Origin of the sequence: Streptomyces sp. TSRI0281, from assembly GCF_001905125.1 — a bacterium.
GTDB lineage: Bacteria > Actinomycetota > Actinomycetes > Streptomycetales > Streptomycetaceae > Streptomyces.
The window spans coordinates 1-55,980 of sequence record NZ_LWLE01000024.1 but is presented as its reverse complement, the minus strand read 5'-3'; the positions used below and the strand labels follow the sequence as shown (position 1 = coordinate 55,980).

Sequence of the window (55,980 nt, the reverse complement as noted above, 5' to 3'; positions counted from 1 at the left end):
GAGCGGCTGGTCCTGCTGGTGGCGCCGCTGGCACCGCACGTGGCGGAGGAGCTGTGGCGGCGCCTGGGTCACACCGAGTCCGTGGTCCACCAGGACTTCCCGGTGGCGGACCCGGCGTACGTCGTGGACGAGACCGTGACCTGTGTCGTGCAGATCAAGGGCAAGGTCAGGGCCCGACTGGAGATTCCCCCGTCCATCACGGACGAGGAACTGGAGGCACTGGCGCTGGCCGACCCCGCGGTCGTCGCCGCGCTGGACGGGGCCGGGATCCGCAAAGTGATCGTCCGCGCACCGAAACTGGTCAACATCGTCCCCGTCTGATCAGGGAAGCGGAACCCCGTCGGAACCGGCCCGGAAGGGGGCGCGTCGTAAAGTGAGGGAACCGCCTTTGACCTGCACAAAAGGCAGGCAGGGAGCACAACTTTGGGAGCGTTTCGATGATGCGCACGAGGTTCAAATCGAAGATTCACCGGGCCACCGTTACCCAGGCCGACCTGCACTATGTCGGATCCGTGACCATCGACGGCGAGCTGATGGAGGCCGCCGATCTGCTGCCCGGTGAACTGGTGCATTAGTTGACACCCGCAGGACGAGTTCGGTGAACCGGGCGGTCCCGGGATCCGGGCTGTCCGCGAGCAGCCTGGGCACCAGCGCGCACGCCTCGTCCCACCACGCGTCCTCGCCCGGCCCGCAGAGGACACCGCCCGCGTCCCGCGGGGCGCAGCCGGACAGGTGGGAGGCGAGGAGCCGGCCGTGCAGCCGGGCATCGGCTCCGGCGATCCTCTGACACGCCTTCGTGCGCTCGCCCAGGCCGATGCCGGCGGCCGCGTCCGCGGCGGCGAGGTCGAGGACGTTACGCGCGAGCATGGGCCCGGTGAACGCCACCGGTTCCCCCACGCGGAAGGTGTGCAGGTCGGTGCGGTAGGCGAGCGGCCGGGCCGCGGGGGCCGTCAGGCCGAGGTCGCGGCGCAGCAGACCGGTCGTTACGGCGCGGAGCATGCGCATCTGCGGGTACGGATCCCCACCCTCGCCGGGCCGGACGGTGACCACCAGCTCGCGCAGCAGGGCCGTCACCTCGTGCACCGGGAGCCGCCCGCCGGTCTCCCGGCTGATCCGGGCCCGGTCCTCCTCACCGGCCGGGGCGCCCGTGCCGGGTGTCTCACCCTCCGCGCCCACGGCCAGGAGCTCGGCCCAGTGCGCCCTGTCGGCCGCGTGTTCCTGTTCGACGGTGTCGATGAGCAGGCGCTCGACCACGAGGATCCAGTCACGGTCCCGGGCCGGCACCGGTACCGACCGTGCCCACCAGGCCGCGAGGTGCAGCGTCCATCCCGGCGCCACGTTCTCGCCGGTGAGCTGTTCGACCACGGTGCGGATCTGCCCGGCCAGGACGATCCCGTCACGCGCGGCCAGCCGCAGCAGCCATTCCAGGGCGTTTCGGCCGGCACCGGCGACGTCCTGGGCGTGTCCGGTCAGCCACTGGCGCACCGGCTCCGGGTCTCCGCTGGCAAGGTGATCGAAGAACGGGGCGGCCGGCCACGCCCCGGTGGACCGGTCAGGGCATCAGCAGGTGCGGCGTGTGCTCGCGCAGAACGGGCAGCCACGCCGCGGACGGCCCGGAACGGAAGAAGCAGTCGGTGGCCCGCGGGTCCGCCCATCTCGCGATCTCCCCCGCGTCTCCCGCTCCCGGGTTCTCCAGGCCGGCCAGCCCAAGAACCCGGGCAGCACGCCCCGGCAGCGGAACCAGCAACTCCCGGGCCGCCACGAGGACTTCTCCGTACAGCAGGGCGGCCCCGGCCGCGTCCACCGCTAAGAAGCCGTTGTCGTACCGAGAGGTTCGGTTGCGGGTCGAACTTGGGTGCCCGGTTGGGTGATCGGCTCGTGGCCGGTGAATGGAAGCGGGGCCTCCCGAACAGCTCATGGGTGTTGAAGTCCATTCGAGCGTCAGGAGGCCCTGTGCCTCAGTCTTCCGTGCCGGTGTCCGTGGAGTCCAACCCTGATACCCCGTCGTGTGACTGTCTCGCCCATGTGTACGGGAATGCGGCCGACCATGGTGAGCGAAGGCGTCATTACCCCTCGGACATGGCGGACGAGGAGTGGGCCGAGGTCCGTGCCGCGATGCCGGTGCCCGGCTGGCTGGAGGGCCGTGGCGGGCAGCCGGAAAGCTACTGTCGCCGGCAGATGGTCGACGCGATCCGCTTCCTCGTGGACAACGGAATCAAGTGGTGGGCGATGCCCGTGGACTTCCCCGTCTGGCACCGGGTCTACGCGTTCTTCCGCCGCTGGCGGGACAAGGGCCTGGTCAAAGAGTTCCACGACCGGCTGCGGGGGAAGACCCGTGCCGCGGCCTGCCGGGCCCCGGAGCCGACCGCGGGCATCGTCGACTCCCAGTCGGTCAAGGCCGCCGCGTCCGTGCCCGCGTCCTCCCGCGGCTTCGACGGCGGGAAGAAAATCAACGGCCGTAAGCGGCACATCGTGGTCGACACGACAGGACTGCTGCTGACGGTCATGGTCACCGCGGCGAACGTGACCGACCGGGAGGCGGCCCAGGATCTACTCGCCCGGCTGATCAGGCGGTTCTTCCTGCTCAGGCTGGTCTGGGCCGACGGCGGCTACACCGGACCCCTGGTCGACTACGCCGCGAAGGCACTGCGTCTCGCACTCACGGTCGCCAAACGCAATGCGGACACCTCGGGCTTCGAGGTGCTGCCCCGCAGGTGGGTGGTGGAGCGGACGTGCGGGTGGCTGATGCGCTCGCGCCGCCTGGCACGCGACTACGAAAGGCGGACCAACACGTCCGAGGCTATGGTGCTGTGGTCGATGACCATGATCATGAGTCGCCGCCTTGCGAAACAGCGACGCTGAAGGAGCCCGGAGTGTCCTCGACAAGCCGGCCCCGCGCGGCCGGACGCTTCGCCTTGGACCGCACCCCTTCGATCTTCGCCGGAACCAGTCCGAGGCCCAATAGGTCGGCGAGTTGCCGGCAGATCGCCGACCCTTCGCCGGACCGCTCACGATCGGCCAGGACGTGCATGATCCGCTGGTAGTCCGGCGGCAGCACCGTCACGTCCAGCCCTTCCCGCCGCACCGGCACCACCGAGCCGGGCACCACCCGGGCCACCGCCGGTTCCGGCTCAACCGGCCGGGCATCCCGGAAAACTTGCATATCCTCGGGATCGCCGGCCCGGACAGCACCTCACTCACCGTCTCCTTCGCGATCACCAGGCGATCCCGCACGGCCTCCGCCTCCTCCAACTCGGCAACGAGCCGGTCCAGCTCGTCCCGCAGCGACTCCACCCGCTGCCGGGCAGCGACCTACCGCTCCTCGATCAACCCCATCACCGACGGCATCCGGCACCTCCACCAAAGAGAGAACACGACGTGTCATCTCTACTGCAGCGAAAGCAACTTCACGCCTGACCAGCGGAAACCCGGCGATCACATCCGGAAGGACAACAGATTCTGAGGTGGATGAGCTGGGAGGATCCGTTTCTGCTTTCCCCGTGTCGAGCTGGCGAGCACGCAGGACGGTGAGGCAGGCGTGGGCGGCCATGGCCAGGGTGATGTGGCGGTGCCAGCCGGGGTATCGCCGGACCTGGTAGTCGTCCAGGCCGCACTCCTGCTTGGCGGTCTGGAAGCATTCCTCAACGGCCCACCGGCTGCCGGCGACGCGGATCAGTTCGTCGAGAGTGGTTTGTGCGGGGCAGTAGGCGATGTAGTAGGAGATCTCCTGAGGTCGGCTGACGCTGCGGCGGGCGATCACCCAGTGCCGGCGGTCCTCTCGGTGCCAGGGCCGGACTTCGACTCTCGCCCAGTCGTAGACGCGTGGTCCGTGGGCTCCGTTGCCGCAGGAACGGCGCTTCCATTTCTGCCGTGGCAGGCCGGGAAAGAGGTCATGGACGGGGTGGTCCATGGCCCAGCGGGTCACGACAGTGTCGTGCCGGGTGGTGGCCATGACGTGGAAGACATCGGCCCGCTCGAGCTCGGTTCGCCAGCCTTTGGAGAAGCCGTAGGCGGCGTCCGCTGTCACCCACCGGAACGGGATCTTGTCGGCGATGGTCCGGCGGATCATTGCCTTGGCCATCGCCACCTTGGTTGCGAACCCGACCTCGTGGTCAAATGCCGGCCTGGCGGCACCGCTCACGGTCGTCCGTCCAGGAGGCGGGCAGATACAGACGGCGGTCGATCAGCGTGGCGTCCGCGCGGGGCCGCATAGGCCAGAAAAACACCGACCTGGCAATTTTCCGTGCGGCCGGGGGCCCGTATTTCAATAAGTGCTCGGCAGAGTGGTGTTGGTGGGAGTCTGAGATATGACCCCGTGTCTGTCAGACCGCGTTGCCGCTCGTGCTCTGCGGGCGAAGTTCGATCAGATCCTGCCGCACTTCGATGAACGCCGCCGTCGGTTGTACCTGGCCAGTGAGGCGACGGCCCTCGGCCACGGCGGGATCGTCCGGGTCGCCGCCGCCTCCGGTACCAGCACTGCAACCATCGCGCGCGGTATGGCCGAGTTGGCCGGTCGCTCCCCACCGACCCTGCGGGTCCGGGCTCCAGGTGCCGGCCGTAAGCGGCTGACAGACACCGACCCTGGTCTGCTGCCCGCGCTGGAGTCGCTGATCGAGCCGCACACCCGAGGCGACCCCGTCTCCCCGTTGCGGTGGACCACGTTGTCGTTACGGGCCCTGGCCTCGGTCCTCACCACACAGGGCCACCCGATCAGCGCTTCAACCGTCGGACACCTCTGCACACCCTGGGCTACAGCCTGTAGGGAACCGCGAAGACAACAGAGGGCATCAGCCATCCGGACCGCGATGCCCAGTTCACCCACCTGAATGACACCGCCGCCGCATTCCTCAACGACGCCCAGCCAGTGATCAGCGTCGACACCAAGGCCAAGGAATGGCTCGGCAATCGGGACCGGCCCGGTCGCACCTGGCGGCCGGGCAAGAACGCGATCAAGGTGGACTGCCACACATTCACCACCAACGACCAGCCCATGGCGATCCCCTACGGGATCTACGACATTGCCAACAACAGCGGATGGGGCAACGTCGGCACCGACCACGACACCGCCCAGTTCGCGGTGGAATCCATTCGACGCTGGTGGCAGCATCGCGGACGGGCGGACCACCCGAATGCTGGCAAGCTCCTGATCACCGCTGACTCCGGCGGCTCCAACGATCCCCGCCGCTGGACCTGGAAAAGCAACCTTGCCACCTTCGCACGAGAGAGCGGCCTGGAGATCACGGTCTGTCACCTACCACCGGGGACTTCGAAGTGGAACAAGATAGAGCACCGGATGTTCTGTCACATCACCGCGAACTGGCGGGGGCGGCCGCTGACCAGCTACCAGGTCGTCCTCGAGACTATCGCCGCCACAACAACCAAGACCGGCCTGACCATCGGGGGCCGAACTGGACACAGGCAGCTACGACCTCGGCATCAGCGTCACACCCGCCGAGTTCCACGCCCTTCCGATCACACCCAACGCCTTCCACGGTGACTGGAACTACACACTGTCTCCCGTTCCACCGCGAGCGCCAGACGCGCCGGCAACGACACACCGGACCGACCCGGCCCTGACCGCGATGCTCGCCGATCCGGCCCTGACCGGCATGTCACGAACCGCCTTCGAGTGTTTGGTGGCGGTCTCGGAGCCTTTCTGGGACGCCATGGCCGAGGCGGCATTCCAGCGACGCTTCCACCGCCCGCGCAGCTACCGCCACCCACAGACCAGCAGCGTGGACCACACCCACCGGCTCCTGGCAGCCATCCTGCGCCGCCGCAGAGTGGTGACCATGACGTTCCTGGCCCAACTGCTGGGCGTCAACCGCACCAACCTGTCCATCCAGTACCAGGACGCAAAACGGCTCCTGGACCTGCACCGGATCCTCGTCACGCCGATACCCGGATCGCCCGCCCGCACATTGGAACAGTTACACGCCCGAACAACCCCCGCGGAAAACCGTCGCTGACAGTTATTGAAATACGGGCCCCCGCGGTGCCGGTGTACTGCCGGGACACGCACGCCGAGGCGCTGCCGTCCTTGAGGAACCCGGTGTCATCGAAGATCAGCGCCCCTGGCCGGATCGCTTTCTCCATCGTCCAGGCCGGCCGGGCCCGCACATGTGCCGGGTCCCACGGGCTGGTGGTGATGAAATGAGCCAGGGCCTGCCGGTTCCCGTCTTCCCCGAGCCGGGCCGCCATCGGCTCAACCGACTTGCGCTGCCCGTCGGTCAGCAGCCCGCGCAGGTAGACCTGCCCCCACCGGCGCTGATCGTGCCGCGCGGACGGCTCGAAAACCTCCGTCGCGAAATCCTCCAGATCACACCGCACAGCGGCCAATTCCTCAGGCGTCACACCCGATCAACGACGCAGCCACCCATCCGGACACTCCACCAGAAACTGAACCTGACCAAGCCCTACTAGAATTGCAGCGCAAGTTCATGATCCGATCTTCTTGAGGCGCCTCCAGCATATGAGGCTGCAGCCCAATGAGACCAAGGCGTCGTGGAGTTCGAGGCGTCGTTCCCATCGGACGGCGAGACGTTTGAACTGGTGGAGCAGGGCGAAGGTCTGCTCGACGACGTAGCGGAGCTTACCCAGGCCCTTGATGTTCGGGGCGCCCTTGAGGGAGATGACCGGTAGGATCCTGCGGCGTCGCGGTTCCCGGCGTACGGCCTTCGAGTCGTACGCCTTGTCCCCCAGGACGGACTCGGGCCGCCGTCGCGGTCGACCGGGCCCGGCCAGCGACGGGCGGGATGCTGTCGACCAGATTGAGGGTCTGGGTGATGTCGTTGACGTTCGCCGCGGTGGTGATGACTTTGAGCGGGGTGCCGCGTCCGTCGCAGATCAGGTGGTGTTTGCTGCCCGTCTTCCGCCGGTCGACCGGCGACGGACCGGTGTCGGCGCCCCCTTTTTCGCGCGGATGTGGGAACCATCCACGCAGGCCCGTGACCAGTCGAGTTCACCGGCCGCGTTCAGCTTCGCGAGCAGGACCCGGTGGAGCTGGTCGAAGACCCCGGCTTTCTGCCAGCGGTCCAAACGCCGCCAGCACGTCTGTCCCGAGCCGAACCCCAGCTCCAACGGCAGGAGCTGCCAGGCTATGTCGTTGTGGAGGACGAACAGGATGCCCTGGAGGCAGAGCCGGTCCGGCACCGGTCTCGGCCCCGGCGACTGCTCCGGCCACGGCGGCAGCAACGGCTCGATCAGCGCCCACAAGTCGTCGTCCACGATCCACGGCCGAGTACTCACACCATCACGAACGGCCGAATCCTCACACCGGTCACGGCCAACCAGCACGTTTCGCCAAGATCGTGTTACGAGCTCTCAGGAGCGCCACAAGGCGGAGTGGCTTCCCCGGTCCTGTCCAACATCTATCTGCATAAGCTGGATGAATTCGTCGAGGAGATATTGATCCCGGAATACACCAGAGGAGAGCGCCGAGCCCGCAACGCGGCCTACCTGGATCTGCAGAACCGGCTGGCGAAAGCACGCCGACGCACAGACCGGGCCGGAGCCCGGTCCTTACGTCAAAAGATGCAGAGCCTGCCGAGCGCAGACCCAGGCGATCCGAACTACCGGCGACTGCGCTATATCCGCTAAGCGGATGACCATCTCCTCGGGTTCACCGGACCCAAGGCCGAGGTCGAAGAAATCAAACAGCGTCTGGCGAAGTTCTTGCGTGACGACCTCAAGCTGGAACTCTCACATGAGAAAACGCTGATCACGCACGCCCGCACCAAGGCGGCACGATTCCTCGGCGACGAGATCACCACCCAGCACAACAGGACGAAGAAGACCAACGGCCGTAGAAGACTATCAACGGCCAAATCGCGCTGAGAGTGCCCAGGGAGGTGATCAAGGCCAAGAGCACCCCCTACCTGGAACGCGGTCAACCCGCTAAACAGCCAGCCCTGCCCAAGGGAACCGACTACACCGTAGTCTCCAGCTTCGGGGCCGTTTACAGGGGGATCGCCCAGTACTACCTGTTGGCCGGAGATGTCTTCCGGCTGCACCGCCTGCAATGGGTCATGGAGACATCGATGCTCAAGACCCTGGCAGCCAAGCACCGCTCAACGGTGTCCAAGATGGCAGCGAAACACAAAGCCAAGATCGACACACCGAACGGGCCACGCGTCCGCTTCGAAGTCGTGTCCCACGCGGAAACAGAAAGCCACTGGTCGCACGGTTCGGTGGAATTCCCCTCCAGCAACAGCGATCGGCAGCCCTCATCGACCGCCGGCCGCAGCTGGTTGACTACCCCACCAAAGAGCTGATCAAGAGACTCCTGGTGAACACCTGCGAACTCTGCGGGAGTTCGGACGAGGTTCAAGTGCACCACGTCCGTAAACTCGCCGACCTCGCAAACCGAAAATGGCCACCCTCCGACTGGTCTCATGTCATGGCGAAACGAAGGCGCAAGACCCTGGTGGTCTGCCGCCACTGCCATGACCACATCCACACGAGGCAATAGGCCATACCTCTCACGCAGTGATCACGAGAGAGCCGGATGATGGGAAACCATCACGTCCGGTTCGGCGGGAGGCCGTGCGGAAAAGGGTCTGCCCAGCAGACACCTCGCCGCGCGGCTGACCCAACCGCCTGGCTCCACCATTTCAAAAGACTCCGCATCCGCTACGAGATACGAGCCGACCTCCACCTCGGACTACTCCAACTCGCCTGCAGCATCATCTGCTTGAGGCGACTCCGGACCTCATTCTGAAACGATCAGTTAGGCACTACCGGGCGTTCCTGCGACAGCCCGGCCGCTACCTTGCCACCACCTCCGCCGCCCCCGGTGCCGCCCGCACCGCCCTTCGGCCCCATGACCGCCACCACCGTCCCCGGCCGGGCGCCCGCCCGCTCCAGCGCCCCCACTACCGTGGCCGCCTTCTCCTCCAGGTTCCGGTAGGTACACCGGCGGCCGCCCTGCTCGACGGCGACCGCATGAGAGGTGCGGGCGCACCAGACGGCGGCCTGTTCGGCGGCCCCCGGCCACCCCCGCGGGCGCGGGGACCACGCGCGTGGCAGCACGCCCCCCGACAACTTCGGGGGACCACCCCCGCGCGGGCGGGGGGCTCGGCTCAACGCCCGGGGATTCGGGGGGCGTCGGCCGACCGTGCCCCGTGCTTCCTCTTCTGGAGATCCCCAACAGCATCATCCACCTACGCCAGGCACGGCCGCGGCGGCGCGCCCCCCGCCGGTACCCGCCCCGCGCCGTCGTCCCGGCCCCGCAGGGGCCCGGTCTCCACCGGGGCGTACCCCGGGCGACGGCTGTGGACCGCCCGGCGACGCGCTCCGCCGGGCAGCTCGCTCCCAGCCGCCCCGGCCGCCGCCGTACCCCCGGGCCATACCGTCCCGGACCCGTACGCCCGTCCCCGCCGCGACTGAAAGCCGTCCAGCACCAGGGCCAGCTGCCACACCACCACGTCCCACCTCCGCCGCTCCGCCACCCTCCGGGCCCCCGCGAGACACGCCCACTCTGTGCGGAACCAGGCCCCCGCCGCGCGCCGGTCCGCGGGCCGCTGCGGAATCACTCCCGGCAGCGGTGGCCCCAGCCACACCGGCGGATACCGGTACGGGTCCAGCAGCCGATCGGCCACCCGCGCCGTGTGCAGATAGTGGTCCAGCACCCGCCGCAGCGCCCGCTCGAACGGTTCCGCCTCCCGCAGCTCGGCCGAGTACAGCCGCACCAGCGCGTTCACCCGATACCGGCCGGGCCGGTGCTGCTCCACCAGATGGACCGCCTCCAGCTCTCGCAGCAGCGCCCGCGCCGACGCTGGGGAACGGCCCAGCAGACTCCCTGCGGCGCCCAGCCCGATGTCCGGCCCCGGCACCGCCGACAGCAGCCGGAACGCCCCGGCCGCGGCACCGCCCAGCGCCCGGTACGACAGGCGCAGCGCCGTCCGGACATCCGCCGACGGATCATCCGTGCCCAGCGCGGTCAGCCGCCCCGCCTCGTCCCGCAGTTCCTCGGCGAGGGCCGCCAGCGGAAAGCCGGGCCGGGCCGCCGCCCGCGCCGCGACCACGGCGAGCGCCAGCGGCAGGCCCGCGCACTGCTCCAGGAGGGCCGCCGTCGACTTCGGCTCGGCCGCCGGCCGCGCCTCGCCCAGCCGGTGCCCGAGCAGTTCCCGGGAGTCCGCCCCGGACAGCGTGGACAGCGACACCGTCTGCGCCCCCTGGGTGACGGCGAGCCCGGTCAGCCGGCGGCGGCTGGTGACCAGCACGGCGGCCCCGGCGCTCGCCGGCAGCAGCGCCGCCACCTGCTCGGCATCCGCGGCGTCGTCCAGCACGATCAGCACCCGGCGGTCCGCGACCACGCTCCGGTACAGCCCGGCGAGCGCCTCCTGACCGGCCGAGACCGCCCCCGGGTCCACACCGAGACCGCACAGGAGCAGCCGGAGTGCCGCGGTGGGCGCCAGCGGAGCGCCCGAGCAGGCGAACCCGCGCAGATCCACGTACAGCTGGCCGTCGGGGAAGCGGCGGGTGTTCCGGTGCGCCCAGTGCAGTGCCACCGAGGTCTTGCCGACCCCCGCGCCGCCGCTGATGACACACACCGGCCCCGCGCCGGAACCGCCGCCGGGCACCCGGTCCGCCGTCTCGTCCGGCGACTGGCCCAGTGCCCGTTCCAGGAGGGCGAGTTCAGCCGTACGCCCGGCGAAGCACCGTGTCGCGGGAGGAAGCTGATGCGGCACCGCGCCGGTGCGCGGCCCGTCCGGGGGCGTGCGGGGGTCCGGCTCGGTGAGGGAGTCCGCCCCAGCGGAGGAGCCGGACACCGCGGGGGAGCCGGACACCGTGAGGGAGACCGCCGTCCCGGAGACCGGGGCGGGACCGGTCACCGGGACGGCGGCCGACCGCCCGGCCGGCCCGAGCGCCGGATCGCCCGCCAGCACCCGCTGATGCAGCCGCCGCAGCTCCAGCCCCGGATCACTGCCCAGTTCCTCCGCCAGCGCGCACCGCACCCGCTCGAAGCAGCGCAGCGCGTCCGCCGTCCGCCCGCTCCGGCACAGCGCGACCATGAGCTGGGCGGCCAGCCGCTCGTCCCAGGGGTGCTCGTCGTGGCAGGCGCCCAGCTCCGGCAGGAGCGTGCTGTGACACCCCAGCCACAGCGCCAGGTCGTTGCGGTCCAGCCGACAGGCGTGCCGCTGCTCCGACAGCGAGGCCCGTACCGCGTTGAACCATGGGGTGTCCACCCCCGCGAACGGCTCGCCCCGCCACAGCGCGAGCGCCCGGTCGTACAACTCCAGCGCCCCGTCACCGTCGGCGGCCCGCGCCCGCGCGACCAGATCGTGGAAGAGATGCACGTCCACCGCGCCCGGCCCGGCGAGCACCGTGTACCCGCCGGGCCGCCGCACGATGGCGGACCGCCCCGTACCGGCGTCCTCCGATACGGCGGAGTCCTGTGCGGGCCGCTCCAGCACCCGCCGCAGCCGTGACAGATAGCTGTGCAGCGTCGCGGTGACCTGACGCGGCGGCCGGGCACCCCACACCCGCTCCGCCAGCCCCTCCAGGGGCACCAACCGGTCGGCGTCCATCAGCAGCGCCGCCAGGACGGTCCGCTGCCGGGCCGGGCCCAGGTCCATACGGCATCCGTCCCGCCGTGCCTCGATCTCCCCGAGAACTCCGTACCCGATGTCCAACGCGTCCCGCCCGTCCGCTGAGTGCCATCCCACCGGCCGCCGCCGATTTCAGATTTGCTCAAGATTCGTGCAAGGGCGTCCCCGGAAGCTGACGGGGCCGAAGACGCTTCCACGCAATCGGCCGGGAGCACACCAAGGTCCCCTCACCCAGAGGAAGTCCATGCGCATGTGGTTCCAGAACCGGCCCGGTTCTTTGACCGGCCGTCCGGTCCCACAGGCGGAGGCCGCCGCCACCGGGCGCCGGTACGGGGAATTCCCCGCCGCCCGGCAGGGCGCACCGGCTCCGCGGCACGGCCTGGTACCAGCCTCCGGACGGCCGTGACCCGTCACGTCCGCGCCGACGGCAGCCGCGTTTCCCGCGCCACCGCCGCGAGCGCCGCGCCGGCCGGCCGGCCCGCCCCAGGGCCGGCCGCTCACAACAACACCAACCGAAGGACCTCTCATGCGTGCGTGGTTCGAAAACCTCTCCGACTCCCTGATCGACCGCCTGGTCCCCCGGGCGGAGGCCGCCGCCGCCACCGAGTGCTGGACCGAGGAGATCTGCCAGCAGGGGCCGCTCCAGCTCTGCGGCTCCACCGGCCGCTGGGGCTACTTCATCTACCAGGTGTGCGCCGACGGCAGCCGCTCCTTCCGGGGCGTTCGCTGCGCCCGCTGCAACGGCTGACCCACCCCCGGCACCATCCCCCACCCAACTCTCCTCGACGAAAGGGGTCTCCCATGCGCAAGTGGTTCGGGAAGCTGTCCGATGCGATGGTCGACCGTCTGGTCCCCCGAGCGGAGGCGGCGGCCGCCGTCCAGTGCTGGACCGAGGAATCGTGCACCCGGACGATGATCCCGGTGTGCCACCAGACCGGCTTCAGGGCGCTCTCCACCTACCGGGTCTGTTCCGACGGCACCCGCTACTACCAGAGCTATCGCTGCGCCAACTGCACCGCCTGACCAGCCCGTCGGCCCCTGGCGGGGGAGGGGGAACTCTCCCGCCGCCCCCGCCAGGGGCCACCCCCCTCAAAGAAGGACACCGTCGTGGAACTCGCCCTCTGGGCGGTCCGGGGCTGTCTGCTGCTGGTGTTCACGCGCTCGGTCATGGGCAAGGTACGGAGCCGGGCCGCCTTCGCGGAGTTCACCGGGACCGTGCGCTCCCTGCCGCCCGCCCGGCCGCTGTCCGCCCCGCTGCCCGCCCGCACCCTCGCCGTGCTGGTGGTGGCCGCGGAGGCCGCCCTCGTACCCGCCCTCGCCCTGCCGGGCGTTCTCGCACCCCCGGCCGTACTCGTCGCCGGGCTCGGGATCGCCGCCGTGCTGCTCGCCGCCTTCACCGCGCTGGCCGCCGACGCCGCCCGCAGGGGCAGTCGTGTGCCCTGCCGATGCTTCGGCCGTACGACAACCCCGCTCGGCGCCGTCCACGCCGTACGCAACTCCGTTCTGCTCGCGGTGGCGGTCACCGGCCTCGTCGCCGTCGCCGTCACCGGGCGGTCCCCGGAGGCGGGCGACCCGATGGCGGTGCTGACCGCTTTTGTCGGGGGTGCGGTCCTCGGCCTGCTCGTCACGGCCCTCGACGACCTCGCCGCGCTTTTCCGTCCCCTGCCCCGAAAGGAATCCGCCCCGTGAATCCGCTCGCCGTCGCCATCCTCGCCGTCGGAGCCCTGGCCCTGGTCAACCTCGTTCTCACCGTCGGTGTCGTGCGACGGCTGCGTGAACACTCCGACCTGCTGGAGCGCGCACCGGTGCCCGCCGTCGGCATGCCCGAGGGCATGTCCGGGATCGCGGCCGTCGGCACCTCGATCCCCTCCTTCACCGCGGGCCCGCCCGACAGCCCCGTCACCGACCGGGATCTCGCCGACGGAACCCTCGTCGCGTTCTTCTCGCCCACCTGCGCGCCCTGCCACGACAAGCTGCCCGGCTTCGTCGCCCGCTACGCGGACCGGCCCGAGGAGGCCCGGCGGGTACTCGCCGTCGTCGTCGGCGACTCGGGCGACTCGCACGGCTCAGACGAGCACGGCTCGGGCGCGTCCGGCGCGTCGATGGCCGCCGCTCTTGCCGCCGTGGTGCCCGCCGTCCAGGAGTCCTATGACGGCCCGGTGACCCGGGCGTTCGCCGCCAAGGCGTTTCCCAGCTGTGTACGGGTGGGACACGGCCCCGACGGCGGTCTCGTGGTGACCGAGGTCGGCCGGTGGCCCCGTACCCCCGTCGCCGCCCGGTGACCGGTCCCGCCGCCGGACCCGGTGACGAGCCCGACAACTCCCCGCTCCTCACCGTGATGGCCGGCGCGGTCCGCCTCGCCCGCCGGGCGGCACCCGCCACGCTCACGGGCTGGCTGCTGCTCACCGTGACCGCGTCCGCCGCCCCGGTCGCCGCCGCCTGGACCCTCAAGACCGTGATCGACCGGCTGGTCACCGGCCCCTCCGCCGGCGGCTCGCTCACCGGTCCGGTCCTGCTGCTGGTCGGCAGCGGTGTCGCCATGGCCGTCGTACCCCAGTTCCTCCAGTATCTGCGGGCCCAGCTCGGCCGCGCGGTGGGGCTGCGCGCCCAGATCGAACTGCACTCCGCCGTCGACCGGTTCACCGGTATCGGCCCGTACGAGAACCCGCGCTTCCTGGACCGGCTACGGATGGCCCGTCAGTACGGCGGCTCCGCCCCGGTCGACGCGGTCGGCAGTGTCATCGGCACCGTCGGCGCCGTGGTGACGCTCACCGGCTTCCTCGGCGCGCTCGCCCTGCTCGGCCCCTGGATGGCGGCGGCGGTCCTGGCCTCCGGCGTCCTCGTCCTCGGCGCCGAGATCGCGCTCAGCCGCCGGCGCGCCGCGCTCGTCTGGTCGGTGGGCCCGGTGGAGCGCCGGGAGCTGTTCTACAGCGCTCTCCTGACGGATCTGCGGGCCGCGAAGGAGATCCGGCTCTTCGGTCTGGGGCGATTCCTCGGTGATCGGATGGTCGCGGAGCGCCGTACCTCGGACGCCGCGAAGCGGGGGATGGACCGTCAGGAGCTGGCCGTCCAGGCGGGGCTCGCCCTGCTCTCGGCCCTGGTCGCCGGGGCCGGTCTGCTGTGGGCGGTCTCGGCCGCCCGCTCGGGGCAGATCACGGTCGGCGGGGTGACCGTCCTGGTCACCGCCCTGCCCGCAGTGCAGGCGGCCCTCGCCGGTCTCGCCGGCGAACTCGCCATGGGCCACCACGCCCTTCTGATGTTCCGCCACTACCTCACCGTGACCGGTGCCGGGCCCGATCTGCCGGTGCCCGCCCGCCCCCGTCCCGTTCCGCCGCTGCGTCACTCGGTGGAGTTCCGTGATGTGTGGTTCCGTTACGGCGAGGACCAGCCCTGGGTGCTCCGGGGCGTCGATCTGGTCCTGCCCGCCGGGCAGGCCGTGGGCCTCGTCGGCCTCAACGGCGCCGGGAAGTCCACGCTGGTGAAGCTGGTCTGCCGGTTCTACGATCCCAGCCGGGGGCAGATCCTCTGGGACGGTGTCGACCTGCGCGAGCTGTGCCCGCGTGAGCTGCGCCGCCGGATGGGGGCGACGTTCCAGGACTTCATGGAGTACGACCTGACGGCCCGCGAGAACATCGCCCTGGGCGATCTCGCCGCGCTCCAGGACCCCGACCGGGTGGAACAGGTCGCCCGCGTCGCGGGAATCCACGACCGGCTGACCGGACTGCCCCACGGCTACGACACCCTGCTGAGCCGGATCTTCTTCAGCGAGCGGGACAAGGACGATGCCACGACCGGCATCGTCCTCTCCGGCGGCCAGTGGCAGCGGCTCGCCCTCGCCCGCTCCCTGATCCGGGACGACGCCGACCTGCTGGTGCTGGACGAGCCCGGCTCCGGTCTCGACCCCGAGGCGGAGTACGAGATCCACCGCCGGCTGCGGCGCCACCGCGCGGGCCGGGCGGGGCTGCTCATCTCGCACCGCCTCAACACCCTGCGCGACGCGGACACGATCGTGGTCCTGGAGGACGGCCGGATCGTCGAGCGGGGACCGCACGCCGACCTCATGCGCCGCTCCGGGGTGTACGCCCGGCTGTTCAGCCTCCAGGCCAGCGGGTACGCGCCCGACGGCGACGGCGGTGCTCATGGTGAGGGGCCTTCCGCGGTCGCCCCGCCGCTCTCCGGCGCCGCTGCCGGGCCGCAGCCGCCCGCCGGCGTGGTGGCCGCCGCCTCCGGGAGCGGAGGTTCTCCGTGATCGTGCGCCTCGCCCGCCGTCTGCTGCGGACCCGTCTGCTGGCCGTCACCGTCACCGGCCCCAGCATGGAGCCCGCCCTCCATGACGGCGACCGCGTCCTCGTGCGCCGCCGCCCGTCCGGGCCGGCCCGGGGTGATGTCGTCGTCCTCGAACCGCCTCCCGGCGCCCGTGAGGCGGGGCTGACGCACGAGGGGCTGATCATCAAACGGGTCGCCGCCGGGCCGGGCGACCCGGTTCCGGCCCTCTTCGCCGAACGGCTGGGCGTCCCCCCGGGCGCGGTCGTGCCGCCCGGCCATTACCTGGTCCTGGGGGACAACCGGCCCCTGAGCGTCGACTCCCGCCGCTTCGGCTATGTCACCCGCGCCCTGCTGACCGGTGTGGTGACACGCCCCCTGCCCCGCCACACCCCCACCGTCCCGGCCGCCCCCGTCACCACGGCTGATCCGCTCCTCCCCGTGGCGGAGCCGGTGAGGGATGCGGGGTGATCCTGCCCCGGTGGTTCCGCGTCCCCGGAGCACGCGCCGCCACCGCCAGCTGGTGAGCAAGCTCCCACACCGCACCTCGGACTCCGAGGTTCTCCAGCGGAACGACGGCATGCACCCTGCGACCTGGCGCGGTGTCCGGCCGGGAACCGTGCGCGACCAGCCATGCCACAGCCTGATTCAGCGCGGCCGCCGGGCGGGCCACGGTCGCGCGGACGTTGCGCCCCCCCCGGCGGACACGCGCGGGGGTGAGGCGTCGTGGTGGGGCTGGCCGTTCCCAGGGGCGGCGGAGGCCCTCGGCGAGGGGGCGGGCGAGGCGGAGCTGTGTGTGGGTGGCGATGATCAGCCAGGTCCACAGGTCGGCGGTGTCCGCGTGGCGGATCTTCGGGGTGGTCCAGCCAAGGGTCTGCTTCACCAGCCGGAACGAGGTCAGGTCTCCGAGGTCAGGCGGTCCGGAACTGGTGGGCGGGGCCGACGCGCGCCATTCCACCCATTGCGGGTCGTCCAGGACGTCCTTGGGGTCGGCGATGCCCGCAGCTTCGAGGAACACGATCAGGTCGTGGTCTCTGTAGGCGGTGCCGAGGATCTCGTTCCGGCCGCCGCTGTGCACGGTGGCCTTCCGGCCGCCCGCGGTGGAGGGCTGGTGCACGAAGATCGGCACGCTGGTCACGTTTCCCCTCAATGCGGTCACCCTGATCGCCGGGTTCATGATGTTCGCCGCCACCTTTACGGGCGGTGCTTTCGACCGGCGCCTGGCCATGGCGGGCTACCCGCGCTTCCATCTGGTGCTCGCCAAGCTCTCCGCGCTCACCCTGGTCTGCGCCGCCGTCGCGGCGTACGCACGGCCGACGCCGGCTTCGCCTGGTCCCCCCGGCAGCCCCTCATGCTCGCCGCCGCGCTGTTCTGCGCCGCCCTGACGTACGGCGCGCTCGGAGTGGTCTTCGGCTCAGTGCTCCGTCGTGAGTTGGAGGGCATGTTCGCGATCCTGATGATCAGCATCATCGACGTCGCCCTCCAGAACCCGCTCTCCAGCTCGGGATCGGACAGCGCCGTCGTACGCTTCCTCCCCTCGTACGGAGCCGTGCAGGCCAGCATGTCCGCGGCCTTCTCCACCGCGCCGGCGGCCCAGGGCCTTCTGCCGGCGCACCCGCGACGCGCTCCCACCGGAACGGAGACGACGCACCCCGGGCCGACCGCGGACACGGCCGTACGCCGCGAGCGGCCCGCCTGAACTGCGGCGTCACGCAGGCGGTCGCGGCGCCGTACGTCACTCCGGGAGCGGCTCGGGCGGGAGGCCGCCGCCCGGGAATTCACCGCCACCTCCGTCACCGCCACCGTCGCCCCCACCCTCGCTTCCGCTTCCGCCTCCGTCACCGGCGCCCGCGCCTCCGCTGTCGCCACCGCCGACGTCGCCGCTGTCGTCTCCGGCATTGCCCCCGCCGTCACCACCCCCTTCGTCGCCGCCGTCACCTTCGTCGCTCCCGCCCGCGTCAGGAGCGGGCGCGGCGCTGCTGACCGGTGTGGTGGAGTCGGAGACCGGGTTGCCGTTGGCGTCGACGACCGTCCTGTGCTGGGTGCCGTCGCCGTTGGCGTCGGCGGTGGTCGTGGTGAGAGTGGTCTCGCCGGTCGCCGAGTCGCTGGTCGACTCCGAGGTGCTCGTGTTGTGCTCCTGGTCGGTACCGGACACGCCTTCCGTCTCTTCGACGTTCCCGGTGCTGTCGACGTCCTTCTCGTGCCAGGTCGTCTGCGAGGTGCCCGCCGGGTGCCTTCCGTCGGAGGAGTCGTGGTCGTACACGACCGTATGACTTTCCTTGTCGACGGCCATGTGACCCTGCTGGTCGAAGACCTGGGTGGTCCGGTCGATCGTCTGGTTTCCGTCAGCGTCCCGTTGCCGCGTCTCGTGTCTGAGGGCGGTCACGAAGCCGCTGGGATCCCGGTGAACGTAGTCCGTCTGAACCTGTCCGTCGGATTGGCTGACGGTCTCCTCCATCGAACTGCCGTCGGCCTGCCGTATGACCTTTGTCTGGCTTCCCATGGCGTCATGTCCAGGTGGTGCGGGCGAAGTTGACGAGTCCCGTCAGGGCGTTTCCGCCCGCCGAGATGTTGTTGTCCTCGCTTCCGATGCCGAGAGGGCCGCTGACCTTCTCGAACCCGCCGACGGTGCCCACCGCGTACGGGCCGTCGCTCCAGGTACCGAAGAACGCCCCGCCCGAGTCGCCGGGCGTTTCGTCGGCGTGATGCTCCAATTCCTGCGCGTCCCCGTCGTCGTCGATGACGTGGATGGAGGACTGGAAGCTCGGCCGCTCGGCGTTGTCCACATCGCCCGGGTGACCGACCGAGGTCCAGTAGGCGCCGCCCCTCCAACTGTCGTCGAAGGGCCTCGCGCCCATGCCGCCCAGCCAGTCCCCGAGCGGGTCCGCGAGCCGCAACACGGCCATGTCGTGCGCCGTCACATCCTGACCGGAGTATCCGTGGGCGGCGGTCGCCCACGACTGACCGCCCGCGCCCGCGCTGGAGTTGCCGTCGAAGTAGCCCGCGACGAACTGGATGGAGGCGTTCGGCGCGCCCCACGGCACCGCGTGGGCGACGGTCAGTACGGCGCGCTTGCCGACAAGCACGGCGGTGCCCCGACGCGTCCCAGTTGGGCGAACCGGCGTCGTTCCGGATGAAGATCCGTCCGATGCACGACCAGGGGAAGCCGGACGGGAAGAAGGTCTGCCGGGGCGGGTACTCGCCGTAGACCCCGGTGGTGAGCGGGATGACGGTAGTGCCCTTGATACGGCGCATCATTGTAAGCGAGGGCCCGGTGGGGCGGGGTAGTGGAGCAGCGGTTGCCAGAGCGGACGGTGTGGGCGCAGTGGTATGTCCGGGGCACGCAGCGTACCCATCTCGTGCACCTCGGTCTCGGTCATCGCCCTGCCGTAGAACGAGCCCTCGGGCAGGATGAACGTACCGTCGTCCTTCGGCCGAAGCCTGGCTCCCGGCGGCACGGTGACCGGGGCCCGCACCGTGGCGAGGCCTTCCCTGACCTCGTCCGGGGCCTTCACCTCGGCGGCGAGGTCGTCCTGGCGCGCCAGTTCGTCCAGAGTGAGCGGGGGTGCCGGGTGGGCATGGTGAGCGGTCATGGTCGTTCGCCTCCTTTTCTCCTTTCACCTTGCGTCTGTTCGGAGGCTGGCGCGCGTGCGGAGGAGACCTGTGGTGGTGGTGACAGCGCCATCCACACCCACATTGGCCCAAACGGGTGAATGTGCCGGCTCGGGCTTGTGCTCCAGGTCGAATCTGCGGAGGAAGGACTGCCACCAGCGGTCGATGTCCGCGCCGGCGACAGCCCTTGGTCCCGCGCCTCTCGCCTCTTCGACCGTTCACAAACCGATGGGCGTCATCTCGCGGCGGATGGTCTCGCCAGCGTCATAGTGGGGTTCCCGGCGTCTGGCGAAGCGCGGGTCGCTCGGTGGAGAAATAGCGCAGCTGCGGCCGGGTCTCGCTCGGCGACGTGTCGGGCGACGGCGGGAGGCGCGGGCTCCCGGGACCCCGGAGTGCGCGAGGAGCTAGGCAGTTTCGTTTGGATCACCTGGCAGACCAGAGGAAGTGGCAGACCAGAGGAAGCTGCCCGCGATGTACAGTCCGGCCAGACCTGGAACGGGTTCCTGAGCTCCGCCGGCGATCCAGGTCTTCCCTCGGCCCTGCCGTCCCGGACACCGGCGTGAGCCGGGCCGTGGCACCATCCGGCGTCAAGCATCCGGTCACTCTGGCACCATGGCAAAGTAACCGTCGTGAACATGCCGAAGTGCGTCACCACCAAGTTTCAGCGAATACCGGGCAGAGGTGCCTCGCGCCCGATCCGGTCCTCCCAGGTGGCGGTCCTCGTCCTCGGCGTGCTGGCGGGGCTCCTCGGCTGCTCCGCCTCGTCGGACACATCCCGTCCCGAGCTCGATGTGCCCTCCGTCTTCTACGTCTCGCGTGATCCCGAGGACCAGCCGAGGTTCGGCATCAAGGAGCAATTCGGGGAGCAAGGAGCGGGCCATTACACGGTCGCTGTTGACGCGACGGACCTCAAGGGCGTCGCCGTCCTGAAAACGGGTCAGGACGCCTGCCCGGTCCGGTTGCCCGCCTTCCACTGCGGTGGCGAACTGCTCGATCGCCGACACAGCGGGCAGTCCTTCCGCGTGAGTCCTGCGGACGGGGCCGAGGCGGGCGACTCGGCAGTGCTGCATTACCGGTTGACCTCGCCGGGCCTACCGAGCGTCACGGCGAGCACCCGCGTCGTCGTCGGCAAGCCGGCACTGGCCGTCGAGACACGGGCGGACCGGGACGGCGTGACGCCGGGCGGGCGGGTCGCCGTCTCGCTGACCCTGCGCAACACCGGGGACGTCCCCGCTCGCGGAGTCTCGCTCTTCATCGGTACCCGCGACGGCCTCCGGATGGCAGGCAAGCATCGCAACTGCCGTTATCGCGGCACCACATCGGCCTGGTGTCGGCTGCCCGCCGACGATGTCGTCATCCCGCCCGGAGCGACCTACCACCTCGCCGCTCCCGAGGCTTTCACGCTCGCCGCCGACGCCACCTACCCGACCGTCACCTTCGAGGCCGCCGGCCTTGGGGAGGACTACGTCCCGCCGGAAGACATGGCCTCGCAGTACGAGTCCGGACAGGGATCCGCACTCCGCTACGTCCCCGGGGCTGCCCAGGACGGCAAGGACGCGGGAGCGCCGCACGCGACGGGTGGGGGCGCAGCGCACCTTCAGCTCGCCGTGCGCAGCACCAGCGACCTGGTCGCGCTCGCCGACACCGCCAGGGGGCCCGTCGGCAGCCGGGCGGACGTGCGTGTCGGCGTACGCAACGACGGCCCAGGCGCGCTTCCGGCCAAGGTCAAGGTCAAGGTCGAGTTCGCGGTTCCGGCGGGCACCACCGTCGTGTCGTCGCCCTACGATCCCCTGTGGGACGAGGAGGTGATCGACCAGGTCTGCCGGGCCCTAGCCGCCAACGGCACGCCCCTTGGCGAAGCGTCCGTGAGGCAGCCGAGCGCCCGCCGGTACGTATGTACAGCAGAGGCAGGGAAGTCGGGAGCCACCACGACCTTCCCCTTCACCCTCCGCATCGACAAGGAAATGGCGCATCGTGGCGGGCGGGTCACCGTCGCCGACGGCGACAGCCACCAGCCGAGCAACGACCCGAAGAGCGCCAACGACAGTGCCGACGTCACGGTGTCGGTGTGGCCGGGCCCGGCTTGGGCCACTCCTGGCCTCTATGCGACTGCCGGGATCGCCCTCGGGGTGTTCGTCCTCGTCGCGGCTCTGGCGACCTGGAGGCGCCGGCGCTCACGCTGAGCGCGACGAGCGCGACGGCTTCCTCATCGCCGCCGCCCCGAGCGCCAACACCTTCTCGTTCGCCTTCGCCTCGGCCACCAGCTCCCGCAGCGTCTTCTCCCCGACCACCGGGAACAGCGCCCGGCGTACGACCTCGTTGGGCTTGTCGACGGCGGCCGTCGCCAGCTAGAAGAGGATGCCCTCCTTGCCCCGGACCTTCTTCAGCTCGGCGGTGAGCTGCTTCTCCACCCGCCGCTCGGCACGGGTGTTGATCTTGTGAACGAGGGCGACCAGCAGCTCGACCAGCGTGTCCGTGATCTCTGCCTGCCGGGACGAACACAACGCGGCCAGCAGGGTGACCCACACTTCCGCGCTCGTGTCGCGGAAGTCTGAGGGATACATCTTGATCGCCCGCGCCCGCCACGCGGCCACCATCTTCTCCGAGCAGTCCGTGAACAGGCCACGGGCAGCCCGAGCCCCCGCACCTCGTTCAGCTTCGTGATCTCCGTCAGCAGCGAGTCCAGCCCGACCGCGCCCGGGTCCCGCTTCAGCGAGGCGAGCGGCGTCATGACGGTCGGCTCTGTGCTCGGCGTGATCAGCTTGCTGATCGTGGCTGCGGCCCCGAACCCTCCCATTTTCACCGGCGGTTGGGCGCTGGCCGGGCTCGCGATGTCTGCCACCTTCTACCAGCCCGCGTTCGCCGCCCTCACCCGCTGGTGGGGCCCCGACCACATGCGGGCCCTGACGGTAGTCATCCTCGCCGGTGGGCTCGCGTCCACCGTCTTCGCACCCCTGACCGCGGCCCTCGCCGACCACATGTCCTGGCGCCACACCTACCTCGCGCTCGCCGGCATCCTCGCCGCAGTCACCATCCCTGCCCACGCACTGGCCCTGCGCGCACCCTGGCCCGACGCCCCAACAAGTTCTGCACACAAGAGCCTTGGCGCTGGCCAGGTTGGGCGCAGCCGGCCGTTCGTGCTGCTCGCCGCCGCCTTTACCCTGTCGGGCTTCGCGATGTACGTCGTCGTCGCCCTCGTCCCGCTCCTCCTGGAGCGCGGGTACACCACCGGCCAGGCCGCTTGGGCCCTCGGCATCGGCGGCGCCGGACAAACCCTTGGCCGCACCCTGTACGCCGCCCTGGCCCGCCGCACCACCGCCACAGCCCGCGCCACGATCCTGATCGCGCTCGGCGGACTCACCACCGCCGCCTTCGCCGCCACCCCCGGCCCGTACGCCCTGAGCATCACCGTGTCAGTCGTGGCCGGCATGGTCCGCGGCAACCTCACTCTCCTCCAGGCCACCGCCATCACCGACCGCTGGGGCACAGCCCACTACGGCCACCTCTCCGGACTCCTCGCGGCACCGGCAACCACAGCGGCAGCCCTCGCGCCATTCGCCGGCGCCGCCCTGGTCGTGCCCCTCAGCGGCTACGGACCACTCTTCGTCCTGTTGGCCACCGTGTCCGTGGCCGCCGCGCTCATCGCACCGTGGACAGCCACCGGCGCCGAACGCCGCCGATCCCCACGGCTCTGACAACCGCCGCATCTCCCGCAGGCACAGACGAACCCGCCCTCGTTCCCGGCTCCAACCCGGCGACGACGCGCGGGTTCAGCGGTTGGACCCTCCAGGATTCCGCGAACCCGCGCGCTTCACGGAGGCCGCCGTGAAAGCGTCCGGTGCGCAGGTCGTGCACGAATGCGTTGACGGCTCGACGGAAGCGCTGGCGTTGTTGGGCGGTGAGACGGTCGTGGTCGGAGTTGAAGCGGGGTGTGGCCTCGTAGGTCGGCACTTCTGTCCTCCAGGAAGCACGAAGCCCCCGGCACGTGGGTGCCAGGGGCGGTGGATGTGTCTCTCCGGTCGAAGGGAGTCGGTGAGCAGCGCGGGGCGGGACGTCGTTGGTCGTTGCCGGGGGAGTGGCGCGTGGGTGTGCTCATCGTTGACAGCGGAGTCGTCTGCTGTCGGTTGGTGGGTGTGCGTGACTAGTGCCGCATCAGGCAACGTTCGCCCTGTTCACGACCTCGCGGAGACGTTCGTCGGCGGCGTGCTTGTGTCACCAGCTGATGTAGCGACGGATCATGGGTGCGTCGAGGAGATCGCCGTCGCGCCCGCCGGCCGGGAGAGGGTGACGCTCGCCGGGGGCGTGGAGGTGCTGCCGGTGATCACCCAGGGCTGGCAGATATATTTCGTAGCTCGATATATGCTCGATGCGTGACCAGACAGAATCCGCCTTTGACGGAACCGCAGTACTTCATCCTTGCTGCACTCATGGATGGTCCGTTGCACGGTTACGGCATCATCAAGGCTGCCGAGCAGGCCACCGACGGGCGGCTCCGGATCGCCGTCGGCACTCTCTACGGCGCGCTGGAGCGGATGGAGCGGGCCGGACTGGTGGCCGCCGGCCATGAGGAGATCGTGGACGGGCGGGCGCGGCGCTACTACCGGCTCACCGAGCACGGCACCGAGGCGCTCGGCCGGGAGGCGCTGCGGATGCAGCAGGCGGCGGCCGTCGTCATCGGACACTCGCGGGATGCCGGAGCGGCCCCGGCATGAATCGTCTGCTGCTTGCGGCCTATCCCGAGCCCTACCGTTCCCGGCAGGGAGAGGAGGTGCTGGCCTGCCTGTCCGAGGCGTATCCCGGCCGCTCCTGGCCCCCGCCGCGGGAAGTTGCCGCCCTGGTGCGCGCCGGGGTGCAGGCCCGCGGCCGTGCCGTCGTCGACGACACGGCCCGGCCGTGGTGGTTGGACGGCATCCATCTGGCCGCCCTGGCCCTCGCCGCGCTGGCGCTGGTTCCGTACTTGCAGGATGTGTGGCACTGGGCACTGCACATCGACCCCGGACAGCACGCCATCGCCTTCCACTTCTCCGGCTGGTACCCGTGGGCCGAAGGACCCACGCGGATACGGCTGCTGCCCTACGGGCTGCTCCCGCTGGGCTGCCTGATCGCCCTGCTGCGCGGCAGACCGTGGATCGCGCTGCCGGCCGCGGCAGCCATGATCTGGGCCGGCGCCACGTCCCACGGCCGCACCCTCTTCGGCGACGAGGGCAAGGCGGGCCTGGGCTACTACGGTCTTGGCGCCCCGATAACGGCCCGTGACCTGGTGCTGTCGGGGGCACTGTGCGCCGCGTGCGCCGTGCTGGCGCTCTGCCGTCCCAGCCGTCTGCGACGCCGCTCGTACCGCTGGCTGGCCCCCGTCGTACTCGCCATGTTCATTGCCGGGAGCCTGCACATCATCTACGTCAGTCCGGCTTTCCAGCGCGGCTTGTTCGTCCTCGAAGCCACCGCGCTGATCGCCGCGTGGGTGGCGACGGCCGCCACCGGCGACCACCGGTGGCTGATCCCCGTCGCGGCGTTCGCGATCGTCCGCATGCAGGCGATCGTCGTCCGGCCGGACGCGTTCATGCAGTCCTTTCCGGACCTGGTCGTCCTCATCCTGCTGATCGCACCCCTCCCCGCCCTGGCGATCGCCGCCCAGCGCCGACAGGGGCAGGCACTCGCCGAATAGGAGCGGACCCCCGGTGGGCCGGCCGAGCCCGGCGGCCCACGTCGTGCCGGAAGACGTGCGTGACCGAACTCCCCCAACGGAAGAAACAGAGCGATGACTCAGCACGATTCTCAGTCCCTGCCCGCGCACCGTCCGGGGGCCTCAAGGCAGGCCCCCGACGACCCCAGCCCGTCGCGTACGACACGGCCGTGGATGCCGGCTCTGCTGTACACCCTGGGGTTCCTGACGGTCTACCTGCTCGCCATCTGCACCCCGTGGGGGCAACGAGCCGAGAACGCCCTGTTTGATCTCGGTAAACAGGGCGGCGAAGAAGCATGGATCTACCCCCTGTCAGGAGCGGTCTACGGCTCGACGCCCCTGCCGCCGATGGAATTGAGCGCCAAGCCCACCCTGATGGTGGGCCTGGCCGTCATTGTGGTCCTCACCCTGGTGCGGCGGTGCTGGCGGCAGGGGTGCGCGGCGCTCGGGGTCGTCATTCTCACGACCGGAGGCAAGGAGGTGCTCAAATCGACCATCCTGCCCCGCCCCGATCTGGTGGGCGCGCCGGAGAATCTCCTTGATCAGGGTTTCCCCAGCGGGCACACGGCCATCCCCGCCGCGCTGACCCTCGCCGCCGTCCTCGTGGTTTCCCCCCGCATCCGCCCCTACGTCGCCACGGCCGGTGTGCTGTGGCTCGCCTGCATCGCCGCCGCCAGCGCGACCATGGGCGGCCACCGGCCCAGCGAAGTGCTGGGAGCCACACTGTTGGCCTGTGCCTGTTACGGCCTCGCAACCTGGCTGCTGCCGCCGGCCGCCGTGCCAGGCGCCACGCGGAGCCCCCGTGCGCTGCCCGTCATCACCCTGACGCTGGCACTGGCCGTCGCCCTCGTTTCCGGCGCACGGAACGACACCCTCACAAGGTCACTGGTCTCCGCGGCGACGGCCTTCATATGTGCGGCCCTGGTCTGGTACGCCGCAGTCGGGCAGCCCGCACACACCGCACGCCGCACACACCCCGCACTGGACTGACCACCCGGCCGGCTCCGGGCGGGAACCGGCGCATCCTGGCAAAGCGGCGGTCCGACGCCACCGCCCAGTCGTAGAAGCCGTCGACGCCCGAGCGGGGATGCGCTACCGCCCGGCGTGTCCTCCCGTGCTCCGGTCAACAGGCCGGTGTCGCCCGGCGCGGCAACCGGACGGCCAGAATGATCACGTGGCTGAACGAGTGCAGGTCCGGGAGATCGACGATGACGAGGGCCGGCGGCTGCTGCGGATCATCCGCAGGGGCACCGGGTCGATGGTGACCTGGCGGCGGGCCCAGATGGTTCTGCTGTCCGCGTAGGGGATGCCCCTGGCAAAGATCGCCGAGGTGTCGTTCAGCAGCGACGACCGGGTCCGCGATGTGATCCACAACTTCAACACCGACGGCTTCGACTCGCTCTACCCGAAGTAGGGCCTTGACCCCAGATGCTGAACACGTCTATGCGGCTTGGGTCAGGGTAGTTGCTGCTGGTCGGAGGTCGTTCTCGTAGGCGATCGGGGACCGCTGGCCGGGGCGAGAGTGCTGGCGTCGGGTGTTGTAGCGGATCAGCCGACGGAAGGCGTCGAGCCTGGCCTCGCGCTCGTTCGACCAGGCCTTGCGGCCTTTGAGGGTCTCCCTCTTGAAGGCGGCGTTGAAGCTTTCCGCGGCGGCGTTGTCCGCGCTGGAGCCGACCTCGCCCATGCTCTGCCGGACCTATGCTGACCTGCAGATTTCAGCCAAGGCCGTACTCGTGTATTGCGAGCCGTGATCGGTGTGCATGACCGCTCCGGCCGGGCTTCCGCAGGTCCGCTCGGCTGCCGCCAGGGCATCGGTGACGAGTTCTGTCCGCATGTGGTCGGCGATGGCCCATCCGGCCGGCCGGCGTGAGGCGAGGTCGATGACGGTCGCGAGGTAGAGCGGCTTCGCGCCGCTGACCGGCAGGTATGTGATGTCGCCGACGTACTTCGTGTTCACCGCGGCCGCGGTGAAGTCACGGCAGATCAGATCCGGCGCCTTCGGCGCCGCCTGGTCCACGGTGGTGCGGTGCCGGCGCCGCAGACGGACTCCCTCGAGTCCGATGGTCCGCATGATCCTGGCGACGCGCTTGTGGTTGACCGTCGGGCCGCCCTCGTCGCGAAGCTCGGCGCTGATTCCGGGGGCTCCGTAGGTACCGTCGGATTCCTGGTGGACCTTGCGTATCGGGGCAGCGAGCCCGGCTTCGACGGTCTGCCTGGCCGTTCGTGCTGCCGCGGTGCGGTGCCAGTAGTAGAAGGTCGAGCGGGAGAGGCCGAGGATGTCGCAGAGCCGCTTCACGGCGTGGCGGCGCTGGTGATCTTCAACGAACTGGCAGCGGTTCACCAGCGCGTCTCCGTCGCGAAATACCGGGCCGCCTTGCGGAGGATGTCCCGTTCTTCCTCCAGCTCACGGATCCTCTTGCGGGCCGCGGCCAGCTCTGCCTGAACGTCGTCGACGCCGGTCTGCGAAGCGGACGGCGGTGCGGAGCGGACGGCGGTGCGGAGCGGGCGCCGGGGCGGCGCCCGTCCGCGGCCCGGATCCAGTTCCGGAGCGTCCCGGTGTTCACCCCGAGATCGCCGGCGACGGACTTGATCGTCGCTCCCGGCCTCGACCGGTACAACGCGACCGCGTCCGCCTTGAACTCGGCGGGGTAGTGCTTCATCCCCACGGGGACTCCGTTCTCCTGGACCATCAAGATCCAAGTGTCTCCGGTGTCCAAAATCCGAGGTCAGGGCCCGTCGGACCGCACTGACGGCCTGGGGGAGGACACGGCTGTACCCCGGCCCAGAGCGCTGATCCGGGGTACGGGAGGCCAGGGTGAAGAGCTCATCGGGTGTGAACCGGACCTGGCCGGGGGACACGGTACTGGCCCAGGGGCTGATCAGTCTCGCGATCCAGGCAGGGAGTTCCCCACGACGGATCCGGGGCCGCTCAGCTTGCCGTTTAACTCCATCAGGGAGTGACGTAGTCGCCCCATCCGAAAGTGGCGACGTATGCCCGCCGAACGGCTTCGCTGCCGCCCCTGATGCGGATGATGGTCAGTGCGAGGATGAACCAGGCGGTGAAGCACCCCGCGACGATCAAGGTCCAGCGAGGGCCGGAGAGACTGGCAATGACGACCAAGGCAATGATCGTGACGACCAGTCCGATATGGCCGCCGCCGATGTCCGTGCTGGACCTGCTGCTACCTGTCATCAGGGTCTCCCGCCAAAGATCACGCCGTCCTGTGTCAGAGCAGACTACGGAGCACTGCCAGCGGTGTCAGTGCCGCTCCTACGACGGGGTTTGATGCCGACTTTGTGGTGTGCGGGGCGGCTGTATGCCTGGCCGGTCGCGAGGACCCGCCCCCACGTCGTGACGGGTGGCAGGGCGGCGACCTGTGTCCCGGTGGTGGCATCGGCTTCGAGGTGAGACCACCGGGGCCAGCGCAGGGTCGCACGCGGGCACCGCCACCAGGCTGGGTCTCAGCGCCTGGCCCTGGTTCCGGTCAGAGAGGGTGAAGTGCAGCTGTCGGCCGGCTCGCCGTTGGCCTGGCCGCGGAGATCCGAAGGAGGCGGACCTGTCGGTCGGGGGAAGGGCAGGCCGCTGTGGCCGGTGGTTTCAGCCTGTACGGTTCTACGGCGCACGGTCCGTCGGGTCACCGGTCGCCTCCGTGGCGTTCACGCAGCGCCGATTCCCGTCGCGCCCGCCACGGGCTGGCCAACTCCTATCAAGCTGCCGAGACGTGACCGGGAGATCCCACAGAAGGTCAGGATCCGACAAGGTCGCACGGGCCCACTTCGTGAGCAGGCGCAGCGGATCGCCGACTACCGGGCGAGGCTGCTGGAGCTCTCCACCACGGTGTCGACGCACCCGTTCTGGGAGACCGTGGGGCCGAGGACGACGAGCCGTCCCCGGCCGGTCGGTCGCGGTCATCGCGGCCGGGCACTCGGTGAGGGTGAGGCCGCAGGGCTCAGCAGGCGCCGAGGTCCTGCCATACGCCCCACTCGCCGGTGGTGCCGGGCTCCTCGCCCGTCGTCCACCACTTCGCCCTCCAGTTGTGGCCCTTGTGCGACACCTGTTGCGAACCGGTGTAGACCGGGCCCGAGGACCAGGGGGCCGCCGTGCACTGGTTGCCGTTGCCGCCGGTGACGGTCAGGCTGTACGTCGCCGAGTGCGCGGCGGCGGGACTCGCGCCGCCGACCACGATCTGGTAAGTGCCGTTGACGGCCGCCGAAGTGGTCGTGAGCGTGAGCGTCGAGGTCCCTCCCGCCGTCACCGAGGTGGGGCTGAGAGAGGCGGTGACTCCGGCGGGCGCACCGCTGACCGTGAGGTTCACGGTCCGGGCGGCACCCGCGGTCACCGCGGTCCGCACCGTGGTGCTCGCGGAGCCGCCGGCGGTGACCGTCGCGGCGGAAGGAGTGGCCGCCAGGGAGAAGTCGTCGCTCGGCGCGGTGCTGCCGCTGGTGAAGGGCGCGAAGATGCGGGAGAAGTCCCAGGTGTTCTGTTCGATGCCGGAGCAGTTGTCGGCGGCCCCGCCGCCGGGGCAGCCGCCGTTGTCGCGCTGGAGGGCCCAGAAGGAGATCATGTTGATCCCCTTGGAGACCGCCCAGTCGTAGACCTGCCGGGCGTTGGCGAGGGTGAAGGTCTCGGCCGGCCCGAAGTCGTCGACACCGGGCATCTCGGTGACGCCGATCATGCCCCACAGCTGGGCCGGGGTCCTGCCCGGGTAGAGCTTGGCGAGCTGGTCGTACAGCCCTTGGGCGGCGGTCTTGGTGTCCTGAGCCATGTCGTGGGCGGCGTTGTCGTAGTAGTCGAACGTCATCAGGTTGACGACATCCACGCGGGCGCCGTTGGCCACGGCGTTCTTGAGCACGGCGAGACCGCTGGGAGCCAGGCCCCGGGTCGTGGTCGGCAGGGTGTACGAGATCTCCAGCGTGCGTCCGGCCGCGGTGGCCCAGTCCTGGACCTTCTTGATCGCCTTGTTGCGCCGGTCGATTCCGGCGGTGTTGTCCAGCGCGTCGACCTCGATATCCATGTCGAGGCGGGGGATGTCATAGGTCGTGACGACCTTCTGGTAGACGGCGGCGATCTGGTCGACGTCCGAACAGCTGTCGGCGATCTCGGTTCCTGTGGTGTCCGCCGTGTAGCCGCCGAAGGACGGGATGACGTCCCCGCCGCGCCCCTGGATCGTCCTGATGTCGGTGCCGAAGGAGGCCGCGGCGACCGGCAGCGATGTGTCTCCGTTCCAGTAGGCGGTGCAGGAGCCCGCCGTCGCGGTCTGGAGGAAGGCCATCGTCAGATGCTTCGCACCGGACTGGGCGCTGAGAGCGGCGGGGCTCTCGCCGGTCCACGACTCGAAGTAGGGGGCGAAGACATGGGCGGGAAGCGGAGCCGCGGCCTGGGCAGGGGCACCCGAGACCGCAGTCAGGGCCAGGGCTGCCACGGCGGAGGCCGCCGCCGTGAGGGCGGTGCGAAGGGAACGCATACGTCTCATGGCCATCCAAGAGGTGAGAAGGCGCCAACTGATGTATGACGCACAGGTGTTGCCCTACGGAATAGCCCCCGGGTCATCGGCATGTCAATGGTCTGAACCAAATGAGGACTAGACCAATTCGAGGGATGATGCCCCGCCGCGCGTCGTACTGGTTCCGCAGGGAGGCTGGTCAGGTGGGTGTGCCGCGCCGGGGAGTCCCCGGGCGGGTGGTCGTACCACTCGACGCCGGCATCAGGTCGGCCGGGCTCACGCCGCACTGGAAGGAGCCGGACTTCTCCTTCGGCAGGCGGCAGCACTGCTCCTTGGGATGCCTGCCACCGACCGGGCTGCTGAGCGGGATGCGATCGCCCATGCTCTGGGCGAGGAGCTGCCCGGCGACGGCGGGAGCCAGGACGCGGAACAGGAGTGCGTCGTGCCGGCCGGAGAGGGGATCTGGTCGGCGGCAGCCAGCAGGTTTCGGGAGAATACCCGGGCTGTGGTGTCGCCCATGGAGGGGTCCCTCTCGGCAGACGAACCCGGGCACACTCTCGTGCTGGACCGGAGGGCCGCCATCCCGGCCCCCGTCAGAGAGGCCGCGGTATAGCCCCGAGACACACGACGGCGCCCGGCCTCGGCCCTTCTCACCCGAGACCGAGACCGTGCATGCCGCACCGCCGATGACCTGCCGGTGCTGAGAACCAGGACGACGACGTCGGATCCGGGACGGACCGGTAGCCGCTTGCTCACTCCAGCCCCTGCCGGCAGCTCCATACCGTGGCCGCGCGGCCGCCCGCCGCACCTTCACCGGCCCCGCTGCTCCTGCTGCTGCCATGCGTTGCCTCGCCAGGCCAGCTGCAGAAAGCGGTTCTCCTACCCGATGGTGTGCTCATGACGATGATGGATCCCGGTGCGCAGATGACGAGGGGGACCGAACGGGACGCGAGTGCTCGACTGATGCTGGCCTGACGGCGCGGTTGTTATTCCCAGGGGGCCCACTTGGAGCAGGTGTCCCGCCCCCAGTCCGCGATGCAGACCTTGATTTCCCCGAAGCGTGCTTCCGGCTCGCTGAATGTGCGGCTGTAGTTGTGTCCGCACTTAGTTGCTGGGCCGAACTTATGGTCGCCGAGAATCTCGAAGTGGTACTTGGCGTAGACGCGGTGGCCGTCGCACTTGTTGTCCCACAGCTTCACCTGGTAGCGCTTCCAGCCTACGTAGTAAATACAGGCGCCAGCAGCATTGTTCGAGACCCGAGTGCAGGCGAGAGCGCTCGCTGCCTGTGCCTCAGCGGTCGGGCCTGCAGGGATGGTGGCGGGCGCTGCCTGAGCGCTGCTCACCGGTAGCGCGAACGCCATGACTGCACCCCCCGCGAGTGCCAGTGCCACGATCTTCTTGTGCATGTCAGTCCTTCCTTTCCCTTGAGGGCGAACATGTGGGAGTTGTGATGTTCGGCCTTGTCCCCGGCCTGGTCCGGAAAACGTGACGCCGGGGATGTACCGAGTCTTCAAGGGCGGGCGATTGTTGCGCACGGGGGACAGGCGCACGAAACAATGGCCGGTCCGGCGGATGCTCAAGGGAAGTGGCCGAATCTGCCGGGGGGGGGCGAGGTGGTATTACGTGGGTAATTTCTGGGTGATGTGGGCTCTGGGGTCCTTTGGTGGCACTTCTGGAAGAGGAACCGATGGCGGGACGTCGGGAGAGGCCGCTGGACCCGCATGCCGGTCCGGTGCAGCGGTTCGCGCACGAATTGCGCCAGCTGCGCGCCGACGCAGGCGGTCTGACCTATCGAGAGATGACCCGGCATGCCGGCTATTCGGTCAGTGTGCTGTCCCGTGCGGCGGCCGGTGAGAGACTGCCGACCCTGGAAGTGGCGCTGGCCTATGCCGCCGCGTGTGGGGGAAGCCCCGACAGGTGGCAGCGGCGCTGGCGCGAGGCGGCGGACGAGGATCTCCAACCGGTTGACGACGGCACTCCTTCGCCCTACCTCGGACTTGCCCGGTTCGAGCCGGAGGATCAGGAACGGTTCTTCGGACGGGACCAGCTGATCGACGACATCGTGCACTTGGTACACACCCGCCGCCTGGCCGCGCTTGTCGGGGCTTCCGGCAGTGGTAAGTCCTCCCTGCTGCGCGCGGGGCTGATACCTCGGCTGCGGCAGACCGATGACGAAGGGGCCGCCGGGGAGACCGCAGCACCGTACAAGCGTCCTGCCAGCATCCAGATCTGTACCCCCGGACTGCATCCCGTCCGTATGCTCGCCCCGCTGGCATCTCGGCATGGTGACAGTGCGGATAAGAGCGGAGGCGACATCGTCGTCATCGATCAGTTCGAGGATGTCTTCACGCTCTGCCAGCACCAGGCCGAACGCGCGGAGTTCCTGGACGGCCTGATCGCGGCGGTGCGACGCCCAGGGAGCCGGATACGCGCCGTCATCGCGGTGCGCGCGGACTTCTACGGCCGTTGCGCCGAACACCGGCCGTTCGCCGACGCGTTGCGCGAGACCACCCTGCTGGTCGGTCCGATGCCCCCCGCCGAACTGCGTCGGGCCGTCGTCGGTCCCGCCCAGGTCCACGGTCTGACCGTTGAGCGGGCTCTGACTGCCCGGCTGATGGAGGAGCTGCGCGGCGAGCCCGGGGGTCTGCCGCTGCTGTCGCACGTGATGCTGGAGACATGGCGCAGGCGTCGCGGCCGAACTCTTTCGGTGGAGGCATACGAGGCCGCGGGCGGTGTCCACGGCGCGATCGCGGTGACGGCGGAAGAGGTATGCGCCCGGCTCTCGGCGGAGCACCTCGTGTTGGTGCGCCAGGTGCTGCTGCGGCTGATCACGCCGGGTGAGGGGGCCCAGGACACTCGGCGCCCCGTTTCCCGGGCCGAGTTGGAGGCTGTCGGTGGAGGGGGAGCGGAGCAGGAGGCGGACCGGACAGCGGCTGTCTCGCTGGTCCTCGAACGCCTCGCGCGTGCCCGTCTGGTCACCATCGACGAGGAGACCGTCGATCTCGCCCACGAGGCGTTGATCACCGCGTGGCCCCGGCTGCGGGCGTGGATCGAGGAGGACCGCGAGGGGCTCGTCACCCACAGGCGGCTGACGGAAGCGGCTACGGTCTGGGAAAGCTTCGAGCGGGATCCTGGCACGCTGTACCGGGGGACCAGGCTGGCGGTGATCCGGGAGTGGGTCGAGCTGGACCGGCATCGCGAGGAACTGACCCCATTGGAAAGGGATTTTCTCGGCGAGAGCGTCGCTGCGGAAGACCGAGAGCGGGCCGTGGCCGCCCGCCGCACCCGTCATCTGCGCTACCTCGTGGCGGGCTTGGCCCTGTTGCTGACTCTAGCCACGGCCTTCGGGGCGATGGCAGTAAACCAGCGTCACCGCGCCCTGCGGTCCCAGGAGGCCGCGCTCTCCCGCCAACTGGCCGCCCAGTCCCTGAACCTGGCAGACTCCCGGCCCGGCACCGCGATGTTGCTGAGCGTGGAGGCGTATCGCATTGCAAAGACCCCGGAAGCGCGAGGCGCCCTGCTGAGCATGTCCGCACGCCGCTTCTACCAGGCCGAGCTGACCGGTCACACCGATGCCGCGTCAGAGGGTGGCATACAGCTCCGACGGGACACTGGCCAGTGCCGGCAGGGACGGGAAGGTCGTGTTGTGGGATTCCCTGCGCCGCACCCGCCTGGCGACGCTGACCGCTCATGCCATGTGGCTGCGGGCAGTGGCCTTCAGCCCGGACGGACGCCGGATGGCCACCGGCGGGGACGACGGGAAGGTCGTGCTGTGGGACGTGGCACGCCGCACCCCGACGGCGACGCTTTCCGGCTACCGGGCTTCGGTCAAGACCGTCGCCTTCAGTCCCGACGGCCGCACCGTGGCGGCCGCCGGTGACACCGGCACGACGCTGCTCTGGGACACCGGACACGGGCGACGGCTGCTGGCTCTGGCCGGGCACACCGGCCGGGTGTGGTCTGTGGGGTTCGGCCCGGACGGCAGTATGCTTGCCACGTCCGGCGCGGACCGCACGGCACGGCTGTGGCGCACGTCGGACGGCCGCCCGCTCGCCCGCCTGACCGGACACACCAGTTCTGTCGACTCCGTGGCCTTCAGCCCTGACGGAAGACTGCTCGCCACGGCGGGCCAGGACCATACCGCGCGGCTGTGGAACATCGCCCGCAGAACCGGTGTGGCCGTTCTGTCCGGCCACGGCGCGGAGGTCAAGACCGTCGCCTTCAGCCCCGACGGCCACACCCTCGCCAGCAGTGGCCAGGACCACACGATCAAGTTGTGGGACACCGCACGGCACACCCTACGGGCCACGCTCACCGGGCACGGTACCAACATCTACGGCCTCGCCTTCCACCCGCGTGGCCACCAGCTGGCCGCAGCAGGGGAGAGCGGCACGATCCCCACCCAGGGCCCGCTCAACGCGCACGCGGACAGAGTGAACGATGCCGTCCTCAGCCCCGACGGCCGCACACTGGCCACCGTCGGCAACGACCGCGCGACCGCGCTGTGGGACCTGGCCCGACGCACCCGCCCTACCGTGCTCGCCGTGGGGACGGGCCCGATCCGGGCCGCCGCCTTCAGCCCCGACGGCCAGGTACTGGCCACTGCTGCAGGCGTCTCCCAAGACGCCACAGGCGGACCCGCCCACCCACCCCGTCCGGAGGACCAGGTGCTCACGCTCTTCGACCTCGCGGACGGCGGCCGGCCGGTGCGGCTCACCGGCCACACCGAGCGGGTGACGGACGTGGCCTTCAGCCCCGACGGCCGCACGATCGCCACGGCGAGCGCTGACAAGACGGTCATCATCGGGGACGCCGTACGGCACACCCGCCTGGCGCGGTTCACCGCCGACACCGGGATGGCGGGCAGCGGCATCAACGCGGTGGCCTTCAGCCCCGACGGGCGCATGCTCGCCACCGCCAACTACGACGGACACCTCACCTTGTGGGACACGGCCGGCTGGGTCCGTGAGGCCATGCTCACCGGGCACACCGGACAGGTCCGCACGGTGGCCTTCAGCCCCGACGGCAGAACCCTCGCCTCCGCGGGCATCGACCAGACCGTCATGCTCTGGAACCCCACCCGGCACACCAGACGCGCCACCCTCGCAAGCAGAGCGGGAGCTGCGTTCTCCCTCGCCTTCAGCCCCGACGGCCGCACCCTCGCCACGGCCAACGCGGACACGTCCGTCATGTTGTGGAACCTCACCGACCGCACCCGCATCGCCACGCTGACCGGGCACACTGGGCAGGCCCGCGCGGTGGCCTTCAGCCCCGACGGCCACACCCTCGCCACCGCAGGCGACGACCACACCGCCCGCCTCTGGGACACCGACCCCGCCCGCACCGCGGCCCGCCTGTGCGGGACACTGGCCCAGGACTTGACCCAGGAGGAATGGCGGCAGTTCATTCCGGAACGGCCCTACCGGCCGACGTGCGGGACGGGTTGAGTAGCTACTACTGATCGGCATTGCCCTGCTCTCCGTCGCCGATCAGCTCCGCCACAGCACGCCCCTGCACAGCGCCACGGCCGGACGCAGGTACCTCTTGCCCGGCCAAAGCCCTGGACGCCCGCGTAACCCCCTCGGCCTCGCCGACACACTGAGACACCACGGCCTGCCCGCCCGTGCAGCTCGGAACACCGCCATGATGGACGCCCTGGCCGACCTGCCGCCCATGGTCATCGCCGACCTGCTCGGCATCCACCCCAAGACTGCCGAACGCTGGGCCACGCTCGCCGACGAGAACTGGTCCGAATACTTGTCGACGCTGACGTGACGGGGCCGGGGGAGGACCGAGCGGGGCAGCTCTGCGAGCGCTACGAGGACGTCGCTCGCCTCTCGCCAGTCGCACGGCACCCCATCAACACGCTCGGCCGCTGTTCTCTCCAGCTTTCTGACCTGTTTGGAGGCTTCAATTCCCTGTGCGAGCTCGCTCATTGCGGCGGATCGTCGTTGCGGAGGGCCCGGGTCGCTCTGGGCGACTGCGGACGCTCCTACGGAACCAGCTGCGTCCACGAGCACAGCTGCCTGAGATGCAGCCTTCTCCGCCCCGATCCCGGACAGGCAGACCGCATCGTCGAGATCCGCGACAACCTGCTCGACCGCATCACCGAAGCAGAACGAGAGGGCTGGCTCGGAGAAGTCGAAGGGCTCAAAGTCAGTCTCGCCGGAGCCCGGCAGAAGCTCGCCGAACTCGCCGAACTCGCCGAACGTGACCGTCGCGCCGCAACCGTGAACCTCGGCATTCCCGCATTCCGCGACATCTCCAGCCGCACCGTCACAGCCGCAGAGAGCCAGACGTGACCTTCAACCACGGGTGCGGCCGCCGATTCTCGAAGTTCAGAGAACACGTCAATACCCTGCTGCTCCAACAGGTCCTGGCCGAACCGAAGTGGGCGAAGAAGCTCACCGACGAGGACCGGCGCGGCCGACCGCCCTGTTCTGGTCCAACGTCAACCCGTACGGCACCTTCCACCTGGACATGGACAAGCGGCTCGACCTGGCGTCGGCGACCACCGTGCCCCGCCCCCGCACTGCGGCGGATACCACCGACCGATCGACCACGGAGACACGATGAAGAACACCCAGGACTTCCAGGACCTCACCGACCCCCGGATGAACGAGGCCGCGTGGCGGGCACTCGACCTGATGCGCGCGTACGCGGCCAGGGACCGGCGCCGCGATCGTCGAACACCTGGCGCACCTGGAGGCGGACCAGCTGGAGTTCACCGCGGGCGTGCTCCGCAACACCTACAACGACACCCTCCAGGGCCTGCGGGAGACCGGCCGCCCGCACAACCCGGCCACCGTGGTCCGCCAGGCGGTGCGGACGGTGTCGGTCTTGTCGGCTGGGACGGCTGGGCGGTGCCCGCCCTTCTTGTCCTTGGCTTCGGCGGCCCGGAGCCCGTCGTAGGTCAGCTCTCGTTGGAAGTCGCGTTGGACTTCCTCGGCCGCTACGCCTTCACCCGCCCGCCCGCGGGCTGCGCCCGCTGCGTGACCCGAGCACCGACGAGAAAGCGGCCGACGACGAGAACAGCTGACCGCTTCCCAGCGGTCAGGTTGTTCTGGTTGCTACTCGGCCTGCAGGACGAAGAACAGGAAGCACAGGAAGCGCGGCTCGGCCGCGATGGCTTCGGGGAACATCTCGCGGGCGGCGGGATCAGGATCCGGCTCGCTGATGACCGTTATCCGGAAACCGGCCCCGATGAAAGCCTCGATCATCGCGTGCAGCGGCCTGTTCCATCTGCTTACCAGGGCGGTCTGGCCGCCCACGGTCCATTCTACGGTCCATTTGGTGGTGTCGAAGTAGTTGCACTCGGCCTCGCGACCGGCCTCGCGGTGTATGAGGTTGATGGCAAAGGGATGGTCGACAGACGCGATCAGCCGACCGCCGGGCCTGAGTACGCGGCGCAGCTCGGCCAGCGCCGGCCCCCAGTCCTCCAGGTAGTGCAGCACCAGGGACGCCGCTACATCGTCGAACGTGTCATCAGCGTAAGGAAGCGGGCTGCCCAGGTCCGCCACCTGCAGGTCCGCACCGTCGCCGAGCCGCTGCCGAGCCAGCTCCAGCATCTCGGCACTCGTGTCGAAGCCACTCACCATGGCGCCACGGTCGCGCAGCGCGGCAAACAGGGCCCCCGAGCCGCAGCCGGCGTCGAGGATCCGCCGGCCGGCCACGTCTCCAGCGAGGGCCAGCATCGCGGGCCGCTCGTAGTAGGCATTGACCAGGTTGGTTTCGTTTGCGGCCGTGTACGCCTCGGCGAAGCTGTTGTAGTCGTTGGTCTTCGACGGATCCACACTCACTGCGGACGGCGAGACCAGCCTGCTGGAAATCGCGTGCTCTTGGCGCTCGCTTGAGATCATGGTGCGGGAGACGTGCGCCGCAGCAGTTCGGTTCCTGGCCGCGGCCAACTGCTGCGCTGCGTCGTCGCACGGATCGATCTCGTCTACCCCGGAGTCCTCTCCCTGCCGGGCCACGCCGGCGCGGGGGGGCCTCCCGGAATACAGCAAGCGCCCCCGGCGCTGGTGCCGAAGCGCGAGCGCAAGGCTCCCCGGGCCGGGATGCGGGGAACTGATGGTTGTGCAGAGGCGTCCTGTGCTACCACTGAAGTTCATCCAATGCTGCTGAGGGCGCGCGTTCGTCGGCTGCGGAGAGGGGGCGAGTGGGGATGCCGCGAAGCAGGAAGATCACGGTCATGGTGGTCGCGGTCGTATTGACCGCGTCGACGCCGTTCTTCTGGCTGCTGGACAACCCGGATACCGGCCAGCTGGTTGCCGCCTCAGTCCAGGGCGCCACCGGTATTGCCGCCCTGGTGTGGGCGCTGATGCAGTCCCCGGCCAACCCACAGGCCGGGGTTGCGGTGGTCGATACCGGGAAGGCCAAGGCCACCGGTGGAGGCCGGGCGTCCACCGGCGTGCGACGCCCGCAAGATGCCGGGAGCGGGGCGATTCGGGCGGAGCGAACCGGGGACGCCACCGCGGACGGGCCTGACAGCAGCGCAAGTACGGGTGTCGACTACAGCTGACCGGGCCGAGACGGCTCAGTATGCGGGAGGATCTCCGTTCGATGGTGAAATAGCCCAATCGCCGCCCCGACCCGGACGGTGACGCCGATGCTGGTCCCGAGACCGCAGACGCAACGCCTGGACCGTCGGTAACCGCCAAGGACACCGGCGATGCCGCTGCCAACGACGGCGCCACGGCGGTATCCGGCCACACCGGACCCGGCCCAGAGACCACCGGCCCGGTACATGTGAGCCGTACGGGGGCCGCCACCGCCAGCGAGGGCGCTCTGGCCAACACCGGGTACCTGGCAATCGACAGCTTCACCCTGGTGCAGCAGGCCGCACCGCGCACACCCGCCGCCTGGCCGCACCAAGTCGGCGTGCTCCCGCCCAGCGCCTTGTCCTTCCAGCACCGGTCCGAGGTCTTGCCCTCCCGCTGCACGTCACCGAAGACCTGGACACCGGGTCCAGTGTTCTCGGGCTGTACTGGACGCTCTTTGGCGTGGGCGCGGTACTCGGTAGTCTGACGGCCGGCAGCCTGCGCAAACTCCCGGTCTGGCCCGTCACCCTGGCCATCGTCGCCGGATGGGGGCTTACGCTCGTGCCCTTCGGGCTCGGCGCCCCGACGGCCACCACCCTCGTGTGCTTCGCCCTGGGCGGATTCATCTATGGCCCCTTTACCACCTTGTCCTACACCCTCTTCCAGGACCGCACGCCCGCGGCCTGGCTGACCACCGTCCTCGCCGCCCGCGGCGCCGCCCTGCTCACCGCCGCTCCCCTGGGCACCGCGCTCGGCGGGCCGCTCGTCGCCGCGCTCGGCCCCCGGCTCACCCTCGGCGTCTCGGGCGCCGCGACACTTGTGCTGGCCTTCACCGCTGCTGGAATCTGGGCGAGAGCCCGTTACGTGACAACGACTCCTGCCAGCGCCCCTCCGGCAGCGGACCGATCCGGCTGACCGCAGTCTTCAGGACTCTCCACCATCCTGGTCGGCACGATACGGAATGGGCTTCGACCACATGCCGGAGTAGCACTGGGTAAGCGGGTATCCGCCTGGGAGGATGGCGTCGGTGTCCGCGAACCCCAGCGGAGCCCCCAGCCGGTGTGCTAGCCGACCATGATCATTCTCAGCGCCAACCGCTGTACCGATGTTCCCCGAGGCCGATGAGTCCCGCGAGTTCGCGGAAACTGAAGGTTATTCAGCGCGAACCCACGGGTCCACTGGTGTGCGTCAGGCTGATGCATCCGCGGGTTCGGGGGAAACACGAGGTTGCTGGGCGATTCGAAGGGCTTCGGCGGTGACGTCGGCCGAACGTCCTCGGCTATGACGGGCGCCCGCCGAACTGCCAGTTGTGCACCTCGATATCGGCGTACCGGTCCGGGGTCAGGATGGTGCGTGCCGTCTCCGGGTCCGGCGCTCGGACCAGCGCCGCCGTGCCCAGCCAGGTGGCGCCGTTGTCGGACAGCAGCGGTCCGTAGGCGATCAGCTCGTCCCGGTCGGGTGGCACCGTGAGGTCGGCGGCCTGTCCCGTGCCGAGGCCGATCACCAGGTACCGGTTGCCGCCGGTCCGGCCGCCGGGGAAGTCCCACATGGTGCGCCCCAGCGTGTTGCGCCACCGTCGTAGCAGCACGTCCCGGTAGACACCGGCCTGGTAGTTCGGCTCGTCGAAGGCGAACGCGCGGGCAGCGGCGGGATCGGGCAGGTCGAGGATGTGCACGCTTCCGGTGGGTGTGTCGCCGTCGTCGGCGAGAGTCGGGCCCCGGGCGATCATCTCCTTCGCGTACTGGTCCATGTAGGACCAATGCTCTTCCCCCAGCTCGTAGCGCAGTGGCAGGGAGGCGGGCCGGTCGCGGTGGTAGCAGAGGAACTCCATGCCTAAAGATCTCTTCAAGGAGGTGCCCAGGTCGAGCGGGTTTCACTGCGAGGGCTGCTCGGCGGCCTGCTCCAGCAGGGCCCGTGCAGAGTCCGCGTAGCGCATCGCGGTCTTCTCGTCGAGCCCGAAGACCTCCGCGAGGTGGAGTGGGTCAGGGCCTTTGACCATGGCTTCTTCGAGCTGCCGGTCGACGCGGAGTCTCTCCAGGGTGGCGTCCTGTCCCCGCATCGCAGCACTGATCCAGTGGTTGCTGGCCCGGCTGGTGGTGTTGGCGGTCTGGTTGTTGATCAGCAGGTGGAGGTTCGCGGTGTTCGGCCACCGTCGACGCCGGTGCTCCAGCCAGTCCAGCAGCAGCTGCAAGGTGAGGTCGTCCAGAGGGCGGACACGTCCGACGATGGTCAGCCGGCGGTTGCCGAGGTCGACGTCGTCGAGCATGAGGGTGGCGATCTGGGCGACCCGGGCGGCATGGACCGCTGCGAGGGCAAGGATGAGCCGCGTCGCTGGGGTGGTGGCCGCGGCGACGGAGCGGTCGACCTGCTCGGGGACGAGCGGTTGCAGCACGGCGTACTCGTATTGCCCGACCTTGATCCGGCTGGCGGGGTTGCGGAAGATCAGCCCGTTCCGCTTGGCCCAGGTGAACAGTGCACGCAGGGCGACGAGTTGGTCATGTCGCTGGTGGCCGTGCAATGTCTTGATATAGGTGAGGACGTCGTCGCGGGTCACTTCCCGAAGATGGTCGTAGCGGCTCGACCATTCCAGTAGAGCCGGGCGGACCCGGTTGAGGTAGAGCCAGACGGTGCCCTCCTGTCGCGGGAGGCTGCGCGGGCCGCCGTCACGAAGGACGCGGGTCCAACGTTCGGTCTCCGAGCGGATGCCGGGTGCGAGACCCTCCAGTCTCCCGGCGAGCCAGCGTTCGAAGGAGGGTTCGCTGTCATCTTCGAAGATCCCCATCTCCTCCAGGACCGTGACGGTGTGGCCGACCGGCAGGTCCAGGGCCCGCAGTGGGGGCGAAGATCTCCGTGTGCCGGATGACGTCGCCCTCGACGTAGCCGGTGAGGACGAGGGCCAGGCCGCGGTTGACGGCGAAGCGAATGTTACGGCCCCAGCCGCGGGCCTCGGCGATCCGGTAGGCGAGGTACTTCGCCCAGGCCAGCCAGAGGCTGGCCAGGTCCGCGTCGGCCAGAGCGAGCCGACTGTAGTCGCGGGGGATCTGCTCGAACAACGGTGGCTGCGTCCAGCCGGGATCCGGGCGCCAGGCCGGGGCCGGGGGCGGCTTGCGCGGGGCTCCCCGCCGTCCTCCGCCCTGCCGGGCCGAGGGCATCGGCCGTCTGCGGTAATGCATCCCGACGAAGAACAGCTGGTGGTGCCGGACGGCGGCGAGCCGCTCCCGCACGTCCGTCTCGTCCGCGAGCCGGCCAGCGGTGGCCTGCGCGCTGAGGCGGGCCTGGCACCAGCACAAACGGCAGTACGTCCACTTCAGCGGCTGGATGCGGCGGCAGCCGGTGCACCCAGCCGCGTCGTGGCCACGGCCGAACATGTAGCAGGTGGGGCAGAGACGGCCGCTGAAGTTTCCCCAGGCCAGGCAGCTGTCACAAGAGTCGGTGGGCTTGACGTAGCCCCTGCGGGAACCGTGCCACCGGCTCACTCCGGCGGCAGCGACCGGCCGTCCCGGCGCTTGGGGACCACCTTCGCTGCGGCGGTTCCCGCGCCGACCGCGGCCCGGTCCGTCGCCTCCGCCTGCCCGGGGCGGTGGACCTTCTCCGGCTCGGGGATCAACAGGTCACCGATCTCGCAGCCGAGGACGACGCAGATGACGTCCAGGTCCTCCAGCTTGAGCGAGACCGGCTGGCCGGACCACAGCCCGGACATCTTCCCCGCTGAGATCACCAACCCGTGCTCGGCCAGGCTCTGTTGGAGTTCGGACGCCTTCCAGATACCCTTGTTCGCGGCCGTCAGCCGCAGGTTCCACCTCATCGGATCAGCCCTTCCAGCCGCTTCGCGGCCCGCTCGGTCCCGGCGGCCCAGGCGTCCTCGGCCTGGGTCTGCTGGACGTGGACGTACCGCATCGTCGTGGCGATCCAGGAATGTCCCAAGACTTCCTGAATTGCGAGCAAGTCCAGCCCGTTCTCATAGAGTTGGGACGCGCAGAAGTGCCGCAGGACATGCGGCGTCAGCTTCTCGCCCCACCCCGGCAGATGCGCTGTGGCCGCGTCCTTGAGCCCGCCGCGCAGAGCGTCGTCGCCCACCCGGCGCGAGGAGCCGTCGGCGTTCTTCCGCTCGGAGGGAAACAGCGGGGCACCCGGGCGGCTGTGGTCGTCGTCGAACTGGCCCCACACGTCCTCGATGAACCACCGCAGCGTGCGGTCGGCGCCGTTGATCAGCGGGACCATCCGCTCGCGCGGGCCGGAGCCACGGGCGCCCTTGCCATGGCGGACGTGCAGCTTGCCGAAGCGCCCCAGGTCCCACTTGATGTCTGTCAGGTCGAGCTTGCACGCCTCACTGACCCGCAGGCCGACCTGGGACATCAGCTTGGAGGCGGTGTAGTTCCTGGCGGTAGGGGCGAACTTGCGGCAGGTGGCCAGCGCGCCGCCCCAGCCGGTGAACAGCGTCCCGACCTCCGGTCCGGTCGGTGGAATCCGCAGCTGTGCGTCCTTGGCCCCGCGCGGCCGGTTCATCTCGTCGATCGGGCACTCGACCACCCGGCCGGTCATCCGGTGCAGCTCGACCTTGTGCCGCAGCTCCAGGAACAGGAAGTACGTCGTCAGGGCCTGCGACCGGGCCAGCCGGGTGCCGCTGGGTGAGTTCCGCAGCACCTTCCCGAAGTACGCATCAACGTCGGCCGGCTCCATGTCCCACAGCGGCCGGCCGAACCAGGTCCTGATCTGCTCCAGGTGCCCGACATCCCCGCGGATTGTGCCATCCGCCAGGCCCGCCGAGGCCCGCGCGAGGACGAACCCGGACAGCACGTCGGTCTCGAACCGCTCCAGTTCTTCCGCCGACGCAGGCGCCCGGTGCTCACGCAGGTCCCGCACGACCGCCAACGCCGTCAACCCGAGCCTCCTCGCCTTCGGCCCGACTGTGGATCGGTCGGACGAAGTGAGAACGCCTCAAGAATCCCGAAGTTACGTCACAAAGACACAGTGCACCCGAAAGAGAAAGAACCCCCTGGCCACGGGGTCGGGTACTCAGCCGGGTTCAGGGGAACTCACAGGATGTCGCACAAACGTGCGCTAAGCCCTCCAGGGGCCGATGCCGCAGAAAACAGGGCCGGTTCGTGCGTCCCGAGCCGCCCGGAACCGCAGCTCACGGTGACCGATGGCACGGATAACGGAGCATTATCTGCGGCGGCCGTCACAAGCCGCCCACCGCCACCCCGCAGCCTGCGTACCTTGCGCGCGTGGGCCCCTCACACAGTTCACGGCGCCGGATCAGGCGTCTGCCACGCCGCCATCTGCTCTCGGAACTTCGGGCATCTGACGATGTCCTCTTCGCTGCATTTGAGGGCATGGGTCAGGAGCTGATGGGCGTGGTCGAGATCGACCATGCGCTGCTCGATCTCGCTGATCTTGGCGCGGATCATTGCCTTTCTGCGTGGCTGCTCCCGCTGGAACTCGTTGATCTCGACCAGGGTCAGCCCGGCCTGCTGGCACTTGCGAAGTACCGTGATCCGCTCGGCGGCCTCCGGAGGATAGCGCCGCTGGCCGCTCTTACGCTCGGGCGCGGGCAGCAGGCCGTGGCGCTCCCAGTACCGGATGGCCGAAGCGGGCACTCCGGTGATCTCGGCGAGTCGGCCGATCGTCATGCGCACGTTCCGCTCCTCCTGCTGCTCGTCGGATCCGGCATTTGACTTAAACCTTAGTTCAAGTTGAAGAGTGGTCGGCACATGGACAGCGACCAACGAGCGGCCGCTGGGCAGCGCACTTGGAGATACCACTATGAGCGACACGTACGTACGGAAAGAGCGGGCCGACCAGCTGGTGGAAGCCGCTGAGAAGCTCTTCGCGGCCGGGGTGATGTCCCACTCAGGGCACGCCAACCTGAGCGCCAGGCTTGACGGTGAGCGCCTTCTGCTGACGCCGGGGTTCGTCCGCGGCCTGCGGCCCGAACAGCTGGCGACCGTTGGTTTCGACGGACAGGTCCTGGAAGGTGAGCTGCAGTCCGTCAGCGCCGAGATCATCGCCATGCACAGCGCCGTGTACAAGGCCCGCCCCCATGTGGGCGCGATCATCCACACCCACTCGCCGTCCGCGACCGCCTTCGCCGTGGCCCACCGGCCGCTGCCCTGCCGCACCGAGCCGATGCTGCGCTTCGGACAGGCCGAGGACGTCCCCGTGGTTCCCTGGGGACCACGCGGATCGGACGTGTCGGTGCGCGGTCTCGCCGATGTGCTGAAACGGTGCCCGACGACGGCCGCAGTCCTGCTGGCCAACCACGGACTCTTGGTGTTCGGTCCAGATTCGGCGGCCACCGCCCACCTCGTGGTGGCGATCGAGGAGAGCGCCGAAGCCGAGATCGCCGCCGCGGCGATCGGCGGGGCCGTGGACTTCCCCCCGGGCGCCCAGGATGCCGTTCGCGCCGCGATCGCGCGGGTCATGTCATGACGGACGGCACCCTCGCCTCCCGTACCGAGGCCATACGCGACCGTTACCGCTCCACCCTCGGAACCGTTCCCGGCGGGGTGCAGGAGCGGCTGCGCCTGGCCCAGGAGTTCGGCCGACTGCCGACCGAAGAGGCGATCGCGGCACTGCGCCACATCGTGCTGACCGACAATCCGCTGGGAGCTCGAGTGCAGCAGCTCGTCCACTTCGGGCAGCTGCTGGCCCTTGGCCGGGCACACCCCGCCCGGATCCACGCCCAGGGCGCACTCCACGCCGGAGCTGGCATCGCCGACCTCATCGGCGTCGCCGAGACAGCGCTCATCACCGCGGGCGTGCCGGCGTACGCACTCGGCACCGAGATCACCGCCGAACTCCTGCAGCACGGAGACGATGGCGAAGAGCGACCATCGGATCGTGCGGGCGGCCCGGTCCGACTCTGAGACAGAAGTCAGGGGTTGAGGAACATTCGACCGGAAACCGGCGCCTGTACTCTCCGTGACGGCCGCCGCAGATAATGCTTCGTTATCCGTGCCATCGGTCATCGTGAGCTGCGGTTCCGGGCGGCTCGGGACGCACGAGCCGGCCCTGTTCTCTGCGGCATCGGCCCCTGGAGGGCTTAGCGCACGTTATGACGTCGCTGTTCCTCAGCCCCCGATCACACCACCACTCGTCTTCCTGGGAACAGCGCAGGGGCGGGACTTGATCGCCGGTGGCCCTTTGCGAACCGGGCCGGGCAGCCTCCGGCGGGGATTCGCGCCAGGAGGCCGTACCTCGTGAGATCTACGTGGGTTACTGTCCGTGGTCCGGCCGACCTGCCCTTGGGATTGCCTCGTCGGCCCGGGGCACTTGGTCGACCGATGCCTCAACCACAGCGAAACAGGGCCCGAAGCCAGCGGCGCCCGATCCGGCCTGCGGAACATCGCGGCAGCAGGAGCTCCCCCGCCAGCCAGTTCGGACCGTGTGGTCGCCTCACGCTTCCGCGGCGACGCGGTCGTGAAGTCCGTGCAGAAGATCGCAGCAGAGATCGGTATGAACCGGCCTGTGCTGTCGCGAAAGATTGCGCCGCTGATCGAAGCGGGCTGGCTCAGGGTCGGCTCCCGCCACGGAAACATCCGCTACTACGGTGTGGGACCACGGGCGGAGGCACGGAACAACGTCGTGCCGTTGCGCCGCTCCGCCTGACCGTCACACCCGTGTGGGGCACAGTCCCGGAATTGATCCGGGACTGTGCCCCACACGCACACCATGGGGAACACGATTTCCCCACACTGTTACTCAGGCGCACAGTATGCGCGCGTCTCTGCCCGTCAACCCTCCTTGGTGCGCCGCCGCAGGGGCCACACGGCTTCATCGCCGCAGGCCCCTGTCCAGAGATGCTGCTTCCTCATACTGTTTCTGTGAGAAACAGTATGAGGAAGCGCCAGACGCCTTACGCCGGGAGCGGCCCCAGGTGAACCGATCACCCAGGCCGCCGATGACACTGCCTACCTCGACAGCTACGCGGTGCAAACGGCTGCAGGCCGTGGGCGTCCCGGCAGCCCGGTCTTCCGGGACGCCCACGGGAATGCCTACCCCGTCAGGGGCTGATGGTGAGCTGCGCGGCACTGGGCATCGGTGCGCGGCGGCGGGCGGGCAAACAGTGGATCGCGCGGTCGACGCCGGAGACGAGGTCCGGGACGGGGATGCCGTAGCAGACGGACAGCGGGTCGATGTCGTCGAGCGACCAGGCTGCGGAGCCTGACTGCTTCCGGCTGATCTGGGACTGGCTGGTCACCGGCCTGGTGCGCGGCCCGCCAGTACCCCGGCGGACGTGTGGTTCACCAGCGGCGCAGTTCTTTGCGGAGTTCCTCGTACCACTGGCGCTGGCGCTGGTGTGCGGGGTCGGGGCGGGGTCCGAGGGCGAGGACTTGGTCGTCGATGCGGTAGGTGAGGCGGTACAGCAGTACGTGGGTGGCGCACTCCAGCCAGCGTTCGGCGTCCTGTGCTGGTGGTGCCGGGCCGAGGACGGTGGCGAACCAGGAGGGCAGGAGCAGACGGCTGCTGACAGCGTGCGCCAGCCTGCTGCGAAGGGACAGGGTGAGCCGCTGTTCCGCACGTTCGCCGGCGGCGATGGACGGCTGTTTGCCGGCGGTGGCCGCACGGTCCGCGGCGAGGGCCGCGGTGGCCTTGCGGGCCTCGGGAGCCTGCCGGGCGAGGCCCTGGCGTTCGGTTTCCTCGCGCGCGATGACGGAGCGCAGCTTGGTGGCGGCCTTGGCGTGGGGCTGGGTGTTGTAGGGGGTGGAGAGCAGTGTGCCGACCAGGCCGATGGCTTCCTCCTGGGTAGCCCGGTGTTGGGCCTGGGCGTTGTGGAAGCTCTGTACCCGGTTCTGGGGGTGGGTGCGGACGGTGCTGGTGAGGAGGGCGTCGGCGGCGTCCCAGCCGGACCGCATCGTGGCGGCCAGGGCGTGCTGGTCCTTGGTGAAGGTGTCCAGGTCCGCCGGAGGGATGTTCCCGGCGGCCATGATCTGGCCTTCCAGCAGCCGCACGTGCTGGGTGAGCCTCTTCACCGTCCGCTCCGCGGCCTCGACGCGGTCGTCGAGCTCGTCGACCCGGCCCCCGGCTTCCTCGGTCGTGGTCTCCAGCTTCTACCGCCCGTCCAAACGGAGCGAGTACGTCCACATCGACTCCCTGTTCGGGGAGGCGGGCAAGAACATCATCGACTGGGACCTGATCGAGTCCCAGTTCCGGCACCTGATGAAGGTGGCCGTGTCCGTGCGTGAGAGCGCCATCTCCTCCTCGACCCTGCTGAAGCGGCTGCGCTCGGGCTCGCACAAGAACTCCACCTACACCGCGTTCCGCGAGGTCGGCCGCGTGATCCGCACCGTGCAGCTGCTGCGCTACCTCTCGGACGCGCCGCTTCGCCGACGGGTGACGGCCGCGACGAACCGAGTCGTTCAACCGGTTCTCCCAGTGGGTCGGCTTCGGCAACCAGGGCGTCCTCGCCGACAACGACCCCATCGAGCAGGAGAAGGCGATGAAGTTCAACGCCCTGCTCACGAACGCGGTGATCTTCCACAACGCCCTGGACATTGCGGAGATCGTCCGCCAGCTGTTGGAGGAGGGCTGGCAGATCGACCCCGAGGACCTGGCCCACATCTCGCCGTACCTGACTGAGCACATCAAACGGTTCGGCGAGTACTCCACCCACGAACTCGGCATCCAGCCCGAGGCATACGACCCCAAACTCGACGTCGACTTCACCCAGCTCCGCGACCAGGACCTGAGCGTCGCCGGCCTCGGCCAGGCCGCCTGAGCCGTGAGGGTGCCCGTGGCCCGTCGGGTACCTCGCGCAACTGTCAGTGGTCGGAGACGGCCAGTTCACTCGTCTTCGTTCACTGACCGCTCATCCGGCTTACCGGGTCCGTCTGCCGCATGGGCATACAGTGAAAATCATGATCAATGTCTGTTTTGCCGGTATCACCGGATGGACCGCTCCGCCCATCGTCGGCGCCATTGACCGGGCCGATGACCTCGTCCTGACCGCCGGTGTCTCCCGTTCGGCCGCCGGGTCGACGCTGGCGGACGCGGTCGGCTCCAGCGGCGGCGGCTCGGTACACGACTCGGTGGCCGCAGCGCTCCGGGCTGCTCCGGTGGATGTGCTGGTGGACTTCACCAGCGCGGCCGCTGTCCGGGCCAACGTGTTGACCGCCGTCCGGGCAGGGGTCCACGTCGTGGTCGGCTCCAGTGGCCTGACCGCCGCCGACTACGCCGAAATCGACCGGCTCGCCCACGAGCACTCCGTGGGTGTCATCGCCGCCGGCAACTTCTCCGTCATGGCCGCCGTACTGCGCCGCGCCGCCACCATGGCCGCAGAGCACCTGAACCACTGGGAGATCATCGACTACGCCGGCGACACCAAGCCGGACGTGCCCAGCGGTACCTCCCGGGAACTGGCCGAAACGCTCGGTACGGTCCGCGCACCCGAGCCTGCCGTCCCGCTGGGCGATCTGCACGGCCCGGTGGAGGCACGCGGCACCGAGGTCGCCGGCAGCCGCATTCACTCGATCCGGCTGCCGAGCTTCGTGGTCACCACCGAGATCGTGTTCGCCGGCCCCGGTGAACGACTTGTGATGCGTCACGACCCCGGCACCGACCCCGATCCCTACGTCGACGGAACCCTGCTGGCGGTGCGCCGGGTGAGCGAGACGGTGGGTGTGCGCCGGGGCCTCGACTCCCTGCTGTTCGGCGCCCCGGACCAACGCTGAGCTCGGGCCCCGCGCGGTCGAGCCCCGGGCCGTGGTCGTCCGCAACGGTCACCGTCACCGTTCGGGCAGTGTGACGTTCCACCGCCGACACGGTTCGATCGCGCGTCGAATCCATGGCGGCAGCCGGTCGGGATACCCCGCACAACCTGAGCGTCTCCAAAGGACCTTCGCAAACGGCGTCCCGTGGGCCGTGATCAGTCCGGGGCTACTCGCGAAACTCTCGCATCCGGTCATTTCCGCGAGCGCGGGGGCTCGGGGTTCTCGCGGTAGAGGTCGATGGCGAGGGCGACTGCGGCGTGGGTCGCGGGGTGGGGATCCTGGCGGCGCCAGATGAGGTGGACGGGTACGGGGGCGGCGTTGCGCAGGGGGCGGTAGACGATGCCGTCGCGGCGGTACTGGGCCGCGGTGGCCTGGGGAGTGAGGCCGACGCAGTAGCTGGTGGCGATGGCGGCGAGCCAGTCGTCGATGTCGTGGGTGTAGGTAACGGCCGGGCGCTCGTCCTCGGGCCACAGGTTCAAGGTGGTGGTGCCGGTGCGGCGGTCGATGACAAGGGTGCGGGCCGGGATTTCATCCAGGCGGATGCTGCGCCGGCGGGCCCAGGGGTCGTCGGAGGCGAGTGCGACGACGCGGTGTTCGTGACCCACCAGGGCGTGCGACCAGGGCTTCAGGTCGAGTGGGGCGCGGACGACAGCCAGGTCGCACATTCCTTCGGCCAGCCCGCCGGTGGGGGAGTTGTGGCGGACGAGTCGGAGTTCGACCTCGGGGTGGCTCTCGTGCCAGCGCCGCTGGAAATCGGTGGTGTGGTGGCCGAAGGCGGACCAGGCGTGGCCGATGTGGAGCAGGGCGTGGCCGGCGGTCGCTTCCGCGACGAGGTCGTTGGCGCCGGCGAGCAAGATGCGTGCGCGGGCGAGGGCCCGCACGCCTGCGGACGTGGGCTCGATCGTGCGGCTGGTGCGGTGCAGCAGCCGCACTCCGAGGAACTGTTCCAGAGCATGCAGGTTGCGGGAGACGGCAGCCTGGGAGATGCCGAGCTCAAGGCCGGCGTCGGTGAAGCTGCCGGTGTCGATGATGGCGACCAGACAGCGCAGGTGTTTCAGCTCCAGGCCGGCAGGGCTCCACTGTTGCTTATCCATACGCTCAGCGTATCGATAGGCCGGTGGATGCATTTTGCGCATCGCTGCGGGGGCCCCACTGTCGAGGGCATGGTGCTGAAGATTTCTCACGACGGCGCCGGACACACCTCCGGCGCCGCCCACGACGGTGGTACCGGCCAGGACGGCAAGCGCCTGGCCGGGGTGGCCCTGATGCTGGGCAGCGGCCTGTCCAACCAGGCCGGAGCATCGGTGGCGGCGCTCGCCTTCCCGGTGATCGGCCCGGTGGGAGTGGTGGCCGTCCGCCAGTGGGTGGCCGCCGCAGTGCTGTGGGCGGTCGGCAGGCCGCGGCTGCGGTCGTTCACCTCGGCGCAGTGGCAGCCGGTCCTGGGACTGGCGCTGGTGTTCGCCGCGATGAACCTGTCCCTGTACATGGCCATCGACCGCATCGGGCTTGGGCTGGCCGTCACGCTGGAGTTCCTCGGCCCGCTCACGGTGGCCCTGGCCGGCTCGCGCCGCCGCATCGACGCCTTGTGCGCGGCGGCCGCCGCGGCCGCGGTGGTCGTCCTGGCCCGCCCCTCGCCCTCCACCGGCTACCTGGGCATCGCCCTGGCCCTGCTCGCCGCGGTGTGCTGGGGCAGCTACATCCTGCTCAACCGCGTCGTCGGCCGCCGCCTGCCCGGGCTGGAGGGTTCGGCCGCCGCCGCTGCGGTCTCGGGTGCGCTCTACCTTCCCGTCGGCGTCCTGGCGCTGTGGCTGCATCCCCCCACCGCAGCCTCCATGGCCTGCGCGCTGGCGGCCGGCGTGCTGTCCTCCGCCGTGCCCTTTCTGGCCGATCTTCTGGCACTGCGGCGAGTTCCCACGCACTTCTTCGGCGTATTCATGAGCGTCAACCCGGTCTTCGCCGCGCTGATCGGTCTCGTCGTGCTCGGCCAGCACCTCGATGCGGTGGCATGGCTCGCCATGCTGGTGATCGTCGGCGCGAACACGGTCGCCGTCACCACGACACCTCCCACCCTCACCACCAACAGCAGGAGCACCTCGTGAAGGTCCTGATCGTCCACGCCCACCCCGACCCCGCCTCCTTCAACACCGCCCTGAAGGACACTGCGGTTACCACCCTGCGCGCGCAGGGACACCAGGTGCAGGTCAGCGACCTGTACGCCCTGGGCTTCAAGGCCGTTCCCGACGCCGAGGACTTCGCCGGCACCCGACGCCACCCCGAACTCCTGCAGATCGACATAGAACAGGAGCACCAGTACGAGACAGGCATCTGCCCGGCGGACGTGGCGGCCGAACAGGCCAAGGTGGAATGGTGCGACCTGCTGATCTTCCAGTTTTCGATCTGGTGGTTCTCCATGCCCGCCGTCCTCAAGGGCTGGGTCGAGCGCGTCATGTCCCGCGGGTTCGCCTACCGCCGAGGCCGCAAGCACGCCAAGGGCGTCTTCCTCGGCCGCAAGGCCATGATCAGCTGCACCACCGGCACCTCCGCCGCCACCTATGCACCCGACGGCATCGAGGGCGACATCCAGCGCCTGCTCTGGCCGGTCAACAACGGCGTCTTCCACTACCTGGGCTTCACCCCGTTGCCCCCGTTCATTGCCTACGCACCCCGCCTGGCCACCGAACAGGAACGCAAGGAACGCCTGGACGCCTACGCCGAACGCCTGCGGACCATCGAGACCACCGAGCCCCTCTTCTTCCATACCCGGGAGGACTACGGACCCGACCAGCGCCTCCTGCCCGGTGTCAGGGCCCGCAGCGGCTTCCAGTGGAACCCCTCAGCAGGGCAGGAGCAAGCCGCAGCGGCCGACCGTTCCTCACCTCGCTCCGGCTCGCGGCAGGTCTGAGGACCCGGACGCGATTCCAAGGTCCGCCCGAGTCCCGAGCCCAACCCCCGCACAGGAGCTGATTTCCGTGAGTGATACACCGGTGTTCCAGGCGCTGCACCACATCTGCATCGTCGTGCGCGACCTCGACAAGGCAGTCACGTACTACACATCGCTGGGGGTAGGTCCCTGGCACGACTTCCCGTCCCTCAAAGCCTTCGAGGACGACCTGCGGGTACCGGACCGCGAGGCGTTCTTCGACCTCACCTACAAGTACGCCGATCTGCCCGGAGTCCAACTCCAGCTGTGCCGGCCCGGAACAGGCCGCAGCCCCCAACGGGACTTCCTGGAGGAGCACGGTGAGGGCGTCTTCCACCTCGGCTTCGGCGTAACCGACTGCGACGCGGCCGAGAAGCAGGCCACAGAGCTGGGACTGGAGGTACTGCTGCGAGGGAGGCGGCCCGACGGCAGCGGGTTCACCTACTTCGACACCGCCGACGGCGCGGGCATCGTTCTACAGATCCGCTCCGACTGACCCTTCCCGATCGGCGACGGCCAGTACGCCCGTGCTGCTCGGCGCGGGCGCTGTACCTGGTGGTGTCGTTGCCGGCGGGACAGGCTCGCCGAGGCGGAGAGCGTCGATGCCGACGTGCCGCGATACGGCGCGATGCGGCGAGCATCGGCCGCAGGGGACTCCCGCGCTTACCGGCCTGAGTGCGTCACTCCGGGTGTTTCATAGGTGGTCGCTCGTGAAACACCCGCCCGCCCGGCGATCCACCTGCGGTGATCATGTTTCATGAGTTGTTGCAAACACCTGGACGCCCTCAAGACTCTGGAGTGGGTCGGCCAGCGAGAGAACTTGCATCTGCGGCCCGTCGGGCACGGGGAAGAGCCACTTCACTGAGGCCCTCGGGCAGACCGCGGTTGAAGCCGGCCTGGCCGTCGCCTGGTTCACCATCGAGGACCTCGGCGCCCTGGTCCGCTGCCACCGCGCGGACGATTCCATCGCCCGGGCCCTGGCAAAGATCGTCCGCTCGGACCTGATCATCGTCGACGACATCGGCCTGCTGCCCGTTTCGCCGGACGCCGCCGAGGGCTTCTACCACCTGGTCGACGCCGCCTACGAGCGTCGCTCGATCGCCGTCTCCAGCAACCTGCACCCCTCTGGCTTCGACGAGATCATGCCCAAGACCCTGGCCACCGCGACCGTCGACCGCCTCCTCCACCATGCCCACATCACCGTCACTCAGGGTGATTCGATCAGGTTCACCGAGGCCACCACCGGAAAGGGAGTGAAGCCCTTCAGCTGATCGCCCACCAACCGATGGCGGGGAGATAACTGGCCGCCACCGGGGGCACCCACCTGGCCATCATCGGGGCAGATCACTGGCCGCTCGCGGGGAGCACTACGAGGCCGTTGACACAAGCCGAGAACAGCGCCGCGTGACTTCCCTGCCGGGCGTGCCCGCCAACTTCCGTAAGCCCTGCACACATCGGGCCTGGCGCGGGCAGCATGGCGTCCATGAACACCGCCATTCACGAGCCCGTCATGGAACTGCTGCGCGCAGCCCTGGACCCCGCCAGCCACCGCACCGACGCCCGGTCACTGCTCGGCCTGCCCACCGGCCGCTTAATCGCGGACGCCGCTTACGCGGACGCCGACGCCGAGTGTATGGACCGCCTGGCTCTGCTGGCCGCTGGCATCTCCACGGCCGCGTTCGGGCTGACTGCCGAGCTCGCCGCCCGCAGCGGGCAGAGCCCGCCGAATTCCTCGACGCGATGGACCGCTCGGCCCGCGAGCACCGCGAGGGCGTTCCGGCGCCGGTAGTCCAGGTGCTCTGCGGCATGCTGGACGACCGGGCCGGCGAGGGCGCCGCGATCCTCAGCCGCACCTTCGTCCGCGACCAGGAAGACTTCCTCACCCTGGTCCTCGAGCTTGCCGGCTACTGCGGGATCACCATCATGATTCTGGAGAAGCAGTACGACACCCCAAAGGAGCAGACGCTCCGGGATCTGGAGAGCGCGCTGACCGTCTGGGGCGAACAGCCCTGAACTGCTCCTGATCCAGCGGGTGCCCGGCTGCTGCAATCCACGTGGACTCCGACACACCTCGGGACGGTAGGGATGGGGTCAGGCGGTGTGGCGCAGTTGTGGTGCGGGTTGGGCGGGAGTGAGGGTGGTGAGCCCGGCCCGGTCATCGGCGAGGCGCTGGAGGGCACGGGCGCGGGCGGCGTCGCTCGAACTGGGCGCTGCCGCTGCGGCTTTGGCCTGGAGTGCGGCGAGTGCGGCCTGGCCGTCGCCGAACAGTTCTTCCGGCTCCTGCCAGCGGTTGCGGATCTGCTGTTCCCGGGCGGCTTGGATGACCGGGTCCGTTGCCGGTCGGGGTCTGTCGGTGGGCCTGGTGCGCAGCGAGCGCCTGGTGGAAGCCGGGCGAGGCCGTGTCGCGAGTGTTCACCGGCGCCTCGGGGGCAGCCGCGGCCGTCGGGGTGGTGGCCGTCTTGCGGGGTGCCGAGGCCGTCGTCTCTTCATGCGCACCTCCCACCTCCCGCTCGGCCTCGCGGCCCGGTGACCCGCCCCTCGACAACACCGCGCCGCTCAGCACGCCCGGCCAACGGATCCGGCGCAGCAGACATGACCGTGAACAACATCATCGAAAACGTCATCGTCGCCGCCGTCGTGTGGCTGTCCACCAGGCTCTGGACCCGCTGGCAGCGTAAGGAGAACACCGAATAGACGGAGGGGCTTGCTGATCACCGTCCCGGAAATGACCGTGCGGGACGGTCCCCTCCGGCTCCTGCGGGCGCTCGTGCAGGACGTCGTCCACCGCGAGCTCATCAGAACGGACGACGTGAGCGACCGAACCCGTCGCCGCACTATCCCCACGCCCGGCTGTCAGATGCCCGGCCATGCCTTCTTCCAGGGTGATCCACTCCCGGCGGGCGTAGGTGCGGACCGCGTCGCGGTCGCTGTCGGTGCAGCCGTCCTCCAGCCCGCCGGGGATGTTGCCGGTCGTGCTGGTTCCGTACTGCTGGTCGTGCCGTACGAGCTGGTCGGCGACGTCCGAGGCGTTCGTGCGCAGCTCTACGTCCGTCGGGGCCGGGGTGCTGGTCTCCTGGTAGGGGCGGGGCAGGTAGCTTCCGTGTCCGTGGCACAGGGCGAGCGCGTCCATGAAGTTTCCCCGTGATCCTGGACACTCGTCCGTTAAGCCGCGAGGGCGTGTTGATGCCGCTGCCTGGTCTCGGCCGGGGTGAGGTAGCCGAAGATCTTGTGCTTGCGCAGGCGGCGGCGGTTGT

Annotated in this window: 51 protein-coding genes and 15 pseudogenes; 39 read left to right on the top strand and 27 right to left on the bottom strand. The window is 69.7% G+C overall.

The window, feature by feature from the left end; genetic code table 11:
* A partial coding sequence (locus tag A6A29_RS28035) for a class I tRNA ligase family protein (protein WP_143197088.1) occupies positions 1-321 on the top strand: 321 nt, incomplete at its 5' end.
* Positions 322-437: 116 nt separating this feature from the next.
* Positions 438-572: pseudogene (locus A6A29_RS48230) on the top strand (aspartate 1-decarboxylase); the annotation flags it as partial.
* Between the two features lie 980 nt (positions 573-1,552).
* On the opposite strand, the gene A6A29_RS28025 reads toward A6A29_RS48230, so the two are convergent.
* Positions 1,553-1,804, bottom strand: a complete 252-nt coding sequence (locus A6A29_RS28025) for a hypothetical protein (protein WP_073724057.1) — start codon at positions 1,802-1,804, stop codon at positions 1,553-1,555.
* Between the two features lie 275 nt (positions 1,805-2,079).
* Between A6A29_RS28025 and A6A29_RS28020 the strand changes: the two genes are divergently transcribed.
* Positions 2,080-2,862, top strand: coding sequence for an IS5 family transposase (locus A6A29_RS28020; protein WP_107468346.1), 783 nt, complete (start codon positions 2,080-2,082; stop codon positions 2,860-2,862).
* Here A6A29_RS28020 and A6A29_RS47040 read toward each other — a convergent pair.
* Positions 2,828-3,118, bottom strand: coding sequence for a hypothetical protein (locus tag A6A29_RS47040; protein WP_241838684.1), 291 nt, complete (start codon positions 3,116-3,118; stop codon positions 2,828-2,830). The genes A6A29_RS28020 and A6A29_RS47040 overlap by 35 nt on opposite strands.
* A 336-nt stretch (positions 3,119-3,454) precedes the next feature.
* Positions 3,455-4,251: pseudogene (locus A6A29_RS28010) on the bottom strand (IS701 family transposase); the annotation flags it as partial.
* A gap of 56 nt (positions 4,252-4,307) precedes the next feature.
* Between A6A29_RS28010 and A6A29_RS47655 the strand changes: the two are divergent.
* Positions 4,308-5,989, top strand: a pseudogene (locus A6A29_RS47655) (ISAzo13 family transposase); the annotation flags it as partial.
* Here the strand turns inward: A6A29_RS47655 and A6A29_RS27995 are convergent.
* Both A6A29_RS27995 and A6A29_RS43470 read right to left on the bottom strand, forming a co-directional pair.
* Positions 5,989-6,354: pseudogene (locus A6A29_RS27995) on the bottom strand (transposase); the annotation flags it as partial. The pseudogenes A6A29_RS47655 and A6A29_RS27995 overlap by 1 nt on opposite strands.
* A gap of 84 nt (positions 6,355-6,438) precedes the next feature.
* Positions 6,439-7,248 (bottom strand): annotated as a pseudogene (locus tag A6A29_RS43470) (IS5 family transposase).
* Between the two features lie 72 nt (positions 7,249-7,320).
* On the opposite strand from A6A29_RS43470, the pseudogene A6A29_RS47900 reads away from it, so the two are divergent.
* Positions 7,321-8,470: pseudogene (locus A6A29_RS47900) on the top strand (HNH endonuclease); the annotation flags it as partial.
* Between the two features lie 126 nt (positions 8,471-8,596).
* A pseudogene (locus A6A29_RS45960) lies at positions 8,597-8,719 on the top strand (IS5/IS1182 family transposase); the annotation flags it as partial.
* A gap of 5 nt (positions 8,720-8,724) precedes the next feature.
* On the opposite strand, the gene A6A29_RS44390 reads toward A6A29_RS45960, so the two are convergent.
* Both A6A29_RS44390 and A6A29_RS27970 read right to left on the bottom strand, forming a co-directional pair.
* Complete coding sequence (locus A6A29_RS44390; RefSeq protein WP_158074478.1) at positions 8,725-9,030, bottom strand: hypothetical protein; 306 nt, start codon at positions 9,028-9,030, stop codon at positions 8,725-8,727.
* A 131-nt stretch (positions 9,031-9,161) separates the two neighbouring features.
* Positions 9,162-11,579 carry an AfsR/SARP family transcriptional regulator gene (locus tag A6A29_RS27970; RefSeq protein WP_073724052.1) on the bottom strand — a complete coding sequence of 806 codons (2,418 nt, stop codon included), beginning with the start codon at positions 11,577-11,579 and terminating at the stop codon, positions 9,162-9,164.
* A 499-nt stretch (positions 11,580-12,078) separates the two neighbouring features.
* On the opposite strand from A6A29_RS27970, the gene A6A29_RS27965 reads away from it, so the two are divergent.
* The 6 genes from A6A29_RS27965 (at position 12,079) to A6A29_RS27940 (ending at position 16,286) form a co-directional block, all read left to right on the top strand.
* On the top strand, positions 12,079-12,300 hold the full coding sequence (locus A6A29_RS27965) for a hypothetical protein (RefSeq protein WP_073724051.1): 222 nt from the start codon (positions 12,079-12,081) through the stop codon (positions 12,298-12,300).
* 53 nt (positions 12,301-12,353) lie between these two features.
* Positions 12,354-12,575 carry a hypothetical protein gene (locus A6A29_RS27960; RefSeq protein ID WP_073724050.1) on the top strand — a complete coding sequence of 74 codons (222 nt, stop codon included), beginning with the start codon at positions 12,354-12,356 and terminating at the stop codon, positions 12,573-12,575.
* Between the two features lie 84 nt (positions 12,576-12,659).
* Positions 12,660-13,241 carry a MauE/DoxX family redox-associated membrane protein gene (locus tag A6A29_RS27955; RefSeq protein ID WP_079183055.1) on the top strand — a complete coding sequence of 194 codons (582 nt, stop codon included), beginning with the start codon at positions 12,660-12,662 and terminating at the stop codon, positions 13,239-13,241.
* Positions 13,238-13,834, top strand: coding sequence for a hypothetical protein (locus A6A29_RS27950; protein ID WP_073724049.1), 597 nt, complete (start codon positions 13,238-13,240; stop codon positions 13,832-13,834). The genes A6A29_RS27955 and A6A29_RS27950 overlap by 4 nt, the downstream gene beginning before the upstream one ends.
* A 56-nt stretch (positions 13,835-13,890) precedes the next feature.
* Positions 13,891-15,801: an ABC transporter ATP-binding protein gene (locus tag A6A29_RS27945; protein WP_385731350.1), complete on the top strand. Its 1,911-nt coding sequence runs from the start codon at positions 13,891-13,893 to the stop codon at positions 15,799-15,801.
* Positions 15,798-16,286: a S26 family signal peptidase gene (locus A6A29_RS27940; protein ID WP_073724047.1), complete on the top strand. Its 489-nt coding sequence runs from the start codon at positions 15,798-15,800 to the stop codon at positions 16,284-16,286. The genes A6A29_RS27945 and A6A29_RS27940 overlap by 4 nt, the downstream gene beginning before the upstream one ends.
* Positions 16,287-16,467: 181 nt before the next feature.
* On the opposite strand, the pseudogene A6A29_RS27935 reads toward A6A29_RS27940, so the two are convergent.
* Positions 16,468-16,710: pseudogene (locus A6A29_RS27935) on the bottom strand (NF041680 family putative transposase); the annotation flags it as partial.
* Positions 16,711-16,942: 232 nt separating this feature from the next.
* Between A6A29_RS27935 and A6A29_RS27930 the strand changes: the two are divergent.
* Positions 16,943-17,418, top strand: a pseudogene (locus A6A29_RS27930) (ABC transporter permease); the annotation flags it as partial.
* A 132-nt stretch (positions 17,419-17,550) separates the two neighbouring features.
* Here A6A29_RS27930 and A6A29_RS45955 read toward each other — a convergent pair.
* The 3 genes from A6A29_RS45955 to A6A29_RS27920 all read right to left on the bottom strand — a co-directional run bounded on the left by A6A29_RS45955 (position 17,551) and on the right by A6A29_RS27920 (position 19,408).
* The gene (locus A6A29_RS45955) at positions 17,551-18,318 is read right to left on the bottom strand and encodes a hypothetical protein (RefSeq protein ID WP_198953316.1); all 768 of its coding nucleotides are present in this window, start codon (positions 18,316-18,318) and stop codon (positions 17,551-17,553) included.
* Between the two features lie 4 nt (positions 18,319-18,322).
* Positions 18,323-18,901, bottom strand: coding sequence for a trypsin-like serine peptidase (locus A6A29_RS27925; RefSeq protein ID WP_073724046.1), 579 nt, complete (start codon positions 18,899-18,901; stop codon positions 18,323-18,325).
* A gap of 168 nt (positions 18,902-19,069) precedes the next feature.
* The gene (locus tag A6A29_RS27920) at positions 19,070-19,408 is read right to left on the bottom strand and encodes a hypothetical protein (protein WP_073724045.1); all 339 of its coding nucleotides are present in this window, start codon (positions 19,406-19,408) and stop codon (positions 19,070-19,072) included.
* A gap of 648 nt (positions 19,409-20,056) precedes the next feature.
* Between A6A29_RS27920 and A6A29_RS27915 the strand changes: the two genes are divergently transcribed.
* Positions 20,057-21,610 (top strand): hypothetical protein, encoded by a 1,554-nt coding sequence (locus tag A6A29_RS27915; RefSeq protein ID WP_143197087.1) that lies wholly within the window; start codon positions 20,057-20,059, stop codon positions 21,608-21,610.
* 165 nt (positions 21,611-21,775) lie between these two features.
* Here the strand turns inward: A6A29_RS27915 and A6A29_RS44380 are convergent, their stop codons facing one another.
* The gene (locus tag A6A29_RS44380; RefSeq protein WP_107468343.1) at positions 21,776-22,024 is read right to left on the bottom strand and encodes a hypothetical protein; all 249 of its coding nucleotides are present in this window, start codon (positions 22,022-22,024) and stop codon (positions 21,776-21,778) included.
* 63 nt (positions 22,025-22,087) lie between these two features.
* Here A6A29_RS44380 and A6A29_RS27905 point away from each other — a divergent pair, with 63 nt between their 5' ends.
* The 6 genes and pseudogenes from A6A29_RS27905 to A6A29_RS47895 all read left to right on the top strand — a co-directional run.
* Positions 22,088-23,122, top strand: coding sequence for an MFS transporter (locus A6A29_RS27905; protein WP_241838679.1), 1,035 nt, complete (start codon positions 22,088-22,090; stop codon positions 23,120-23,122).
* 442 nt (positions 23,123-23,564) lie between these two features.
* Positions 23,565-23,801 carry a hypothetical protein gene (locus A6A29_RS45460; protein ID WP_158074477.1) on the top strand — a complete coding sequence of 79 codons (237 nt, stop codon included), beginning with the start codon at positions 23,565-23,567 and terminating at the stop codon, positions 23,799-23,801.
* Entirely contained in the window at positions 23,798-24,139 is a 342-nt protein-coding gene (locus A6A29_RS27895) for a PadR family transcriptional regulator (protein WP_073724042.1), read from the top strand. Before A6A29_RS45460 ends, A6A29_RS27895 begins: the two co-directional genes overlap by 4 nt.
* The gene (locus A6A29_RS27890) at positions 24,136-25,092 is read left to right on the top strand and encodes a hypothetical protein (protein WP_073724041.1); all 957 of its coding nucleotides are present in this window, start codon (positions 24,136-24,138) and stop codon (positions 25,090-25,092) included. Before A6A29_RS27895 ends, A6A29_RS27890 begins: the two co-directional genes overlap by 4 nt.
* A 93-nt stretch (positions 25,093-25,185) precedes the next feature.
* Positions 25,186-26,100, top strand: coding sequence for a phosphatase PAP2 family protein (locus A6A29_RS27885; RefSeq protein WP_073724040.1), 915 nt, complete (start codon positions 25,186-25,188; stop codon positions 26,098-26,100).
* 184 nt (positions 26,101-26,284) lie between these two features.
* Positions 26,285-26,521 (top strand): annotated as a pseudogene (locus A6A29_RS47895) (helix-turn-helix domain-containing protein); the annotation flags it as partial.
* A 30-nt stretch (positions 26,522-26,551) separates the two neighbouring features.
* Here A6A29_RS47895 and A6A29_RS44365 read toward each other — a convergent pair.
* The 4 genes and pseudogenes from A6A29_RS44365 to A6A29_RS45000 form a co-directional block, all read right to left on the bottom strand.
* Positions 26,552-27,776, bottom strand: a pseudogene (locus A6A29_RS44365) (IS3 family transposase).
* A gap of 284 nt (positions 27,777-28,060) precedes the next feature.
* On the bottom strand, positions 28,061-28,303 hold the full coding sequence (locus A6A29_RS27860; RefSeq protein WP_073724039.1) for a hypothetical protein: 243 nt from the start codon (positions 28,301-28,303) through the stop codon (positions 28,061-28,063).
* A gap of 757 nt (positions 28,304-29,060) precedes the next feature.
* The gene (locus tag A6A29_RS27855; protein WP_073724038.1) at positions 29,061-30,584 is read right to left on the bottom strand and encodes a chitinase; all 1,524 of its coding nucleotides are present in this window, start codon (positions 30,582-30,584) and stop codon (positions 29,061-29,063) included.
* Positions 30,585-31,540: 956 nt separating this feature from the next.
* Positions 31,541-31,960: a hypothetical protein gene (locus tag A6A29_RS45000; RefSeq protein WP_143197085.1), complete on the bottom strand. Its 420-nt coding sequence runs from the start codon at positions 31,958-31,960 to the stop codon at positions 31,541-31,543.
* A gap of 281 nt (positions 31,961-32,241) precedes the next feature.
* Between A6A29_RS45000 and A6A29_RS47890 the strand changes: the two are divergent.
* From A6A29_RS47890 to A6A29_RS27830, 6 genes and pseudogenes are all read left to right on the top strand, one after another.
* Positions 32,242-33,675 (top strand): annotated as a pseudogene (locus tag A6A29_RS47890) (nSTAND1 domain-containing NTPase); the annotation flags it as partial.
* Between the two features lie 451 nt (positions 33,676-34,126).
* Positions 34,127-34,282, top strand: a pseudogene (locus A6A29_RS48225) (WD40 repeat domain-containing protein); the annotation flags it as partial.
* Positions 34,283-34,291: 9 nt separating this feature from the next.
* Positions 34,292-36,001, top strand: a complete 1,710-nt coding sequence (locus A6A29_RS47000; protein WP_241838686.1) for a WD40 repeat domain-containing protein — start codon at positions 34,292-34,294, stop codon at positions 35,999-36,001.
* A 196-nt stretch (positions 36,002-36,197) separates the two neighbouring features.
* Positions 36,198-36,329 (top strand): hypothetical protein, encoded by a 132-nt coding sequence (locus tag A6A29_RS47645; RefSeq protein WP_274535841.1) that lies wholly within the window; start codon positions 36,198-36,200, stop codon positions 36,327-36,329.
* Complete coding sequence (locus tag A6A29_RS45455; RefSeq protein ID WP_158074476.1) at positions 36,326-36,856, top strand: hypothetical protein; 531 nt, start codon at positions 36,326-36,328, stop codon at positions 36,854-36,856. The genes A6A29_RS47645 and A6A29_RS45455 overlap by 4 nt, the downstream gene beginning before the upstream one ends.
* An 88-nt stretch (positions 36,857-36,944) precedes the next feature.
* On the top strand, positions 36,945-37,130 hold the full coding sequence (locus tag A6A29_RS27830) for a hypothetical protein (RefSeq protein WP_198953314.1): 186 nt from the start codon (positions 36,945-36,947) through the stop codon (positions 37,128-37,130).
* A 494-nt stretch (positions 37,131-37,624) separates the two neighbouring features.
* On the opposite strand, the gene A6A29_RS27825 is transcribed toward A6A29_RS27830, so the two are convergent.
* Entirely contained in the window at positions 37,625-38,413 is a 789-nt protein-coding gene (locus A6A29_RS27825; protein ID WP_198953318.1) for a class I SAM-dependent methyltransferase, read from the bottom strand.
* Positions 38,414-38,745: 332 nt separating this feature from the next.
* Here A6A29_RS27825 and A6A29_RS27820 point away from each other — a divergent pair, with 332 nt between their 5' ends.
* Complete coding sequence (locus A6A29_RS27820) at positions 38,746-39,075, top strand: hypothetical protein (protein WP_073724061.1); 330 nt, start codon at positions 38,746-38,748, stop codon at positions 39,073-39,075.
* Between the two features lie 181 nt (positions 39,076-39,256).
* Positions 39,257-40,009: an MFS transporter gene (locus tag A6A29_RS46990; RefSeq protein ID WP_107468342.1), complete on the top strand. Its 753-nt coding sequence runs from the start codon at positions 39,257-39,259 to the stop codon at positions 40,007-40,009.
* 364 nt (positions 40,010-40,373) lie between these two features.
* Here A6A29_RS46990 and A6A29_RS27810 read toward each other — a convergent pair whose 3' ends face one another.
* From A6A29_RS27810 to A6A29_RS27790, 6 genes are all read right to left on the bottom strand, one after another.
* Positions 40,374-40,925, bottom strand: a complete 552-nt coding sequence (locus A6A29_RS27810) for a YciI family protein (protein ID WP_073724033.1) — start codon at positions 40,923-40,925, stop codon at positions 40,374-40,376.
* Positions 40,926-40,967: 42 nt separating this feature from the next.
* Positions 40,968-41,876, bottom strand: a complete 909-nt coding sequence (locus A6A29_RS46985; RefSeq protein WP_241838677.1) for a hypothetical protein — start codon at positions 41,874-41,876, stop codon at positions 40,968-40,970.
* Positions 41,857-42,462: a hypothetical protein gene (locus tag A6A29_RS46980; RefSeq protein ID WP_241838676.1), complete on the bottom strand. Its 606-nt coding sequence runs from the start codon at positions 42,460-42,462 to the stop codon at positions 41,857-41,859. The genes A6A29_RS46985 and A6A29_RS46980 overlap by 20 nt, the downstream gene beginning before the upstream one ends.
* Before the next feature lie 104 nt (positions 42,463-42,566).
* Positions 42,567-42,899: a helix-turn-helix domain-containing protein gene (locus A6A29_RS27800; protein ID WP_073724032.1), complete on the bottom strand. Its 333-nt coding sequence runs from the start codon at positions 42,897-42,899 to the stop codon at positions 42,567-42,569.
* Positions 42,896-43,975 carry a tyrosine-type recombinase/integrase gene (locus tag A6A29_RS27795; RefSeq protein ID WP_073724031.1) on the bottom strand — a complete coding sequence of 360 codons (1,080 nt, stop codon included), beginning with the start codon at positions 43,973-43,975 and terminating at the stop codon, positions 42,896-42,898. The genes A6A29_RS27800 and A6A29_RS27795 overlap by 4 nt, the downstream gene beginning before the upstream one ends.
* A 365-nt stretch (positions 43,976-44,340) precedes the next feature.
* Positions 44,341-44,727, bottom strand: coding sequence for a MerR family transcriptional regulator (locus A6A29_RS27790; RefSeq protein WP_073724029.1), 387 nt, complete (start codon positions 44,725-44,727; stop codon positions 44,341-44,343).
* 133 nt (positions 44,728-44,860) lie between these two features.
* Here A6A29_RS27790 and A6A29_RS27785 point away from each other — a divergent pair, with 133 nt between their 5' ends.
* From A6A29_RS27785 to A6A29_RS27775, 3 genes are all read left to right on the top strand, one after another.
* Positions 44,861-45,526, top strand: a complete 666-nt coding sequence (locus A6A29_RS27785) for a class II aldolase/adducin family protein (protein ID WP_073724027.1) — start codon at positions 44,861-44,863, stop codon at positions 45,524-45,526.
* Entirely contained in the window at positions 45,523-45,963 is a 441-nt protein-coding gene (locus A6A29_RS27780; protein ID WP_073724025.1) for a carboxymuconolactone decarboxylase family protein, read from the top strand. The genes A6A29_RS27785 and A6A29_RS27780 overlap by 4 nt, the downstream gene beginning before the upstream one ends.
* Positions 45,964-46,525: 562 nt before the next feature.
* The gene (locus tag A6A29_RS27775; protein ID WP_143197083.1) at positions 46,526-46,705 is read left to right on the top strand and encodes a hypothetical protein; all 180 of its coding nucleotides are present in this window, start codon (positions 46,526-46,528) and stop codon (positions 46,703-46,705) included.
* A 394-nt stretch (positions 46,706-47,099) separates the two neighbouring features.
* Here A6A29_RS27775 and A6A29_RS27770 read toward each other — a convergent pair whose 3' ends face one another.
* A complete protein-coding gene (locus A6A29_RS27770) occupies positions 47,100-47,297 on the bottom strand; it encodes a hypothetical protein (protein WP_241838675.1) in 198 nt (65 codons plus the stop codon).
* Positions 47,298-47,340: 43 nt separating this feature from the next.
* Positions 47,341-48,069, bottom strand: coding sequence for a hypothetical protein (locus A6A29_RS46975; protein ID WP_241838674.1), 729 nt, complete (start codon positions 48,067-48,069; stop codon positions 47,341-47,343).
* Between A6A29_RS46975 and A6A29_RS48220 the strand changes: the two are divergent.
* Both A6A29_RS48220 and dapB read left to right on the top strand, forming a co-directional pair.
* A pseudogene (locus A6A29_RS48220) lies at positions 48,008-48,815 on the top strand (Tn3 family transposase). The gene A6A29_RS46975 and the pseudogene A6A29_RS48220 sit on opposite strands and share 62 nt — an antisense overlap.
* 139 nt (positions 48,816-48,954) lie before the next feature.
* Positions 48,955-49,767, top strand: coding sequence for a 4-hydroxy-tetrahydrodipicolinate reductase (gene dapB / locus A6A29_RS27750; protein ID WP_079183049.1), 813 nt, complete (start codon positions 48,955-48,957; stop codon positions 49,765-49,767).
* Positions 49,768-49,997: 230 nt separating this feature from the next.
* On the opposite strand, the gene A6A29_RS27745 is transcribed toward dapB, so the two are convergent.
* Positions 49,998-50,900, bottom strand: a complete 903-nt coding sequence (locus A6A29_RS27745) for a LysR family transcriptional regulator (protein WP_073724019.1) — start codon at positions 50,898-50,900, stop codon at positions 49,998-50,000.
* 171 nt (positions 50,901-51,071) lie between these two features.
* Here A6A29_RS27745 and A6A29_RS27740 point away from each other — a divergent pair, with 171 nt between their 5' ends.
* The 6 genes and pseudogenes from A6A29_RS27740 (at position 51,072) to A6A29_RS27715 (ending at position 54,739) form a co-directional block, all read left to right on the top strand.
* On the top strand, positions 51,072-51,905 hold the full coding sequence (locus A6A29_RS27740; protein ID WP_073724058.1) for an EamA family transporter: 834 nt from the start codon (positions 51,072-51,074) through the stop codon (positions 51,903-51,905).
* Positions 51,902-52,708, top strand: coding sequence for an NAD(P)H-dependent oxidoreductase (locus tag A6A29_RS27735; protein ID WP_073724017.1), 807 nt, complete (start codon positions 51,902-51,904; stop codon positions 52,706-52,708). The genes A6A29_RS27740 and A6A29_RS27735 overlap by 4 nt, the downstream gene beginning before the upstream one ends.
* Before the next feature lie 67 nt (positions 52,709-52,775).
* Complete coding sequence (locus tag A6A29_RS27730) at positions 52,776-53,222, top strand: VOC family protein (RefSeq protein WP_073724015.1); 447 nt, start codon at positions 52,776-52,778, stop codon at positions 53,220-53,222.
* A gap of 282 nt (positions 53,223-53,504) precedes the next feature.
* Positions 53,505-53,997, top strand: a pseudogene (locus A6A29_RS27725) (ATP-binding protein); the annotation flags it as partial.
* Between the two features lie 212 nt (positions 53,998-54,209).
* Positions 54,210-54,515, top strand: coding sequence for a hypothetical protein (locus A6A29_RS27720; protein ID WP_143197082.1), 306 nt, complete (start codon positions 54,210-54,212; stop codon positions 54,513-54,515).
* A 17-nt stretch (positions 54,516-54,532) separates the two neighbouring features.
* Positions 54,533-54,739 (top strand): hypothetical protein, encoded by a 207-nt coding sequence (locus tag A6A29_RS27715; protein ID WP_158074474.1) that lies wholly within the window; start codon positions 54,533-54,535, stop codon positions 54,737-54,739.
* 607 nt (positions 54,740-55,346) lie between these two features.
* Here A6A29_RS27715 and A6A29_RS44990 read toward each other — a convergent pair.
* Positions 55,347-55,856, bottom strand: coding sequence for a hypothetical protein (locus A6A29_RS44990; protein ID WP_143197081.1), 510 nt, complete (start codon positions 55,854-55,856; stop codon positions 55,347-55,349).
* Positions 55,857-55,980 lie beyond the last annotated feature (124 nt).

Excerpts from the sequence above, each read along its gene's own strand:
- A6A29_RS28020 (WP_107468346.1), top strand. The coding sequence starts at position 2,080 with ATGGCGGACGAGGAGTGGGCCGAGGTCCGTGCCGCGATGCCGGTGCCC.
- A6A29_RS27970 (WP_073724052.1), bottom strand. The coding sequence starts at position 11,579 with ATGGACCTGGGCCCGGCCCGGCAGCGGACCGTCCTGGCGGCGCTGCTG.
- A6A29_RS27965 (WP_073724051.1), top strand. The coding sequence starts at position 12,079 with ATGCGTGCGTGGTTCGAAAACCTCTCCGACTCCCTGATCGACCGCCTG.
- A6A29_RS27960 (WP_073724050.1), top strand. The coding sequence starts at position 12,354 with ATGCGCAAGTGGTTCGGGAAGCTGTCCGATGCGATGGTCGACCGTCTG.
- A6A29_RS27945 (WP_385731350.1), top strand. The coding sequence starts at position 13,891 with ATGGCCGGCGCGGTCCGCCTCGCCCGCCGGGCGGCACCCGCCACGCTC.
- A6A29_RS45955 (WP_198953316.1), bottom strand. The coding sequence starts at position 18,318 with ATGGGAAGCCAGACAAAGGTCATACGGCAGGCCGACGGCAGTTCGATG.
- A6A29_RS27920 (WP_073724045.1), bottom strand. The coding sequence starts at position 19,408 with ATGACCGCTCACCATGCCCACCCGGCACCCCCGCTCACTCTGGACGAA.
- A6A29_RS44380 (WP_107468343.1), bottom strand. The coding sequence starts at position 22,024 with ATGGTGGCCGCGTGGCGGGCGCGGGCGATCAAGATGTATCCCTCAGAC.
- A6A29_RS27890 (WP_073724041.1), top strand. The coding sequence starts at position 24,136 with ATGAATCGTCTGCTGCTTGCGGCCTATCCCGAGCCCTACCGTTCCCGG.
- A6A29_RS27885 (WP_073724040.1), top strand. The coding sequence starts at position 25,186 with ATGACTCAGCACGATTCTCAGTCCCTGCCCGCGCACCGTCCGGGGGCC.
- A6A29_RS27860 (WP_073724039.1), bottom strand. The coding sequence starts at position 28,303 with ATGACAGGTAGCAGCAGGTCCAGCACGGACATCGGCGGCGGCCATATC.
- A6A29_RS27855 (WP_073724038.1), bottom strand. The coding sequence starts at position 30,584 with ATGAGACGTATGCGTTCCCTTCGCACCGCCCTCACGGCGGCGGCCTCC.
- A6A29_RS45000 (WP_143197085.1), bottom strand. The coding sequence starts at position 31,960 with ATGCACAAGAAGATCGTGGCACTGGCACTCGCGGGGGGTGCAGTCATG.
- A6A29_RS47000 (WP_241838686.1), top strand. The coding sequence starts at position 34,292 with ATGGCCACCGGCGGGGACGACGGGAAGGTCGTGCTGTGGGACGTGGCA.
- A6A29_RS47645 (WP_274535841.1), top strand. The coding sequence starts at position 36,198 with ATGATGGACGCCCTGGCCGACCTGCCGCCCATGGTCATCGCCGACCTG.
- A6A29_RS27825 (WP_198953318.1), bottom strand. The coding sequence starts at position 38,413 with ATGATCTCAAGCGAGCGCCAAGAGCACGCGATTTCCAGCAGGCTGGTC.
- A6A29_RS27820 (WP_073724061.1), top strand. The coding sequence starts at position 38,746 with ATGGTGGTCGCGGTCGTATTGACCGCGTCGACGCCGTTCTTCTGGCTG.
- A6A29_RS27810 (WP_073724033.1), bottom strand. The coding sequence starts at position 40,925 with ATGGAGTTCCTCTGCTACCACCGCGACCGGCCCGCCTCCCTGCCACTG.
- A6A29_RS46985 (WP_241838677.1), bottom strand. The coding sequence starts at position 41,876 with ATGGGGATCTTCGAAGATGACAGCGAACCCTCCTTCGAACGCTGGCTC.
- A6A29_RS46980 (WP_241838676.1), bottom strand. The coding sequence starts at position 42,462 with ATGTTCGGCCGTGGCCACGACGCGGCTGGGTGCACCGGCTGCCGCCGC.
- A6A29_RS27800 (WP_073724032.1), bottom strand. The coding sequence starts at position 42,899 with ATGAGGTGGAACCTGCGGCTGACGGCCGCGAACAAGGGTATCTGGAAG.
- A6A29_RS27790 (WP_073724029.1), bottom strand. The coding sequence starts at position 44,727 with ATGACGATCGGCCGACTCGCCGAGATCACCGGAGTGCCCGCTTCGGCC.
- A6A29_RS27785 (WP_073724027.1), top strand. The coding sequence starts at position 44,861 with ATGAGCGACACGTACGTACGGAAAGAGCGGGCCGACCAGCTGGTGGAA.
- A6A29_RS27780 (WP_073724025.1), top strand. The coding sequence starts at position 45,523 with ATGACGGACGGCACCCTCGCCTCCCGTACCGAGGCCATACGCGACCGT.
- dapB (WP_079183049.1), top strand. The coding sequence starts at position 48,955 with ATGATCAATGTCTGTTTTGCCGGTATCACCGGATGGACCGCTCCGCCC.
- A6A29_RS27745 (WP_073724019.1), bottom strand. The coding sequence starts at position 50,900 with ATGGATAAGCAACAGTGGAGCCCTGCCGGCCTGGAGCTGAAACACCTG.
- A6A29_RS27740 (WP_073724058.1), top strand. The coding sequence starts at position 51,072 with ATGCTGGGCAGCGGCCTGTCCAACCAGGCCGGAGCATCGGTGGCGGCG.
- A6A29_RS27720 (WP_143197082.1), top strand. The coding sequence starts at position 54,210 with ATGAACACCGCCATTCACGAGCCCGTCATGGAACTGCTGCGCGCAGCC.
- A6A29_RS27715 (WP_158074474.1), top strand. The coding sequence starts at position 54,533 with ATGCTGGACGACCGGGCCGGCGAGGGCGCCGCGATCCTCAGCCGCACC.
- A6A29_RS44990 (WP_143197081.1), bottom strand. The coding sequence starts at position 55,856 with ATGGACGCGCTCGCCCTGTGCCACGGACACGGAAGCTACCTGCCCCGC.